We start from the raw sequence: 53,831 nt of genomic DNA on the forward strand, positions 1-53,831 counted from the left end.
CCGTTTGTACTGATGGCAGCGATTTCAGCCGATCCGTTATCTAACAGATTAACCCATACCGGAAATTGAATTCCACCGCGGACAATAGGGATAAGTATTATGCATTCGCGTGGGAATGGTGTGAATGATACTTTAAATACTGAATTTGATGATGCTTGGACTGTCAAATCAGACAACCAGCCTCCGCGTGACTGTAACATATTCGTGTTTTGTTGGGTTATCTGGTCCTGTAGATTCTTCGCCACAGCGGCGGATACCGCCCGCGTGGTATCCGCTGTCGTAGCATTCTGAATCAGATCTGCGAACGAATGGTTTTTCAGATCTGAAAACCATCTTGAAATCTTCCCAAACAATCCAGCCAGCTTTTCGCCAGTCGAGATATTTTCCCGCCTTTCAGCCTGCTGGAATGCAACTGTGGACTCCGATGCATTTCCAGCAGGATCCATTTTCCTGCTCCATTCCTCTTTCTCCTTGTCAGACACAAACCGATGTATAGTATCCTCACTGATGTTCTTCGCATCAGCGCCGATGTCGTACTCATGTACGACACCAGTGTTATCTTTATGCTTGATTTTTTTAGTAATCATAGCACCCCTCCTAAATCAAGAAGCATAACGATCCTGCCGGCGCCTCTGATGGCAACTCAGATGCAAAATATACCTCCGGCTTATTATTCCATTTCTCCTTTTCGGTATCGGATACAAACCGATGTGTAGCATCCTCAGTGATCATAGACGCCGGATGCGATTCTGGGTGCGTATATTCCTTAATATCCGGCTTATTCTTAATATATGCATCGCTTTCCGTGTCACTTTCATTCCAGTCAGCCTGTACGTTCTTCTGCGCATTTGCAGGTGCGTGTGCTGCCTGACTGTGATCGTACGCCATCTTTCCTTTGTCTCCCGGAAATGCTGTAGAAGCTGTCTCACCAAGCGCCAGAGATGCGGAAATTTCTGTGTAGGCACTGCCAGACCAACGATATGTCTTGTTTGTATCTTTTGCGACATAAATTTTTCCAGACTCGCCTGTTTTCGGGAAGCCTGCCTGATTATCAAATTCCAGTACGTCATCAACATACGACGGGAGCTGTGCTGCCGGTACTTTTCCGGTTTCATCCAGACTTGCTACACCGTTTGCAGCACCTTTATCCGTTGTTGGAATAGCGCCGACGTCCGCTGCCGCCAGCGTTACGTCACCAGTCAGCGGCTTGTTATTGATCTTGCGGCTTGTCGGCACCCTTGTCGCCAGCTCTTCCGTGTAGTCTTTCTCATCTGCCCACTCCGCTTCTCCGGGTGCTTTATTTTTTAAAACCTGTCCCGCTGTTCCCCCGGCAGGGATATGCTTATATCCAGGGGCATCAGGGTGCACATACCCCTGCCCTTTACTCAGCTCGTCCCATCCTGTTCCATTATAGACATACAGCGTCTTTGTCTCTTTGACGTATACCTTTAAACCTTCCGTGACGGCGTTAATCCTGACGAGTTCGTCGCGATCCGCAATTGTGTCGACCTGCTCACGAGCATCCAGAAGTGCCGCTGCCTGAAGCTTAAAACCTGACGCTACTGTAATACCTTTCTTATCCGCAAAACTCATATTCATACCTTCCTTTCCTGCTTTGCAAATTAGTAATTAAATGTCATCTTGAATGATGCAACTGTAGACGGATCATTAACGTATGCATAATATACCACGTCACCGACTGTTACCTCTGTTTTTGTAAATGTACCTGTAACATCAAAACTGTTCGCATCCAAAATCTTCGCCAGATTGCCATATGATTTCGGATAAGCGAACAGCATCCTCTGATTATTGCACGTAAACGTGAATGTTTTATTTCCCTTTGCCGTAACAGACTTTGTAGCTGCCTTGATGATCTCCTCAGTAGCCGTAGCTCCGGCTGCGATTGCGCCATAATAGTACGGACTTACATAGGTAAATGTGCCTGTTTTTGCAGTTACCGACTTGTTGTCCGAATCTGTTACCTTAACAGACAACTGCTTATTCGCGGTCACGGTCAGCGGTTCTGCGAGTGTTACAGTATTTGCTCCGCCCTTGATTCCAGATGTCAGACTTCCGATTACTTCGCTGCCGTCCAGTACCTCAATCTTTGTGATTGCTGCGGAACCCATGGTGATATTGACTGTTACGGCAGTTACTTGCTCACTCGTTCCAATCTCGAATGTTCCTCCGTTTTTCGGAACCGCGGAGGCAGTCACAGACGGTGATACATAGGCATGCAGCATCTTGTTGATCATCTCAACCGCCTGCACGCCTGTTTCCGGCGGGACAAAGCCCTTCGGGATGCCACCGACAGCTACAGTGGACGGTGTCTGATTCTTATACAGGATATCGTCAGCATTTGCTTTCTTGGTGATAGCTTCATTCAGTGCGTCAGCTACTTCCTTATGCTCTTCGATGTACTGTGCAATCTCCTGCAGCGTGTCATACGTTTCTGGAGCGGTACCGATCAAGTCTTTGATTTTTTCGTTAACGAAATCGACAATCGTCTTGCTCTCGCCCTCACTGTCGCTCATCAGAACTGCGTCTGCTACAGTCTTCGAAAACCACTTTTCCCATACCGGTGGTTCCCCTGTCTGCGCTGTGTTGCGGTACATAAATGCTCTTTCATTTGCCATTTTCAAATTCCTCCTTAATTTAAATAATTTTTGCAAAAAAAGCAGCATCGGCTGGCTCTTTTTCCGATACTGCTAATTTACCTGATACTATGTTGTCTGTTTGCGCCCAGTTTTCTCCTGATCCAGGCGCTTCTGAAGCGATCATTATGTTTGTATATGATGCTCCTGCAAAATCACCGACAACCTGTTCTTCATCTGTAATAAACAGGACTGTATTTTCCGTAATATCCGTATCTGCACTGCCAAACATTACGCGAGGATTGTCTCGGATATGTGTTTCGAATCGTTCTGCAAGCTTTTTCAGGTCTTCCGCAGATGCGTATGCTCCTGTGTCTGCGCGGATAGTAACATTCTCGCTGTTCGATACAGCCTGAAATGTGTCAAGACCGATTGTCACAGGTGCCGCCCCATCATAAGCAGGCATATAGTCTGCTTTGTCCGGATAAGCAACAGCCAACGAATATAGGATTTCTCCTTCACCCGGATCCGTTGCATATACTCCAATCTCTCTGATGTAATATGCTGATTGCAATCCTTTATTCGAAATGACGGATACAAGCTTGATCGTCTGCGGATCAACGACATCCACAGACGAAAACGGAAATTCCTGCATCTGCTGTTTCAGTGCTGTTGCTCCATCAAGAACTTCATCTTCTGTATATGATCCGGAACCAGATACTATCTTTGAAAACTCAAGCTTAATATTCTGCATTTGGGTTTTTTGAAGCAGTGCCAACCCTTTCTGCGTAATAACAGCTTTTCTAAATTGTGCCATCTTTTTCTCACCCCCTTCACTGTATGATAATCTTCGGATTCATAACATATCCAATTCCGACTCGATTTCTCAGATAATAATAATTCAGTTTTTCACACTGAATATTATATCTTGGTGTGAATCTGTGTGCCATTCCGACATAGTCATCTGCCTGCACAGCATATTTAGAAAGCAGTGAGAAAAATATATGTGCCGGAATTCGGTTGGATAGAATCTGAATCAGTGACGGATAGGAAATACCTGCCTCAGAGTTTGCAAGATTTAGTCTCAATTCGGTTCCATCCCATGCCACATAGCAGTCTGATCCAGTAAATGCTTCCACAATTGCGGCAATGTCTTCAGCGGACAACTTCCCGTATCCCAGCAATGCTGCAGCGATGGCACGTCTTCGTCCGTCAATTGGTAATCCCGTTGCATTCAAATGCAAAATTTGCTCGTACATATACAACGTTTTTTCATCGCAATATTGCACAAACTGATTTTGTACCAAGCGCTCAAGAAAATGTGCCATAAGATCAATTGTCCAGCCAGAAAACTTATATACTGCATCCATCTCTTTAAATTCAGTCCAGTAGGATGGACCGCTGGCTGCAACTTCTTCGTACCCGCTGCGGAGATCGTTATAAAATATATTCATTAACCGTCACCTCCCCAAGAACCGCTACACTGTCTCTCCCTATTTCAACATTACTATTTGACTCGTTGATCAGCAGCCGATCATAATCAACTATTCCATCAATTCCGACCAACTGTGATCCAATCCAGTTATATCGCACGACAAAATCGCTGCTATCTAACGCGTTTTTTCGGAAATATTCAGTAATCAGCTTAACTATTTGCTCTTTAATTTCCTCAATAGTTGCTGATGATGCTTTCTGTATTGACACGGATATGTTTATTATCACAGCAATAGCTGGTACGGCAACAAAGCAGGCACCTATGGAGGCGACTCCTTGCCCCATTCCGTTTCCGCCCGGATCGATGTAGTCCTGAACAGCCTTTACCACGCTTTCCGCTGCTGGTTTCCCGTTCACACCAATCAGTATAGCCTTTACCGTGTTGGGACCGTTCCACAGAGGTATTATTCTGGCACTTCCTACCCCATCTACTTCTTCACACCACGATTTGTATTGATGGATATTTCCATTTTCTGCTGGTCCTGCGATTTTTTCAATCAGACGCTGCCTTGCATCATCGTCAGATTCTTCATTCTGTGCGGGTACAAGGATAGCGCCCAATGTTGCACTCTCCAAACCGTCAACGTCCCATTCTGGTATCACGACAGTTCCTGGTGCCAGTGTATTCAAATCAGTACCTGTTTCCTCAGATACCAAGATCAGTTTCCCCTCATCTGATGTCTGCACTTCAAAATAATATTCTCCTACCGTCATACGATCTCCCACTTCTGGTTGAGTGCCAACAAATTCGACATCATAAGTTGCAGGCGTTGGGACTGGAGGGTTTCTCTGCAATCCTTGTTCTGCCATCTTTTCCGTCAGTACATCTCCGGTGCAGCTGGACAAGCTAATGATGGTCTTAATTTGCCTCATGTCGTCGAAAAACTTTGCTGTACGAATGATATGTCCTGACGATGCATCCATATAGATACTTCCTTCGCGTGTGTCTACCCCAAGCTTTTCTCCCATTTGCTCTGCCTGTTCAAACAGAAACGCTTCATCTATATCTTCCAAATTGAGATCTTCAAAATTCCGAATCAATTTACCACCCCCTCTACCAGCAGCGCTCCATAAACAGTAATCACACTACATGAAATTGATACGCTGTCTCGACCTACCCACTTCCATGATATGTTATCCACATCCAGAATGCGATCATCAATCATCAGTGCATCTTTGATCAATTCTGGAATATCTGATTCCAAAAATTCTTCTGTAAGTTCCGTATCCATAGCACGGTCCATAATCTCAGATCCATAATTATCTGAATAGATTAGGTGTTTAAATCGCTCCGTACTAAGCATTTTCCAAATACTTTGCTTTAGTGCCTCTTCACCATCAACCATTCCAACAATTCGTTTGTGCTCCATGTCCATACCGTATGTCCGGGTAGTACGCTGCTCTGTATCAATACCTTCAATGTCAAATGGTACAGAAATCACACTCGCACCTTCCATATACCATCACATCCTATCCAACAGGTAGAATATTTCACCCTTATTTTTCAAAACCAACAGGTATACATTCTCGCCAACGGTCAGATTTTTTTTTGTAGATGGAATAATAACCGATTCCCCAGCTATCTCCATGTCTGTTTCATTAAGCATCTTCAATCGTAGCGGATACTCTTTTGTCACCTGTGCTGGAACGATCTCCGGTATGTACCGTGAACATAATTCTTGTATCATACCTTTCAAGCTGTTTTTTCTCACTCTTTCACCCCGCCTTATCAATATCTGATGCATAATTCAGTGTCAACTTCATACTGTGCCGCCTTTTCGTCCATGTATGCTTATCTTCATCCACATACATTACACGTTTTTCATTCAAATAGGGGATATTCACATACACACATCCCCCAGCAACAATATCCCAATTTCCTGTACCAATCCACTTCATTGAGCGCTTCACAAGAGCCTTTTCTTCCTTAAACGTATTGATCTGTTGCTTGATATCTGCTGCCGAAGCATCTTCATCCACACTTTCCATTTCTTGAAATCTACCGATTTTTTTTTCTAATATTTTATTGGTATATGATTTCTTGGTTTTTCCTTTAGAAGTAGTCAGCTTAATACGCGTTCTGGAGTCATAAATTGAGCGAGAACGGCTGTAATCTTCGGTATTGGTATTCAGCTCCAACACTGGCAATTCTGCCTGCTCTTTGCGTCGTTTTAAATAAATTTTCCCCATATCGGCATACACATAATAGCGACGTCCCGTCGCCTTATATGTCTTTTCCAAAGCTTCCTGTATCACATCCCAGAAAGTAGTGCGGGTTTCCTTTATTTCCGGAATTACATATTTTGTATCTACTGCAGATCCTAATTTAAGACCTAACTTTTTCAAGCAGTATTTAAAAATGTAAGAAGCTGTCTTTTTCTTGAAAGAGAATGATTCTCTGTTATTCGCCAAATAGATACATTCATCATATGCCTTGATAGTCAATGTTTTTGAGGATCCACTATCGTCCGACATAATCAACCCTCGAAAGCGCTCTTTTCCATCGGCAGAAAACACGCATGTAATCCCGTCACCGCAGTATATCTCTGCCCTGTCATGTTGCTCCGAATCCAGCAATACGACCTGAAGAACTCGTGGTGCAGAGCCCTTTCTTCCAGACAACGAAACCTGCTTTACCAGATCTGAATAATCCTTCCACTGACTATCCCTACCGGCGACAAATTTAATATCAACCATACGCTCTCTCCTCATTTACGGTATCTTAATTACTGTCCCAGGGAAAATCAGCCTTCCATCGCGGCAATTGCTGTATCCCCGCTTCTTTGCAGCCTGATTCAATACCGTCTTGTTCGCTTTCAGAATTTTTGTATACTGTTTTCCTTCCCCATAGTATTTTCTTGCAATATTCCATAGACAATCACCCTTCTTCACAGTGTACTTATCCATTTTAGACTTTGATGATTTCTTTTTCTTTTGGTTTTTTCGGTTGGATCCGGATGATACGCTTGCTTTTTTATGCGGGTTTTTTATTGTGCGAACGGTAACACTTCTGAATTCTTTCAGTTCCAGACTGTATTGAATCGTACCAGGATCACCCCCATCCTCCTTGAACGTATATCCTGTGATTATCGCATAAATATTAACAGGTAACGTAGGCGCAACCAAAACAAAATGGCACGGTTCGTCCATATCAATCCGCTCTAACATAGCCTGATGATATGTTTTAGCCGGCAAAAACTTACTTTCCGGTATCGCACAGTAGCTTCCGTATGATGCGGGAAAAAAGCATGAAAAGGATATTACCATCGCATCCCTTTTCGTCTTATGAATGACCTCGCCAACAGTTTCCAAGGATACCGATACCGGTTTATCCTTTATCGTGACTTTTATATCTTCTGGAAGAACAGGAAATTGAAGTTTCTTCTTGTCATTGTCATAGTTCAACCACATCTGATACCTACCATTCATGCGTTCTATCCCCTTCCCCAACATCTTCATCGTATATGATATCAAGAATAATATCTTCGATATTGTCCATGATATAATTAACGATTTCCGCTTTCGAAGATCCAGCACTGATTTCCCCGCTACCATTGATATCTATAGCAATCCTACGGTTATCATTTCGCACATATTCATTACGCATATCAGCTTCTTCCGGAGGTGAAAATGCAGCGCCTTGTAGCTCGCTGCCTTCGAAATTTCCCAAAACACCCAATCGCTCTCCTGTTTCTTGCCAGATTGCTTTTGCATTATCTGATCCGTCAATCGGAATAAATGCTTCTGGACCTTCCTCAGCAAACACGCCATAGTGCGGTGTATCGAAAATTCCTCCTTCAGCGTGCATTATATAAGAGCTCAACGGTGCATATCCCGTCGCGCCCCCAGATATCCCAATTGTAGCTGTTGGATTTGCGATAGAATAATCAACAGTGATCAACGCTTTGGCTGTAACAGGAAACGATGTGTTGAATGCACTTTGCAATTCGCTTCCCGTCTGATCGTATATCTCAGGGATATTGTCACTTTCTTTTTCCATCAAAACCCCAACCTCTCCATTTGCTTCTAAGGGATCAGAAAAAGCCTGTGTTGATGACTCCTGTGCTTGATTCTTTACGGCAGTTCCTATTTCTGCTGTGTCAACATCCACCATGCTCGCCGGAATATTTATTTTTTGTCCAACATTGATAATATTGGGATTTTCAATCTCCGGATTGATGGCAAGGAGTTCATCAAGGGCAATTCCAACATTCGCAGCAATCTCGCTAAGTGTCTGTCCGGATTCTACTTCATACTCAATTGCAATTGCTCCTCCCTGAAGAGTAATCACATTATCAGTAGCGATTAACCCACTTAGTTCTTTTGCCGCTTCTGATATGTCGAATTCAGACATTTTAACAGTTGGTTCACCTTCAATCTCCATTCCATTCATATACTCTTCAATAGAATAACCGTACTGGCTTAACCATTCTTGAACCTTTGAAGTATCAATTTCACCTTCAGGAGTCACTGCTTCTGATAGACCATCCCAGATTTCGGAATAATCCAGATTTGTAGTTTCAGTGCTGGCACGATCAAGTGCTGTTTGAAATTGCTCTGGAATTATTATGCCAAGTTCCTCAAGGCGTGACATGAATGTATCATATCCCTGCGTATCAACAATCTGTTCTGCCAATTGTGCATAAAGCGAATCAGAGTTTCCTGCGGCAGCACCGATATCCATCATTTCCTCATAAGCATCCATCAGTGTCTGAGGAACGGATTTATTATTTTCTCGATATTCGTCAATAATCTCGCCCATCTCCTCTGCAGTTGGCAGCATTTTTTCAAATCGATCCTTTAACGCCCCCTGTGTGTCAGATGAAAGTCCGCTATCAATTTGCAGCCATGCATTTTCCATCTGATTCAGCACGTTTTCCGGACCAACTATCCCCTGTTCCATATCGGTTATTACACGGTTAATGCTATCCACAGCCTCTGAACTTGTTTGATCGATTTCAGTGTGGGCAGTTCCAAGCTCCTTTCCGTATGCATCGTTCAGGGATTCACTAAGCCAGTTGAATGAATTTGTAAGCCATGTGGCATCCTGATTATCCAGAGCTTGCCCTAATACCCCTTTTATATTCTCAAGCATTGCATAATCAATATGACCGTTCAAATTTGCCAGATTGAAGTATTCAAGAGCATCTGTATAGGTATCTTTACTTTTTTCCGCAGCTTCTACCCGATATTCATCCATATAATTAACGACATCAGCCCATGAATCAGCAGCCAATGCAGCACCGGAGGAAGTAAGCTCAAGCCAGTCAAGCTCGGCCGCTTGCTCTGCTTCTCGCTGTGCACTCACAATACTCATCATCTTCTGTTGTAGTATCGATACTGCTGTCTGCGCGTTTACATCGTATACGCCTTTCTCCAAAGCCTCTTGCATAATCCCTGTAATTGCACCGCTCAGCTGTTCGAGATTGGCTTGATCAGTTTTAAACCATGTCTGCATTTGCGCAACCAGCGGTGCGGCATTTGCTTCTCCAAGAAGAGCTTCTACTGCAAGTTCCGCTGAATATGTCTCTTTTTCAAGGGCATCCGTGACGCTTTTTGTAAACTCATCTTGATTCGATAATAATAACGCTTTCTCGCTGTCACTCAGCTCCGCAACCACATTTGCTTTCCAGTGTAGGTAATCCATGTCAGCAAGCAATGATTCCGCATTATCAATCAAAGACTCGCTTTCATCGAAGCTCACGCCTGCAAGCTGCATATCGGCAATATAATCCACATCTATAATCTGAGATGCTAAATCTTTCGCCTGCGCATCATCTAAAGATATTTCTCCAAAATGTGAATCAAGATTTGATTCCACCTGAAGATCATTGTAATCGTCTATTGCTTTTGCTATTCCGACAACAGATGCGGTTACTATAGCTGCACCGGCCGCCCATGGGCTTCCAAAAACACTCGTGCTCAGCTTTGACAAGGCGCCCGAGAGCCCATTTGTTCCGGATACCATCTTCGCAATATTTCCGGCACTATTTGCAGCTTTCATGGCAATCATTCCTGATGCAATCGAAGTGAGCGCAGTACCAATTGCTTTTGGATTTTCTGCTACAAACTTATATGACGCTCCCAATGCAGAGCCAACAGTTTCGATACCTGTTGCTATCGCATTTAATCCACTTGGAATCATAGGTACGATATCCTCCAATGCGTTACCTGCCATCGAAAAAATACGACTCATCGGCTCCTCAATCTCGTCCATATTTTCAGTCAGTGTTTTTACGACACCAATCGACTGATCCATGATGTTATCTCCGAGATTGGCTTTTGTATCTGTCCATGCTTGTTCAAGATTTCCTGTTTGATTGCTCCATGTGTCTGCTTCACGAGCTGCCTGCCCTAATGCTCCAGACAGCTTATTTGCATCTTCTACCATAGATAACAATGTCCACTGTTTCTGCTCCTCTGTTAAGTCCTTGAATTCTTTACCGTATTGCTCCATTGCTTCAGCGTTACGGGTGAATTCCGTACTTGAAAGTCCGAGCAATGCATCATTCTCATAATTCCCCTTCAGATATGATCGAAGACCTTCTGTCATCTCTTCCATTGACTTATCGTAGAACGCTGCACCGTCGGCCACAGCAACCATAGCCCGATTACTTAACTCCATAGCATCCGCTGTTTCCATACCTGTTGTTTTTGCAAACGCAGCAACGGATGTATAGCTTTCTTTCATTCTGTTTTCAAGAATACCTGTGTCATTTGCAATTTGTCCAAGACTTGCATCTGCACTTTCTTCCAACCCAGCAAAAACCTGTGAAAACTGCGCTTCTCTTGCACTCGCAGTCGCTGATTCTTCAAGAGTATCAAACGAAAAGTCTTTCAGCTTATCAAATGCTATTGCTCCTGCTGCGATGGTGAACAGCCTTTTCAGTGTACTGCCGAGCGTATCAGCATTTCCATTTAAATCACTCAAGGAACGGCTTGCGTCATCTGCATCGTCACCAATCTTCGGAAGATTACTCTCTTCCGGAATAGATTTGTCCAACCCTCTTAAAGCTTGCTCAAGCTTATCGGCAGATTGATCTATAGAACGAACGAAAGTATTCATCGAATTATTTATAGAAGTCCCTATATCATCAAATTCCTCACTGAAGACATCTGAAAAGTCTGCCACTTCATTTGCCTGAAAAGCTTCATCGATAGCCTCTCCTATCGATTTCATTTCTTTCCGTACATTCTTTCCTTCCGAGGTTATCTTTTTAAGTTTTTGGCTTACATCTTCATCGAGTTTCAGCCTCATCGTCAAATCGCTCACAGTATCACCCCCTTGCCGTTTTAATATATACTTTTGCCAACCGATCCATCGCAGAAACCGGCGTCTGCATCTCTAACTGCTCTGACGCTATATACATCATTTTTTCACTGTGGGATTTTTCTACCCATTCTTCAAAAGGCATCCCTTTTCGCTGCCAGAGAATATGTCCCCAGTACCAGTCATAATTTCCGCCGCCGGTTCCGCTCATCAGTTTTTTAAGTCATCAATAACCTTTTCGTCCTTATCTTCTGACATACCGCACGCAATCATTACACACTTATTTGCGTAATCATACTCTGCTCTGTCCGGGAAGAGAATCGCCGGCATATCCATCCGATCAAGTACGCCATAGTATTCCATAAGCTCTTTATCATCCAGTTTCGGCTGCACAAATGACTCAATCATAATATGCGTGCTTACTTTGTCTGCATCATAGTTCACGATTGTTGCCACCTGACCATCGGCTGTGAGCAGGGGGCGTTTTGATCCTGACGATGTGTCATAGAATACATCTTTTGTTCTGTAGAGATTTCTGATCTCCTGTACTCTATTCCTCGAAAGTCTCCGAAGAATAAAAGGAATAGGTTTTCCCTTATCATCTAAGAAGCGATCGATTCCTTTAAATTCAATAGTCCCCCTGTCTTTCAAATCGCTTTTCATGAACGCTTTCATATCCATAGTGTTATCCTCCTGTAATAGAAAAGAGGACCTTTCGGTCCTCTATGAAAAGTTTAGGCAATCAGATTTTTTGCTCCAAAAGTAACAGAGATCTTCGCCACATCTCCGTCGGTGTCCAAATCCATTAACGGAATATCCCCTGTAAGTACACATCCAACTAAAGTAAGCTCGTCCTTCTTTCCAAGCTTATCGTAGAAATCGGAATTCGTGTCATCATTAACAGAGTAGATCGTCATTTCTGGAGTTTTCCCACTCTTGATATACTCGAGTGCCTTTTCCTTATAGAGATTGTTTGTTTTCCATGCGTCGATTGTTCCCGTGATGTCATATCCTATCCAGCGGCGGTTAGTGCCCTGATCGCCAAGCGCTTTTCCCTCCCATACTTTCGGCTTAAGCACTGCATTATATTTGCAGGAGTCAGCTACCAGTACACCATCAATATACACACGGCCGTTCGTGACAGAAAGTGGTCTTTTATTTTCCATTATATTGCCCCCTTATCTGGTTGTTACAGAGAAGTAGAGTTTCTCCGCAGAATCAATAGCTTTGATTGCAACATTAAAATAGGTTGCCTCCCCAACTGATCTGGATCTGTCAACATAGAAATCTTCATCCAAATCTACATCCGTAATAGCTCCATTGGATTCATATGCACTGAGAATAGAGCGTCCAAGACTCTCCATGACCTCCCAGTCATCCGGCACATTCTGGTATCTTCCGGGAACAAATGTCGTTCTCAGCTCATTTGCCAAGCTGTCATACACTCTCAGCACACGGTTTTTTCGATAGTCCTCGGTCTTATCATCAGTGAATGTAGTAAGGCTGTTGATGTCATATTCAATGATGACATTGCCCTCCTCATCAAACGAGAAAAACATTTCTCCTGCATCAATCGACTGCTCTGCCTCCTCATTTTTCTTCCTGCCGATAATGTCTGTCGCATCTGGAAATACAGCATAGGTATTTGATGTTACATAATCCGCAGATGCTGTAATACCTGCAATAAATGCAGTAGCCTCAGCTACATCCAGTTCTATGCCATCGTACACCACGCCATTTACCAGATTGATAATTCCTTCATAATCCGCTGCAAAATTTGGAGCAACAGCCTGACACTTCCTGCCAAGATTTTCACGAATAAATTTGATCTTGGAAAGAAGCGCTGTGTGAAGAGCTCCATCATCTTTCGGGAAGCACATGCAGTCAAATTTCAGATCTTCGCACGCATCCAAAAATTCTGTCCAACCAGTGTTTTCCTCCTCTGCATCCGCACCTTCCGTAAGAGATACTGAGGAAAATTTTCCCAAATTTCCGGTTCCTGAAAACTCTACGAATGAAGATTTTCCAATCAGGTCATCTACCTTTTTCACGTTTTCGAAACATTCCACTTCTTTTGTACCGTTATAGACGCTCACATCAAATCCGCCGACCGGATTTTCCACGGAAACAACCTTAATATTATTTCCCATTGTTCCTTCGTACAGTGCTGTTAATGTGATCTGCACCTCTCCTGCATTAGCTGTACCTGTCGCTTTCTTCCCGCCCGCCGGAATATAAACATGTACGATATCAGATTTCAGCAATGCAAGACGAATCCTGCGCATAAAATTATTATCATCGGCAATGCTGCGGCCAAGTAAGGCATACGCTGCATCAGGTGCAGATGATATGATTTCAATAAATTTCCCCTTCGGTCCCCAGTCATATCCAACAAGTGGCATTGCTACAATCCCGCTCAGTACAGGTGCTGCTCCTGCATTTCGTCCGCTTTTTACATTTACATATGTTCCCGGACGTTTTTTCGGGACGTTCGGGTTAAATGTACCTCCAGCCATCTATTTATCCTCCTTCTTTCGCGGCTTTTTCAGCCATGTGTTGATCTGCTTCTTTGCTTCATCTACCGACATTTCTGAAACGGAACAGCTATGCATTGCTCCATCAAATGTGCTCGTCGTCACTCCGAACAGTTTCACACAGTTCTTCCGCAGTGATTTCATCGGATACTTCACTGACGCTGTCTTTGGTTTCAATGCTTTCTTTGGTTCCGAATTGCTGTTCATTCTCTCGTCCAATCTTACCAACCTCCTTTTTGCTTGCATACTGGTCTATGACATTACGATACGCTTCCATAGCTTCATTAAAGAATCCGGGACCATCAATATGGACGCGGTTTATGTCTGCACCGTTTTCACGATATATGCTCGTATACCTTTCACATGATATTTTGATCTGATACACACCGTAATCAACTCTGATTACCTCAGGCGCTGATACTGGAATAGTTTTTTCCTCCAGTTCGCCAGACTCAGTATACATGGGAAGCTGACAGTTTCGGTAAAGTATCAGGCTCTCCACCGTAGATGCCAGCGTATAAGAACCCATATCATTGCTCGCGAAAAACTTAACATACCATGTCAGTGTAGTACGCATAGTCTGCATACTTACTTTTCTCGCACTCAATTCTGGAACTGGGAAAAATACAGATGGGATCGGAAAATCCTCTGGTATACGCTCAAATATTTTTTCGATCCCTCCTGTGCTTTCTTCAATGAATCTGACGATGCTTGCCAATTCCTGCTCAATAGATATCTTCATCTTCTATTACCTCTAAAATATGCTGCACAGAAGAGCTTCGGCATCTTCTTTAACCATATCCGGAAACAAAAATGTAAATGCGATTTCCGCATGATCAAAGAAATGTGAGCCCTCTACAAAAGAAGCTTTCAGCACCATCCCCGTTTCTGCGCCAGGAGTGTAAATAAAACGATCACCACTCCACACTCCAGGGATAAATCGTCCCGGTTGCTGGCTATGACCGTCATTCACCCATCGTGCATATTGTACCCTTGTCCCAATTTCCAATGTCAGACTACCCTCGTCCAAACGATAAATACCATTACCGCTTCCCTTTGAAAACGACGACAGCAGTGTACGGGTATCCACATTACCTTCAGCTTCTATCTGTTCTTGCACGAGATCAAGAAATTTCTCGCCAGCATGATCCAATATTTTCGCCATCTTGGGCTTAATCTGTGGGACAGCCGCTTCTAATTTCCCTATAAAATTGTCCAGTTCTGAAGTATCAACCATCAAATCGCCCCCTTATGCCCGTCCATGCGGTACAGAATCGCTGTAATATGATGTCCGCGTATCCGGCGCGGAAGCCCTGCACGGTAACATAACCCAGTATCCTCCCAAATCACCTTGTCATTGATCCGAATATCTACGCCATCCGGCAAGGAAAGTTTAACTGTCCCTTCTATTGCTCGGTACGGTTCGCTCTGCACCAGTCTCATATCATCACTTTTGACATGGAAATGACATTTCTGCTGTTCTATGTCGGCACTAACCTTGTAAGCTTTTGTTTCGCCGGAAGTAATACCGTAGCCGATCTCCGTCTTTTCTGTTGTCAGGTGGTAAATTGTACATGTGTGGTCAAAAAAGTCTTCTATGCTCATTTCATGACCTCCTCACAGCTTCCGCATGCGGAACAATACATTTCCCCTCGCTGCTGTACCTACATAGTCATCCAAGAGACTGTTGATACCAAGGGAGTCAACATCAAGCATGCTCGTATCTACTGTATATGAGTAATCATCAAACGTCTCGGACTTCACGCGTACCTGCCGGATTGCCGCATTGTATGCATACATTTCCGCAAGCAGAATCACGGCTGTCTTCACATCTTCCGGTAGCTTTTCTGGTGCTCCCTCTTGATCCACACCGTCAAATTTTCGCTTCGTATAACGAATCACATATGACTCTGCTTTCGTGATATCCGTTTTAAGCTGCACATCAGTACGATCCTTTACCTCTTTGTACCCAGAATAATCTCGTACTTCCTGAGGTATCACCCAAGGTCTTGCGGCCATGGTATCACCCCCTTATACCTCAAGTCTTACAACTTTAGCATAGATATCAGCAGATCCTTCCCCTGTCTCAGCCGTGCTGAGTTTTGCTGTAAGTGCCACATCACCATCTCCAATGCTTGCATATTTTCCGTCCTTCTCAAGAAAATCTACTGCATCCATTTTTGCGGCATCTACATATTTTACCGGTTCTTTCTGGTCGCCGGAAATATCCAGCGTTGTGCCAGATGCAAAGGCTGTTTTGACATCAATAAGGATATCGATCAATCGGAATCCCGCCGGTAACTTTACCTGAAGCTTGGTTCCTTTTGTAGCATCTGTATTTTTGTTGACTGTTCCAACAAAAAATGTCTGACTGATTCCGCAGGCGCCCGCATTATACATTCCTACTTTCATACTGTCCCTCCTCAACTTTCCTGTAAATCAATCATTGTAGGGCTTCCGGTACTGTAATCCCCTTCAGACCATAAGATTGCATCTACATAATCTGCCTTTTTAAATCCCTTTGTTTCGACCACTCCAACATGAGCTGCGATCTCTTTCAGCTGCTCCAATGTCATATTTTCGAGTTCTTCTTTGGTATAGCAGTGATCTTCTGTCCTTTTTGACATGATGTCAACAGCGACAGTCAATACGTCCTCCGCAGGGGAAATCACCCTAAAATAACCGGAAGCCACTGCAACGTCTGCAATGGCTTTCTCATCAACATACACATCCGGTTTGTCTTTTGTCGCAGAAACGATTCCGCTGTACGACAACCCTTTCGTAAGCTTCAAATGAAAACTCATGATTCGCACCTCCTACTTGAGTCCGGTAATGATTGCAGCGGCATCAAGCTCCTCGATGATCGGGTCGTAGTCAAGATGTGCTACATAGAATCGCTTATCCTGCATAATGGCTTCTTTTCCTTCTACAGTCTTACGTACCTTTACGCTATATGTATTGACTACAATAAGATTCTGCGGATCTGTAAGGATAATTTTGTCGTTGCTCAGAGAAGGAACTTCCACTGCCGGAACTGCCGCAGGGTTCTTGTAGATGCTTTCCGGTACACCTCCGCCATGCTCGATGATCTGCTTAAGCAGGTATCTGTCCCATTCCTGTTTCCGGCGCGGCGACATCAGCCAACGAAGCCTGCCATTATTATATTTGTTCGGAATCTGCTGCAAAGCGTCATAGTATACATCAACACTCATTGCTCCGCTGTTTTTACTGGATCGATCCTCTACGTGCGAACCATTTGCAAGCTGCTTGATCCAGCCATCGTTAATTTTCAAGAAATCATAGTCTGGATCGTCGCTGCTCACATCAACATCTCCGTTCAGATACAGATCTTCCATATCAATACCAAGCTGGCGAGTCATGAGGTCTGTAATAGTCTTCTCGAGACTCTGACCTTCGATATTCTCCCGTAACGTTTCCTCAGTGATTTCCCACGGAAGACGTACCGGCGTGGTAGCATACTCGATCTGGCTCGTTTTTACGCCCGCTCTGTAATTATCGTCCGTATTCTCTGTTTTCTTGCGTACGATACGGGACCCAATACCGATCTTGTCAATCTCTCCTGTCTTGGATGTTCTCATTACGTGACGGACAAGTCCGCCAAGGTTCGTTACTTCAAATGTCTGCTGGATGAATTTCCGAGCCTGTTCCGGATTCAACAATCCAGATACAAGTCCGGAAGTAACAATCGCACCAGCCTTGCTTACAATGCGTTCATTTAATCCCATAGTTTCTTTTCTCCTCTCTCTTATAAAATTCCTGTCATATAATGCGGTTCTTCCTTCTGTACAGGATCTCCACCGCCAAGATTGCTCGGAAGCGCCCGTGACTTCATCACATCTTCAAGCTGCTTTGCTACAGGTGCAACAGCGGCTTCAATGCTGCTCTCTACCATTTTCTGGATTGTCTCAGCAGTTACTTCCTCATCTGCTGCCGGCGCAGGTGTTTCGGCACCTTCAAGTGCTTTTGTGATCGGCTCCATAGCTTTCGTTACTGCTTCCTGCACGATCTGTTCTACTTCAGATTTCTTCACTTCTGTTTCCTCCTCTTCTTTTCCTTCCGGATCATCCTCGTCATCGTCGTCAAAACCTTCTTTAAATTTTCCCAAGGCTTCACAGATCCGTCCAAGTTCCTCTTTGTTTTTACGGGACATTTTCTTTCCGGATTTCGCAATAGCCTCTGGAGCTCCACTCATAAGAGCCTTTGCAATGCCATCCGTCTTAAGAAGTTCTGTAATGATCTTGTTGAATTCCTCGAGTGATTCTTTGATTTTTTCCTCATCTGCCTCAAAATCGTCTACATACCGGCCTTTCATATAATCGTAATGCTCTGTATGTAACGTTTCCCGCAGCGCAGCAAATGCCGTCCAGAAGTTGCTTCGCTTTGTTTCAGCAGCATAATAATCTGCTACCGCACCTTTTTTCACAAGGTCATACCCGAGCTTCTTTGCAATCTTCTGAATCAAACTCAGCTTTTCTTCCGGATTTTTTCCTTTTTCTACAGCATCAAGATCTACATCCTCATCACTGTATTTTCCAACGCCGCCCATCGAAAACCCTGTGATCTCTCCTTTTTCGATTTTACTCCAGATGTCTGCGTCCGAAACCTCTACCGTCATAAGCCATGTACCTTTACTGATCTGCTCACCTTCAATCTCCATATCAGATTTTGCTACGAAATTTTCCACAACGCAGGCGCCGTCAAGTGCTTCAAAACTATGCTGAAGATCGACCTTGTCTCCATTTTTTGCGTACCAATAGGCCGCTTTCTGGATCTCATCCGCAGTCATGTAGTTTTCCTGAGAATCTTCCGTCATAGGCTCATAAACGATACCAGTAACATAATGATTATCAGTATCTACCTTGACAATCTTGCCGTATGTGGAAAATGTAGCCTGCCCAGACTCTGCTTTCGTAATCAGGAACTGCTTCTTATTAGCCGCCTTATCCACCAATGACACAAATGATATCTTTGCATCTGAAATTTCTTTGGCTTTTAAAATATCTCCCATCCTCATCTCACCTCCTTCCCCGTATTCTTGCAAAAGAAAAAGCGCCGGAAACGGCGCTCACAATCGTAAAATAATGCCCTGTTCTCACAGGGTGCTTATCATCGTATGAATTTTTCAACATAACCTCTGCCCTCTTCTACAAGATCCTCCACCACCGGATATATGATCTCCAGATCTTTCTCCGGCAAGTTTTCCAGATATTCAACCAACTCTGATTCATCCAACTCAGAAAGGGAAGCTGTCATCTGATCCCATATATCAACGCAACGTGGGTGAATTCCATTCTCACGCGGATCTGAGCTGATAAAATAGTATTCCTTTAACTCCTTAAAAAGTTCTTCCATGCCTATCCCTCCTGATCGAAATACGGATAAACTGTTCCAATATCATCCTTGTTACGTAATACCCTGATCACAACATCGTTATATCGTGCTGTCTGAATATATCCATCGTCTGTCAATGGTGCAGTATTTGCAACGTAAGTTCCTGCTGCCAGAATATCATCCTCCGTCCACTCTTCCGGAAACCAAGTTTGTCCATTCCCGTTCCGTTTCATTTTTGTTTTTGAAGACGGTATGTTTCCCACGCGAACACCATTATCAAGTGTATCTGTGATCTGATACGCAATGCCCCGCCTATCGCATTCTTCAAGTGCGGCCTGACTATGTCCTCCTGCTGCAAGACGCCCTGATGGCCACTGCTTTGACGCAGGCTTATAATCGCCAAGCGCAGAATGCTTTAATGCTGACTTAGGTACTGTAATTATACCATCATCAACCAGTTCATTCAACGGTTTCCGCGATCTGATTCCTTTTGCGTTTGTCTTGTACAGCATCTGGAACTTTTCATCGGTATCAATAACGCCTGATTCTATCAGTGCCCAGCGCTGTTTTCCGGCGTATCCACCGCCAAAATAGTCCTGCTGTTCTTCTTTGCTGAGTCCCTTAACCCACTCCAGCATTCCATCCGTATCAACCTCCGGAGGATTTTTACGTTCTTCTTCCCAGCGTTCGTTATCTGCTGCAATCGCTTCCCGTTGTCGCTGCTTTTTTTCCTCTGTATCCAATGTTATATCTGGTGCAGATTTTTTAGATCGGATAAGGCATTTGCAGTTCACTGACTCCGACGCTGGCAGACATGTGTCGCGCGGAAACATTGGATGATAAATACAGCCATCAGCTCCATGGAGATCAAACCTTTCCATTTTCGGTATGGTTGTACCGCTCATTCTTACATGATTTGGACGAGGCTTGTTCTTGTGCGCTCCTGTATGATGCCATTCTTTCTGTTCTACCTCATAATCTTGTACCATCGTTTCAAAAGCGGCATAGGAATGTATGCGTAGCACCTCTGTCTGAGCAATCGTTCGAGCCTGTTTGTAAGTGTTCCTGATTCCTTCCTGGGTAATTTCTCTTGCAATGGTATCTATGCTTTTTCCAGCCTCTATACCGTCATCCAGAATCTTGCGCAGTTGATCAAATGTACTATCAGAAAAATACTGTGCCGTATCATTTGCCCACTGCTGCACGGAATCGAGTGTCCGGTTGGTATATTCTTCGAGGCGCTCCAAACCTGCATCTTGCAGATAAGCATCAGTAAAGGTCCGAAGCATATCATCGGAATATTCAGTCAGTACATCGAGGATCTCCTCTCGGATTGGATCAGACTGCACGAATTCCGGAAATGCCCCTTTGATATACTCGTCCAAGCTCTCATAATTGGCGATATCGTCACAGAATCGAACAGATTGATTATCTATTAACTCCGCGATTCTCTCCTCTAAACTGGATATAAGCGTTACTGTGGCGGCCGCCTCTGGATACCCGTTTTCTTCCAGTTCCTCGGCCTCGTTATTCTCTGCTTTCTGGATATATTTGTTGATCGCAGCCAAAATAACATTTACCTGAGACTTTTTGATCCTCTTCACTCAATCACTCCTCTCGATAAGAAAGAAGCGCCTTTCGGATATCTTTCATCACTGCTACAATGTCATCTTGCTTGCTGCTCGCAGCCTTCTCTATTTTCCCCTCCAGTTGCGTCATTACATCATCACTGATTGAAACATGTGATATTGATCTTTCCATCTGTTTTCCTTGAAGTTCAAGATATTTAATCGGATACTGCCCGAACTCTTCCGGATAATCTTCTGCATTCTTTCCAAGAGTCTGACATGCATAATCATGAGCGTCATTCATCGTTAAGCCACCGGCATTATTCATAATCGACAGAACTTTCGCAATGTCATCTGGATTTGTGATGTCAGGAGACTGAAATTCTACTTCACAGTATTTGAATCCATAACCGTTAAGCAGCTTATGGTTGATAATCCACGCCAAGCTTTTACGCTCTGGTTGGAACACCTGCTTTTCCGTGACTTCCATCGCGGTTTGTGCCGTGGACCTGTTGAAATCAGTGGTGTATCCTGTGTATAAGTCTGGCAAAAGGAACGCTGACTGTGTTTTTTTGCGCCCATTATCCATATATTCCTGGAACAACTCATCTTTTTGCAGAATCGATGCTAAATCCTTAATTTCAATTTTAGGTTTTTGATCATCATTCAGATTTGGGGTGATTTCAACATTTTCAGACTCCAGAAGAAGGAAAGCGTGATGTCCGTTTTCTCCTTCAATGTCATTCATATACATTTGCAGCTTATTATAGCTCTCATCACTCAACGTTCCTCCGTTGATCAGTATTGCCATTGGCGTATGACGTCCCTTTCTGAAATAACTGTTATTCAGTTTCTCAGCGGACCGACATCCATCAACAGTAAGAATTTGACCTTCCCAACGAACAGATCCATAGTGTTCAGAACCAATCTTTATTTCAAGAATTTCATTTGCTTGGTATCCAAGTTCTAAGGTCTTCCCGTCACTTACATATTCACCGCTTCTCTTGTCCATGATTCGCGGATCTCCGAATTCCCGAAAATATACTGTTTTTCCTCCGACTTGCTGCTTATAGCGACGAAAGCGCTTCTTTCTGAGGATCTGTTCTCCTTTGTAAAAATATGGCACATCCACATATTCATCCTGCGGTTGCGTCATCATAATAGAAGGTGTATCTGCAATGTATTCTATCTGTACCACATTCCCAGAAATATCGCGGATCACTTCTGCATATCCAATACCGTACGTTTCCCGCGATTCAATCATATTTTCAAATACTTCCTTGGCAGCCGTATCAAAGTTGAGCAATTGCAGGATTCGCTCGAGATTTTCAAATTCTGTCCTCATCTCAGCGGTTTCCTCGTCATAGTCCTCTATGTACTTAACACGCAGACCAAACCCTGCTATGTTGTTTTTATATGCGCGAATGCACTGCGGAAGAATTGTGGACTCTTTCACAAGCTCCCTTAACCCATATAGATTCATTGGAGGACTCAGCCACTCAGAAGAGTTGTACCCTTCTTCTTTAGACATATGTTCCTGTTTATCCGATTTCATTATAGCGGATGAACCGGACGGCGATATAATCCGAACATTTACCTGACGACCTGCTTTTTTCTCCATTTCCATCACCTTCTTTCATTTCTCGTCTTTACTGGAAGGCACACAAGCAGCATACAGTCAGCCTCATCCGGCGACGGCAACCCACGTTCCTTCATCTCTTTTTTTGACTCTACCTTTTGCCGACCGCCGGTGACAAAAGAATACTTTCTGCATGACAGCTGCGCGATCAGATCTACATCATCCGGCAATATCAGCTCTGGAAGTCTTGGATTTCCAGCTTCATCGAAAGGTTGTATCATATCCCGTAGCACTCCCATCATATACGTGGTCGTGTCGTAGTAATATAGATGGCGCCTGATCGGCACACCGAAATGAACCGGTACAATGTCCATGGTTGCATATATGTCCGGCTGCGCCCGTTTCATGGCACGCAGTTGATCTACCGTGCCGCCGCCAACACCGCCGTCGTCTACCTTTACCGGAATTCGACCTTTCCACTGAAACTTCTTTTTCAACATCAGATACAGCGCAGATATATGTCCGGCCGTCGCCGTAGTATCCTGTCCATGATATTTTTTATAATATCGCGCTACCTCATTGACTCTATATCCGATACAGGTCTTATCATCTCCGAATCTCGCCACGTCACACCCAATCTCAATCCGCTGCACGCTGGATACATCATGTACCTGCTGACCAGAATCATTTTGATAGCATCCAAACGCCTTCGCTGTCTGATCTGTCATTTCAGTTTGTATCGATCCCATGATCCAATCAAGCTGAAGAAATACATCATCCTCCTGCATAGGAAATTCGCCATCAACTCGAACTCGGACAACATTGCTCTTTTCTCCGTATTTTCGGATCAACGACTGTATATTGTCTTTATTCGTCCTTTTGCTGTCACGGGACGATACCGTCCGGAATGCATAGAGGTTTGCGTCTGCATGGAAAGCATCGTAAAATGCTCCGCTTGTCCTTGTCGGGTTACCGCACATCAGGAGCTTATTGTTTGCACCGGATAATGTTCCGAGGATCGCCTCCATGATCGAATCCGCAACACCGGATGCTTCATCCACAATAAAAAGCATATTATCTTCGTGGAATCCCTGCATGTTCTCTGGCTTTGTTGCAGTCCTTGCTACTGCGAACCATCGCTTCTCGTATCCTCTGACATAGACATATGTCTTCGTCCATTTCAAGAGAATATCAAGCAATGGGGATGCTGACATCCATTTGGCTACTTCCGACCAGAGCACATCATTGAGTTGCTGCTTAGTAGGTGCCGTGCATACAATTCTGGCGTTATAGAAACATATCAAAAACCACAAGAAAGTGGCTGCTTCAAATGCTGTCTTGCCAACGCCCTGTCCTGATTTAATTGCGATCTTACTTCTTACAGTTAGATCCATGCTTGCCTCTTCCTGCCATGTGTCCGGTTCAAAATTGAGCACTTCCCGGAAGAACGTTGGCGGACTTACACGCCATATCGGAATAGATTCATCGAGAAAATCCGATAACCAATCCAAATCATTCATCACATTTCATCCTCATTTTCTTCACCTTTTCGGCCCACACCTGAACCAATTCATTGCCCTTGCTTTCGCCGTCGATCTTTTGCTTCTCAAGTCTCAATCGGGCAAGTGTTTCAATTGCTTTTGTTTTCTTGGACTGGACTGTTGAAAGCTCTTTTTCCAGCCGTGCGATCATATTGTCTTTGTTTTCCATATTTGTTACAAGACTGTACGAGTCACCGGGAAGTCGTTCTTCAGCAGATATCTTTTTTTCTATCCGCTCTTCATAGAGTTGCTTGTCCTCATCTGTTTTGAAAGTTCTTTTCGTTTCACTGCGATCAAAACCATACAGTGATACATCACCTTTCATGTTTCTATACTTGTTAATTGCCAACATAATTCGCCTCTCCCTGACGGCAAAAAGCTGAATTTGTTCAATTAGAAGTAACTCTTCATCCATCTGGATCTCCTCGATCATTTCCTTTTCAGACTCATCGAGAACGTCCCAATATACAGATGAATAAGCTCCATGCTTCTCTGCAATCCGATCTCCGGGCTTCAGCGGTCCGCCCTTGTTCCCAACAGCATTCTTATTGCCAGGCTGTCCCCCTTTATGCCGAGCGTTCGTTTTTTTCTTTTGCGAGCGTTCGCTTTTCTTTCCTTCTGTTTTTCCATCCCATTCCTGAGTAGATTTCCAACGCCGAACTGTGCTGGCTGGGACGTTTAACCTTTTGGCAATCTCAACAAGTTTCATCCCGCTCTTATACATTTCCTCAGCTTCAATGCTGTTGGGACTTCTTGCCCTTGCCAATTGACCTCCCTCCCCTCCATCATCTTATTTCGGCATACACAAAAGAGAGGGGTAAAAGTCCCCTCTCTGCGCACTATTCCATATATAACCATTATATCTTCGTGATGAACTCCGCCTTTGAGTATCCAGTCACCCCTTTTGTCATCATCTTTAAAAAATCTTCTTTTGAAAAATCAGACAATCTGAATATCTCTTCCGGTCTCATTCCGAGCTGCTTTCCGATTTCTTCAATTGTTTTTCCTTCCCCCATAAGTTCTTTTACAATCTTTTTCATAGGTTCGAGTAAATGTGTACCTCTCGCCCTATTGTGGGTTACGGTACCATAGATGTCTTCGGAATGCTCTTTGTGATCCACGACTACTACAGGAACCTTTCCATCCAACTTAGAATGCAGCGGCTCCATTCCTGCCACCGTCCATCTGTGGAATCCATCAATAATCGTCATATCCGGTCGAACAACAATCGGAAGTGTCCATCCGTTCGTGAGAATTGATTGAATGAGTAATTTCAGGTTCTCTTTTGATACCTTGTTCGGGTTATAGTCGTTTGGCTTTAATGAATCCCTATCTACCCACTTCAGGGTAGATAATGGTGCTGACAATTTATTATCCATGTTGTTCTCCTTTCTTCGCCGCATTGATGTATCGTCCGTATATACGTTGATATAATGCCCGAAACGCCCTCATTTTAGGATCGCCGGAGATCAGTCCTTCGTATATGTGTTTATAATCTGTAGGCGTAGCAATTGCCGATACTGACATAAAAAAATTGCGATATCTTTCCGCTACTTGCCTTTTATGCGGAGTATCAAAGAAAACTTCCATGTGATTAAATAAATAGATCAGCTCCTGCTGATAGTCTTTCTGTTCTTGCCCCTCTTCAGCCTCTTTCCGCTTTCTGGAGCTTCGTCCGAACATCTCACTATCCCAGTATAGGGATGCAAGATATGCATTCGGTTCTCGCTGAATGATCCGCTCCATGAGATCAGGATAATATTCATTCATCTTAACAAGGCTTCTGGCCGTATCAACAGAAAAGAACTGAGATACCCTCATCTGTCTCTTGCTTGATCCAGACTGCCAGAGGAACAGGTATATTTCCGGGATATCAACATGATTTCTCAGAAGGAAAAGCCAGACATCATTGTCCGTCCAGTCATAGATAGGAAATACCTGCTTCTTTGCAGTCATTTTGTTTCCTGCTTTTGTCATGGACGCGATATTTTGAAGCCGCTGTACCGATTCAGCTGTGCGGATTCCCACCATTGTAATCCCTGATACGGTTATCCTTGGTAGAAAATCCTGATAAGCATCAATCCTTGGCCGTAGCAACCTGTGATTCCTTATTGCAAAAGAAGGCGGCTGACGTACCCATACATCCTGCTTTGTGGAATCCCAACAAATAAAGGTTTCATCGTTTGACAATTCATTGAAGCAGTTGAAATGTTTTACTTCTACGCAATACCATTCAAACTTTGCCCCCATCATCATAAAGATTCGGCGCCATTTCTTTGTCATCTCTTCCATGCATGGAAATATCGCCTCTTCATCTATGAACTGTACAGTAAGCTGCTTCATATTGATTTCTCCGCGGTTAGCCAGGTTTACCATAAGCTGTGCCACACACAGACTGTCCTTTCCGCCACTGAAAGAAAAGAACACTGGCAAACCGTTTCCGAATACGTTTTTTATCCGGATCTCCGCAGCCTTCACAACATCAATGCTGGATTCACATCGTTTCACAGCCATATTTGCTCACCACATTTTGGACAGATAACAAATTTTCTGGATTCTGTTTCAGTGGCGTTTTGCTTCTCTGCCGATTGCTCCACTAAACTGCTCGGTTTTTCCGAGTCTTCTGTTGTATTTTCATCCGATGTTTCCTCTGATGCAGCTTTCTGCTCCCTCTTTTCATTTGCTTCCCTTATCTTCTGAATTTCTGATTCGTCCAATGTTCCATATTCTGAAAGCTTTTCAGTCACTTCATCAGCATCAGCTACCATCTGTTGCAAGATTTCCTCATCATATCCCGGTATATCTAAGTCTCCCTGCAGTTCCTCAAGGAATTCATTCAAGGTTTCCAAATTATCAATCCCAAGGGCGTAGGTCTTATTATCTGCTATCATAAGCTTTTTCTTATCATTCTCTGAAAGCCCTGTCTTTACATATACGGTCGCTTCCTGATATCCAAGACTCACCATAGCTTCGTATAAGCCGTTACCGACCAAAATTGTATCGTCTTCATCCACAACAATCGCTCTGGTCTGTCCGAACTTTTCAAGTGAGCGTTTCAGCTCTCTGATTTGCTGTTCGGAATGTATTCTAACGTTTTTCTTGGGATGTTTAAGGGCATCCAGCCTTTTTGTAGTAACGTTCATTTTGTCCTCCATTTCTGAAGGGCAATGGCTGCCGGCTGCAACCGGCTATTTGATTGCTTCTAAAAATTTTCTGGCCCCATCGAAATGCTGTGCTGCATTTTCAACTATGGTCTTATCAATATCATAAACTTCTTTCCATCCCTGTTGCTCTGTCTCCATATACTGTCTGGCCGGCCAAGGATGTGTGCCACACAAATATCCTTTCTCCCACTCATAGATCGGGGGCAATTCAACATCGAAATAATGGATATATCCAAGTATTTCCTCATGCTTCCAATCAGCCAGCGGGCTATATCTAGTCACGCCTTTTCCATCTGTATAAATATCAGAACGTTTCCCACAGTAGTTTCCGTCAGCCCTTCTGCGCCCCAGGATAATCATGTCAAGATTATGTTCCCTGTAGTATTTCGCCTGCGCCTTATGCTGCACAATCTGAAACCATCTCGAAGCTGTTTTGCTGTCCTTTGGAAAGAGCATCTCTGGATGTTTTGCAAGCCAATCCAAGTCCTGTCCAGTATTGATTATCTGCAGATACTCAGGCCGGTTATAATCAATCCATTCCATAAACTGCGGATATTCCAGATTGCATATGCCCATCATGCAGTCTGGGATTCCTGCTGCTTCACATATCCTTCCAAGAACCAAGCTATCTTTTCCCCCGCTCCATGCATAAGCAGCTGTCTTTCCTGCTGTGATTTCTCTGATCTTTGCAATCGTCGAAACTGTTTTTCTTTCAACCTCTTCACTGCTTATTAAAGATTCAATGTCTCTCATGGCGCAGATCCAATCTTCATGCTTTGATGATTGCTTTCTACCCAATACGCTTCGCATGTACCGCCTCCCGTCTTGCCAATATCAAAGCCACAATTCCGCTTAAGAGAACTGTCAAGAGGCTTCCCAGTGTTTTACATAGTCCACTATTTAAAACACTGCCATAGGCGAATACAGGAAGCCCTACAGCCAATGACGTAATCACGCCTGCAATGATTCCCTTAGAATTCAGCCCTATCCCCTTCAGTGTCAGCACGGTCGGCAGTAATGTAGATGCACGTAATGTTCCATAGAACAGGAACAGATGCGTTACTGTGATTCCCGGTATATTGGCGATCAATATTCCTGCCATCAGAAGAGCTCCCATCGCCGCCCTGATTTTTCTGATATCTTTCCCTCCTGCAATATCAGTCGTAAGGGAAGACACTGCACAAAGGTTGCTGTCTACCGTGGACAATAGACCGGAAATAATCATGAAAAGAAATGGAAGTACCGCCCATGATGGAAAAAAATGCCGAATCAACTCAAAGTTGATGATTCCAAGATTCTGCGCCTGATACTCTACTCCAGCTCCCATGAATCCAATGATCCCCATGGATAATGGAACTACTGCAAACAGCATTGCTCCCAAAAGGAATGCTCTTCCCAGCTTCTCCTTCTTTACTGCGAACGCCCTCTGCCAGAAGCTCTGATCCCCGAACGGTCCGGATAAAAGTCCGATCGTAGTCGGAAGCCCAAAAGACAGGAATATTTCAATCCCGCTTCCAGAGAATAGCGTAGTACAGTCCCCTGATATGCCGCTCAGTCCCTGTAAAATGCCCTGTGTGCCGGTATTTTTTACTCCAGATATTTACAAATAGGCTACATGCAATAAGCATGAATATCATCTGAATAGCGTCTGTAAGCATGGACGCTTTGATTCCAGAAAACAGGGAATAGGAAATTGCTATGCATGCAAGCAAAACTGTCATCGTTTTAAATGAAATACCCGTTACTACACTGAGTATCTGGCTTCCTGCAAGAAGCTGGACTCCCGTTGACAATACAGACAGTCCGATCAGCTGAAAAAGATACACTCTTTTCACCCCGTCAGACTTGTATTTTTCTTTCATGTAGCCGGCCAGCGTCATTCCTTCTGGCATTTCATTTCGAATGCTCTTTGCAAAAGGAATGAAAATCACAAGGCAAAGAGCATTCGGGATCAGAAACCAAAACAGTCCAATCCATCCGGTAGAATATGCTTTTTCTGTTGATACAAATAATGCCGGAGCCCAGATCCACGTTGCCGCAATACTGAGAGCCGACATTAACCAGTTTTCTGAACGATTTCCAACACAGAAACGTTCCACATTCTTTTCCTTTTTTGTTAAAATCACTGTTGCCAAGATCATAATGATCGCATATAAAAATAGTATAGTTACTCCATTCATTTACAATCTCCTTTAAAAAATTTAAAGGAGCATTTCATCCTGATCGCCCTTTCCTCCCTTCCGGAACGGTATTAAAAAGCCACCGATTTTACACCGATGGCTCATGGCTTATGAATAAAATTTTACTCACCTATCATACACCATTTTCGTTATTAAGTCAATGTTAAGTTAACGGATATAGATATTATATATTATTTAAAATAATTTCATCCCGTCGATTCCGAAAAACAGCGAAGATAGGCGCTCTTTCGCGATTTTGATATCTTCGTATACCGTTACTTTGCTTATCGAAAATTTTTTAGAAATTTCTGCAATTGTCATAGGTGTCTTTGCTATGTATAAGGCTTTTATTATCTTGTATCTCCTCTTATCTCTTTCAGATATCTTACTACAATATACCCGATACACTTCAAACATCTTATCAATGTGCTGCACCATTAGAGCTGTTCTTTTTGCGGATGTACGAATAGATTCCACTATGACCTTATCATTTTTCATACTCATAATATCTTCCAGAACTTCCGAAACTTCTCCTTCATTTGATTCGTAAACAGCATTTTCACAGCTCGCCTTCAATGTCCTGTAGTTTCTCAGAAGCAGATCGGTGTTATGAAGGCGCCGGTCTATCCGTTCCTTTTCCTTCTTTCTTTGCCCGACCAACATTGCATCAGATGCAACTTGTGCTCCGACCAGTGCCGCATCCCGAATCATTGCTGCTATTTCCTCCTTAGTCAATGCAATAAATTGTACTTTTTCATCCATACCGCACCTCACAAATACTTTTTTCCTGTTTCCGAATCCTCAAACCGAATCCGATCATAAAGCTTGAACCTAAATCCTTTTGCAAGACGCTTAACCATCTTCACGAACATATCCGCATCCGCATCTCTGCCTGTCCAGTCAGCTCTTGATACCTGTGTCTTCTTGTTATCCGCAGCGCAAATAGCATCATGCGCAGTTTTGTCCATACATCCACTTGCATTGTATAAGCTTTTATCCATTTTTCTTATCCTCCTGTATAATATTTTCATAGTCAAATAGAGATATCTGTCCAGGAACTTCATAATCATCTGGAAGATTAGAGCATGAATTTCTCTCTTTACCTATAATTGTCTCCCAACATTCTGGTCCATACCCTCTCTTAATACTATCTAAATCTGTAAGTTTTCTTCCGCATTTCTGACATCTACTGTACATTGATCCCCACACTCCTATGATACGCTTATCCTTCCGTCGGGCGATATGGTTCTGGAAGAGGTTTCCATGCAACAACTTCATAGTCTATGCTATTCACAACACCTGCCAATAGCCACATACTCGACGTCTTTATTGCTTCGTACACGAAATATTCGGTATCATTTTTCATTTTTGCAGAGACTAAAACTGTTTCATACGGTTCCGGCAGCCGCTCACTGACCGGAATCCAATTAGAATCCTTAATACACTTTACCGTCTGTTCCTGATCTTCTTTGCTTGTGCAATGAATGACAACGTCGTATGTGTCGTCATATTCTGACAATACGCCATCCTCGCCGACTGTGCAGAGAATAGATTTTTCCTCTGCGTCAACATTTGGCAAGTGTTCTATGTGGGAACGGATAATTTTACTGCATTCTTTATATGCGCCAATAAATGCTTCTGCTGTATCATTTGTAATTTTATCCAACTTATTACATGGTTTTTCCACCATCATACTCTCTGCAAATTTAATCTCTTCTTCTATCTCTTCCAAAATCCTCTCTATTACGTTCACAATCTCACCTCCAATCAAAATGAATATGCTACCCAAAAATATTGCGTACTTCCTTCAATCGGATAGTAATATGTTCCATCGCCGGAACCTTCCCAACGCATGCTTTGGTCGCAATATTCTCCGTCCAGTTGTTCTTCACCTTCAGGTTCTTGAGATACGCCAAAACCTTCTATCCAAAAATCCTCAAACCCATGTTCGTTTGCAAATTCTTCCAGCTCTTCATAGAGTTTATCCGTTTCTTTTTTTAATTCCTCATATCTTTCTGCTTTGCTTGCTATTTCTTTAGGTACCTTCATTCGTCACACCTCTTTGCAATCGTCAAATTCCGGATCCGTATCCGGTAAAACACATCTGTCGGCACTGCTATTGCATACTCCCAGCATGTGTGCAGTACCACCCATACCAACGTAATTTGTTAAAGAGCCAAATTCCTCATTGGCTTTTTCTATTGCTTCTTTTTCACTGTTTGCATATACTGTCATGCTGCATATCACATTTGCGTGACCATAAACTTCGTATTTCTTCATCACTCCACCCTCTTAAATCTCTGCATCATGTTCTGCTTCCAGTCCTTCCCGACAGACTTCTTCACTCCGGCAGACATCAAATCCTCAAGAAATATTGCCCACTTTTCCAGTTGCTCTTTCTTCCATCCGAGGATCGCCTGATCGAGCGCCGTGTCCTCCGTAATCAGCATGTGCCTGATATTCACAATATCCGCACGCACCTCTTCAAGCTTCTGCGCGATCGCAATCTTCATCTCGCCTGCTCCCATAGCCTGTGCTTCCTGCTCTGAGTTATTTACTTCTGTCTCCTGCAATAAATCAAACAGCGAAATCATATCGCACATACGGCACTGTTCTATTAAGTCATCTCCTTTTAATTCTCTTGGAAACCTGCAATATTCATCGCAAATCTTCTCCTCCAAACCTGCGCACTCCTCGAACCTTGCCAGACGTTCCATTACTTCTTTGTGATTTGTTTTGTCTTTGATCACGGCGATACCGCCGTGACGTTCTGTATATCTCATCTTTATTCCTCCAATAACTCTGAATTATCAAAAATGTTTCCGGTTACTTCATACTCACTTCGGTTGATGTAGGAATCCGTCAATGGCATCGGAAGGCAAAATGGTTCGCATTTGCTCAACGCATCTGTTTCAATCACTTCTGTGTGCCATCCGATAACTCTATCAACAACTTTTAATGTCTCGGCATCGATTACATTAAATTCTCCAAATACAACTCTGACCAAATCATCTTCGTTTCCACGGCCTATCAAAATATCATTCTCCCAAATCTTCTTTTTGTTTTTGTCGGTAAGTCTGGTGTACTTGCAGAGGGTGTCGGGATCGATTTCATAGGCTCTCATATTAAAATCTACAACGCTTTCTTCTGTGTAATAGGTCGTCATAAAAGTTTGTGTCATTTCTGTAATGTAAATTTTTCGATTAAACCCAAATACAAAACCTTCCACCCATTCGCCATTGTCTTTTCTCTTCGCTTTAAAAAGGTTTTCTCTCATATCACTCACTCCAATCTAATTTTTGACCACAATCTTGACAGTAATTATGCTTCTGTCTTAGACTGCGTATAGTTGTGCAATCTGGACATCCGTAGTAGGCTTTGCTTGTTCGTGGCTTCTTTGGCAGCTGCTTCTCCAATGCTTCGATTATGGTATCTACCAAACCTTCCATCATTTGAGGATTCATCCACCGATCATCTCTATTCCATTCCGGAAAGCATTTCACTGCTTCTATCGCCTCTCTAACTTTCTTTTCGTCCATCGTTCCTCATCCTTCTGATCTGCCGATCTACCTTGTACTCTATCTCCTGACGCACCTTGTCCGTCTTTCCATGTTGCATTGCTATCTGTGCGCACATGATGATCACATCTGCGACCTCAGACCATGTGTTATCAGGAAGGACAATGCTATCATTGATCTTCATACCTGCGGAAATTTCTGTAAATAGTTCACACAGTTCTTCCTGTGTTTTCTTGATTTGGCACACTTTGCTGTAGTGTTCTGATATCGCAGTAATTTTTTCTTTTAATGTTTTTTCTTCACTCATCATCATTCTTCCTTTCCATCCAGTACAGCCATGCGATCAACGCGGTCGGCGCTATCGCGCATATCCCAAGCATAGCTACTATGCCAATCGCTATATTTATGATTACGTCAACCATTAAGCATCTCCTCTCTGCACTTATAAAACTTACACTGCTCTTTCTGACAATACAGTTCTTTCAGAGCTACGCAGGTGCTCTGTATCTTTCCTGCGTAGTCCTTTTCCTTGTATGCAAAGCAGTCCTTTTTCACACCGATTTCTTTTTGACTACTCACTTTCATTCCCCTCTTTTTCACCAAACATACCTAACTTCACACCAAGTTCCACGCATCCAAAAACAATGTGTTCCAGCTCTCTTCCTGATACGTGTGACATTATAAAACTCAGAACACAGGCGCCCTCTTCCTCTTTCATCTCACAAAAGAATCCTTTATCAATGACTCTTTGCTCGCCATTATCATAGTAAACAACGAACTTCTCTACATCAGGCTCTCTGTTACCAAAATCCATATTCTTATTACATTCTTCCATAACACCATTTCCTCCTTGCTTCCACTCTTTCCATCCGACGCACTTTATTCTCCAAAGTATTCATCTGTTTCTGAATCTCATCAACATCGACCAACAGATAAAATTCCGGCTGCACCAGTCTTGTCGGTCCTGCTTTCATGTTCATTTCTTTATGCAGCCCCTTGCATTTATTTTCCCTCTCATGCACTGCTTTATATAATTTCAATTTTCCCCCTCCTTTCAGTTATGCGTAGCAATAAAATTTTCCATCGCCCATTTGTTCCCCGTAGCGATCACTTGCGCTCTGGTCCTTTCGTATGGACTGAGAGATCTTTCAGATGATCTTTTTGATTCTGCTTTCAGAAGAAAACCCTTCCGCTGAAGATCAGCAAGTTCCTCCTGTGTTGCATCTTCAATATTTTTTACCGCTACAATCTCAATCATGTTTTTCCTCCCTTATTACTACCGGAAGCACCATAGCTTTCATGTCGCTATCCTCTGCCTCCACTATCATCGGTGTTCTTGGACTGGTAAATCCAAGTGTTATGTTGTCGCAGGTAAAAGCCTTTAATGTTTCCAGAACCAGTTTAGAATCAAATCCTAACCGTATGGATTTGTATACGGTTTCCTGAAGCGGTACCTGTTCCTGATAATCTGCCAGTTTATCCCGAATGCTAATGCTTAGGACATCGCCTTCAATTTGAAATACTGCCGGCTGTTTTTCCTCCGTACACATCTTCGCTCTGGTCATTGCTCCAATCAGAGCAGTGCGTGATGCACATGTATTGATTTCTCCAACAGTAAACATCTTCTGGTACTGAAAATATTTTCCCTCAATCAGTCTGGTATAAATGGAATATTCATCAGATTCAAAAACTACACTGTTTTTGGTATATGTAAGTGTCACGTCATCAATTACACCCATAGAAATCAGTTTCTTTGCGGTTGTTTTCGGAACAATCAGCTTCATATCAGCCATTCCCTCTCCCGGAACAGAATCCACCGCGACTACATGTCCGTCTAGTGCTACAAGTGAGACTCCACTGCTTGTTCCTTCAAAGTAGATTCCTGTCATCTGCGTATTTGAACCACCATCGGCCGCAGCATAAATAACATGCCTAATAGCCTCCATGATCTTTTTACCATTCAGCTTCACCCCTTCTGCTTCCGGATCCTCTGTAATATCAAAAATAAATTCTTCCGGAGGATAGCTTTGGTACTTATTTTTAATGCCTCTTGTCTTGATCTGGATTACATTATGGTCTATTTCACTGATATCTACCTCTCCGTCCGGAAGGTTCTTAATCAGGTCAAAGGCTTTCATTGGTATAATAAAATAATTGCCTTCAGAGGCCTCTAATTTGACCTTCATTGTGATGTCTGCGTTGGATGCGATTAAATACCCGTCCTTCACAAGAACACCGCCCAGAGCCGGACACTGATCATTCTTCTGAACAATACTTTTCAGCTTGTCAATAACTCTTGCAATCTCATATTTCTGTACTTTCATCTTCATTCCTTTCCCAGAGTACGGTAACAACTCTGTTTGAATATTTGATTTTATAAGTATCCATTTTCCTCTGCTACTTTTACGAGCTTATTGATCGTTACCGCTCCAATTCCAGGGATTTTAGACATCTGGAGATAGGCTATAAATTCTTTTGCGCCTTTTCCGTTCTGAGCAAAAGCTCTCGCTTTTCCTTTATTCACACCTTCGCTATGCGCTTTCGCAACACGATTCTCAACATAATCCACAAGCTGTTGATCTGTCATCTTTCTCATTTTGACCGCTTTATCATGAATTCTGTTTTCATCAACAGATCTTCTACAACTTCTCTTTGCCACTCTATTCATCTCCTTTGCTATTTTCTTCATACAGCCCTTCCAGAGCCGGAACAGGTATGTTGTGATCATTCAGCCACTGTTTGAAACAAGAATGGCACATGTGCCCAAAAGCTATCGTTTTCCCTCTTCGGATAGTTTTTCCGCTCAAAGTAACCATCTGGTTTTTATCTTCCTTAATCCCACACAACATGCAATTGCCCTGTAATCTTGCATTCACTTTTTCGCTTCGCTTGTGTATCTGTAGCTGTACTGGCAATTCTCTCCGCATATTTTCTTCTCCAACAATTCCAATGAGACTGTCTTGCATAAATATCGGTATTCCTTTACGATCTGCCTCATCTACAATTTTTCGGATCCAGTCAAACTCTGGAATTATCCTTCCTGCTCTATACCCCGTTTCAGCGCCGACAATAATCCATTTCACATCTGCCAGGGCTATATTTATATTCTCAAGTATTGGTTCGACAGTAACGAAGGTGTTCTGTCTGCTGGGAAGCTGATGAATACGTTTCACATCTTCATCGTTCGTTATCGTTGTCCCATACCACATATTTTCCTTGTCTGGAACACCGTATTTTGTATACCTTTCTGGATTTTTAGTAAGAAACATGTAGTTGTGCTGCGATTTCTTTTCACAAATTTCAAAAATGTCTTTAATCCAGTAATCTGATACCCATTCTCCGAACAAATCTGCCATTGCTCCGACCAATATGTTTTGCCCTTGCTTCAGCTTGTCCAATATGTCATATCTGTATCTATGAAGAGTAGGCTTAAATCCAAATGGATATATAATCTGATATCCATCTTCGCTCAAAAATGGTTTATCCAGAATGAATAAATCTCCATCCATTCGATACTTGTGTTTCTGAGCCAAATTCTGTTTGACATTTCCGCAAAATCTGAGAGCCATCTGCGCTGCATAACAATATGAACAGCCATACTGACAACCTGTTATGATATTAAATGTGTGATCACACCACCTTATCTTTGATCGATTCATGCTCTGTTCCCTCCACGTATCCTAATGCCTTTTCTTCTCCCCATATCATTTTTGAAAAGTTAATCTTCTGTCCACACTCACTGCAATACTTTGGCTGATAATTTGGTCCGGCATTTAATATGTTCCCACATTTTGGACAATAACACGCTTTCTCCTCAGTACGAACAAAACCATATTTCAAATATATTTGCGATTTGACAATCGGCTTCCGTTTTATAAATCTCATCCTTCCACCTTCTCTCCATATTCGATTACATACTCGTACTGAGGGGATTTTCGATTCTCTCCAGACGAAATTTCTTTTCTGACAATCTGCACTGCGTATCCTGCCTTTGCCAGCATAGAGACCATCTGCAAACGATCTTCCTCATTCCACTGAACACTTCCTTTACGGATACTCTTGATAGTCTGCTTCGCCATTATCCACACTTCCTTTCTATTTTTGCTGCCTGATCTTTCATCTTCTGTTCAAAAGCATTCACAAATGCTTTTACGGCCGGAGGCATACCGCAGTTGTGGCTTCCCCTGCACTGGATCACACGTCCATGGTTGTATTCCATTGTGAAATACGGAGTATCTGGTTCCTTCTCTTTGCGAATAAAAAATATATGTGTTAGTCCTTTTGCCACTCGATCAACATATGTTCCAACACAATGGTGCAGGGCAGCTCCTTCATTCTTAATTTCCTGCGCATCTCTTGGGACTCTCAGGATGAGACCTTTCCCCTTTATTTGGAATGCGTTTTCTATTCCTGTATTCTCTTTGAGCATTTCCGCCAGAAGCTTTTTCATAACCTCTGATTCACGCTTTATTCTTTGCTCTTCCCTACGTTTCGCCTCCGCAGCTTTTTTGTCTTGTAATGCCTGATACTCAGCCGCTGTCCGATCATGTACTTTCTTGAAATTTTTAGGAAAATAGAAGAACATATTGTTGAGATCATATTTCAGTGCTTTACACCATCCAAGATAATCTAGCCAGTCCCTTGCACAATTCTGAAGTCTTTCTTCTCGGATATCAGGTCTTTCTCTATGCTGCATATAGGAATAACGCCAACAATGGCTATTCTCTCCAACACGGTACTCTGCCCCTTCACGTTCAATGTATCTGCATATTTTGTGAATGGTTGACCTTCTGTTCTCCTTCCGGATCAGCGTTGTATTGCATCCAAAAATCTTATAAAACCGCTTCAAATCATCCGCTTTCAGGTTATATCCGGAGCCTTGCGCCTCCTGCAACAATCTCAATTCATCTATATTCCCATCAAGGCTTTGCATTATTCTGGTGTTCTCTTTTGTGAGTCCAAGGATGTCAAATACATTTTTTCCATTCTTGCGTAATCCCCTGACACCAATCCGTCTGTTTTCAAATGCTCCGTCTCCATGCTCATTTAACACGTATGCCGCAAGATTGTATAATCCCATTTTTATAAGCCACTCCAACTGCGGAAAATCCTTGTATCTACGAATTGCTTTTGCGTAATGTATCTGTTCGGTCGGTTTATTCGCTGATAAAATCTCCAGCGCCGAATATTTCATAGGTGTATCCTTCCATGCTTCCGGCAGATTTTCAGGATACAAGGTGCAATACGAACTTGATCTGAATCCTTCATCCGTACACCACCGTACAATTCCAGTCTGCTTATATTCTCGGTACTCGTAGCTACTGGTGCAAGGCGTTCCATTCGGAGCAAATTTGTAGAATGTTCGTACAATCTCATAAAGCCTGTCTTCCGTCTTTCCATCTTGTTTTACTTCACGGCTTGCATCGAAATATCTCCACAAAAATCCTTCGTCCCTCGGCTCAATAAAGGAAACCACTCTTTTATCCCACATATGAACCGGCATACGTCCGTGTGCTTTAATCGTTACTGGGCTTCCACACAGCGGACATGTCCCCTTTTCATTATTTCTCAGACGTACTTTATTTCTGTCTATCAGTGTGATTCCGTTGCAGTGAGTGCAGCGTGCCAGAGCCTCTTTTTTCGATCTTGGCGAGTAAATCAGATATCGGCTGAATGACATCGCCTTTTCAAATACCCATTTTTTAAATCCATCCGGGATTTCTTTGACCGTTTCCATAACTGCATCAATAGGGTTGGTTTCTTTTGCATGTCTTGCATCCAGTCTCCTCTTTCTGACCATATCCTGAAAGCGTTCAACTGCCGTCCAATCCCTTACCTCCTTCTCTGTGCTCCATTCCTTGAAAAAGTTCCGCATACAATCAATATCTGCATCTGTCCAGAAGAACATATTTGGTATCCATGATCCTGTATGCTTGCTGTAATCCCAGTGGTGCTCATAGAGACTGATGCAATCCATTCTGTCATAAGCAGCTGTCAGCCATTTTATCTTTTCAGTAGTCAAATCTTGGGTTATGTAATCATTCTTTGAGAAGAACGTCCGAAGCTGTGCTCCCCTCTCTCCTTTTTTTAAATCCTTGATCGCATAGAACGTCAGCATCAAGAGATCTTTTTCTATCTCTCTTGAAGTAACAATGTGAGTGCCTGCAGCTCTCTCCGAAAATCTGACCATTTCGTCGGTGGCTTCCTCTCTTGGAATCTGCGATAATTTTCTCTTCTCCATGCTGCCACCTCCTACAGAAAATCAAATAATGACATCTGGCCAGATATTTCACTGCTTTTGGTATTTGTTTTTTCCTTTTTCTGCTGCTTATTGGCAACATCTTTTTTGGATGTCTGAAATTTTTCAATTGTTGTATCATCTTTTTTTGTTGTTGAATTGACTTTTCCAATTGTTTCTTTAATTGTTGGAACGCCTTTTTCAGTTGACGGAACAGCCTTTTTAGCTGTTGCCTGTTTTTTATCACTGGTTTTCTTGCCTCCTGCATTCTTTGCCGGAGCCGGTTTTTCCTCTTTTTTGTGGTAGTAGTCCTCCGCCCATTCATAGATCACATGATCCTCAAAAGCCAAGCTTACGTGGCCTCTTTTTGCAACTTTGTTTTTATCCATCCATTCAAAAATCTTAGAAGTAATGTACTTATAGCATTTAGCCCACGTCTTGCATTCTTGTAAAACATCTTCTGCCATGCTGATATCTTCTTCGCATCGTTTAATCAAATACGGAATAATTGAGTTGACATGGTTCTTTTCTTCCGGGCTATTTGCTTTCTCCATTTCAGCTTCCAGTTTTTCTCTTGCTCTCTGCTTTACATTTGATTCATTGCCTTTCTGGGCTTCTATTTTGCCCTCTACTGCCTCTTTTTTCCGTTCCCCTATGTTTTTACTGTCAATGGCTGTTTCAGCTTCTAAACGGTCATTTTCAGCAACACCCAATTCCTGTTTTAACTGTTCTGACATTTGTATTCCCCTTTCTCAAAATCAAAATAAAAAGTAATTTTCCCAATCCTTGCTTCATCCCTCGGCGTGAACACTCCTCCGAACTGGTTCTGGAAGATCTGGAGCTGCCGTCTCATGCTCCACTCTTCCCTGAAGTAAAATGGGGTGTACCAGAATTCCTGCCCAGGCCTTTCATCCGGCATCAATGGATTGCCGCAAACCGGATTTGAAATGGTGTTCGCAACAGCTACCCAACCCGCACACCCAAGAAGCGAAAGCTGTATGTAACACATCTGAGCAACCACCCGATCTATGTCGTTCGCCGTAAACAGTACCCGTGTCTGGTAGTTAATCTTTTTTCTGCGGAATATGTTCGCTACTGCAACAAGCGTCGCTCCTGCTCCGCAGGCAGGATCATTGACCGATATCCATTCTCTGTTTTCCAGTGTCTGCAAATTGTCATTGATCGTGAGGCCTGCCATGCATTCGCATACGTTGTATGGCGTAAAAAATTGTCCCTTCCAGTGATTTCCCAATTCGAGGCTCATATATAGCTTTCCAAGAAAGTCCTGTTCCGGATTCTGGTCAAGTGCTTCGACAATTATTGCGAAACACTGTGATGGCTTTTCCACTCCGCCAAGACGCTCTATGCACTCTGCGTATTCTTTTTCCCTTGCAGTCCACACCTTTTCTCTTTTGTCCACCGCATTTGCAAGACTACATGCTATTGCAGACATAAGGTCCGCCCATACCTGCCACACCGATCGGCTATAACACATTTCCTGAAATACTTTCAGAAAACTTTTCTGTATTTCTTCGTTTGCCATCAATAATCCTTTCTTTCCTGAGCCTGAATCAATTGCTGTTCGAGTTGACTATAATCATACTTGCGCTGCTCGAAGTTATTGAACTGATTCTTTTTCTTCACAGACCGTCCTCCTGCTGCATGCTTCCTGATCGGATAAAAGCTCGTCCAGTTACCTGATGCTGCTTTCTTTGCTATCTCAATACGCTCTGGATCATTATCAGCAATATTCCAAAGCTCTTCTCTTAAAAGAGTTATCTGCTTCGGAAGCAAATCTGCACCGTTATGTTTTCTGACTAAAAGGAAAAACTGAAACTCCTTCTCAAGCTCAGGATTATCAAACGGTTTGTCCGGCGCAGCCGTACATATATATTCTTTATTTTCTTTTTCTTTCAGTGTACTTATTTCCGAAGAGTGTGGATTTTCTTCGGAAGAAATTCGTTTTTCTTCCGAAGAAAGTCTATTTATGGGTGCATTTAATAAAGGCTCCTCGTTTTCCTCGTTTCTGAGGAGCCAATACTTTTCATCATAGAGCTGTCTTTTCATCAGCTTCACCGCTATCTTGTGAAAGCGTTTTTGAATTCCAACAGAGGTGATGATGTTTTTCGTCATGAGGTCATCGTCAATGAGACCTATCTCAGAGCAAAAGTGCACCACTTGCTCGACAGCCTTTTTATTCTTCACCCACTTGTTCCCGATCATTTTTACGATCATGCGCGATAGCTTATCCAAGGGGATCTCTGCGTAGTATCCGTGTTTGTATACGATACAGAGTATACAGTCATACACGGTCACACCCAGTGGACCATACCGGTCCAGTAAATCGAAGATCCTATCATCTTCGTAAAAATCCACCATTTTCGGAAAGAAGACCAGTCCTTTTTTGTTCGGGGCTCCACGTCCCACGACGACCACCTGCTTTCCTCACAACCATTTTGCCGATGTTGGCAAAATGGTCTATCATCTTTCATTGTCATCAAGGAGTTGAAGAACAAAATCAAACGCCTCAACGATATCAGTAACAGATTCTCCTTTCCTTATTTTTTCAGTCAAAAAATCATACATCTGACCTTTGATTGAAGACACGTTTACTATTACATCAAAACCATATTCCATCGTATACCTCCTACATAAACGGAAGATCCTCATCCAGATTGTCTGGGATATTCACAAACCCATCTCCAGACACTTGCGGATACGGACAAGGCTGTTCATTGTTCTGACTACTTTCCTGCTGATTATGGGACTTACTTTCTGCAAATTCCTGCTCATCAATCACGACATCTGTTGTATAGATTTTTCGTCCCTCTCTGTTTGTGTAGCTGCCAGTCTGAATACGTCCAACTATCACAATTTTCGTTCCTTGCCGTAAATATTTCTCAGCAAACTCTGCTTTCTGCCTGAAGGCTATGCAGTTTATAAAATCTGCACTTTGATTCTCAGAGTCTCTGTTACGGCGATCGACCGCAAGCGTATATCTTGCAATTGCCATAGAATCTGGACCTGCAGAATATCTTACCTCCGGATCACGAGTCAGCCGTCCCAACAAAATTACTTTATTCATATCCATTCCTTTCTGCTCAAAGATAATTTTTACCTATGAGCTTTATAAATTCCTCTCTACTGTGTGTCTGCTCATATACGTGCTGTCCCAAACGCTTAATCTCAAGATCAAGTTCACGATCAAAATGAACTCCAGAATTACTCATGTTATGATGCCGTGCACAAAGCCATACCGTAAAACCTTCTTTCTCGGATATTCGCCGCAGCGGACCATAGAACACATGATGCTTATGAAGTCCTCTGGTACAGTGGCAGACTAAACACTGTTTTTCCTGTTGTATTATACTTTCCATCTATTGATCATCCTCGCAAGCTCGTCCGGTGGCAGAGTCTCTATTCCGAAGTCTTTACATTCGGATACAGTACCATCGATCAAAATGCTCATTTCCTTTGTGTCGTATGTACTGCTCCCACGGAAGACCTTATAAAAAACAAGTTCTTTTCCGTCTTCAACTTTCTGACCGCATGGCATACAGTGAACGCTTTCATTTTCAAGCATTTTTGCGACAGGGATATTCGTCTTGATTACAGCCTCTGCTGTCTCACTATCATCTATGTAAAAGGGCTGGCCGTATCTGCCAATCATGATATTCTTACACCGTGGTTTTGAGATTCTGAGCTTATCGGCAAGCTTATCTACAAGAACATGAAAGTATGCGTTTGCATCTAAGCTCCTGCGCGCCCGATATTTTTTAATTCTGATATCAAGCAGTTCTTCATTTTTCAATTCCTCATATCTGGCCGTAAGGTTATCTTCCTCATTTACCGCTACAGTCAGTTCAAATTTCTTTGTAAGAAAATTGATTGACATCCCAACGATCTTCCCTGTCAGATTCATTACCGTCTTCCTTCCTTATCTGGATATCGTTCAAGCAACTGCATGGCATTTGTCCAGTGTGCCATCGTCATACTCTCAAAAGCATTTAATTTGTAATGCCCGAGAATGGATGATTCGGACAGCCCCTTTTTCCGGATCGTCTCTTTAATAACATTTATTTTCATACTATCGATCAATGCTTTATTCACCTGCTCCATCATTTCAGCATTTGCCTGCTCGTCGTATATGCCCTGAGGCTGTGTATTGCCCTCTGAGCGGTTTTCCGGTCTCGGATCATTATTTCCCTTGCCCTCATTATTTTGACCGCCAGAGCTGTTATTATGGGCTTTATTAGATACCGAAAATTTATATACCATCCGATTCAGTCGGCTATTCCAGATTTCAAGCTCCGATATTCTACCGCTTGTGACTTTCATTTTTTTTACGATAAATTTATCGTAGCAGACCTTTTTTCCGTTTTTTTCTGATATTTCACAGTCTCCGGAGTTTATCCATATGAACGGCGCTGTATATAGTTCCCTACCAATCCCGATATTAAAACAAGCCCGCTTAAAACTATCCGAAGCCTGTCCTTTCTCCTTTTCTGTGTATGATTCAGTTCCGACATCCTGTTTTGAGATCCACTGATTTTTCTGAGGATCCCACACTGAAACGGTACAATAGAGACGATCACCGATCATCTGATGCTCGCGTTTCCAATTCAACACACCGACGGTTTCATCAAGAACGTTCTGATCGACTCTCGCATCCTTATAAAGCAGCAGTGCCAACCCCTTATTACTGATTGTTGATATTCTGCATTCCACCTCATCCGGCTCTAATGCCCTGAATTTTAGCGATTTATCCGCACTACTCATTCCATCACCTCATATTCCAGATTTGCCATGTCCAAAAACTCTCTCAACATACCTATATCATTCTCACCTATCTTCACCATTACGGTCAGGATCTTCTCTGGAGCAAACGGTTCCAGTGGTTCATGTATTTCCTCTGTGATATCAAATGCTAATACTTCTGATTTTTCATTAGTTTCTGGCCCCACCGTTTTTTCTTCTGCATTCTGCAATGCCGCTGTCTTTTCTTCCTGTTCTTTCTCCGCCCGTTCCTTTTCCAGACGCTCACGCTCCGCTTCCTGCCTTGCTCGTTCCATGAAGCGCTCTTTCTGTTTCTGCAGCTCGTTGATTTCCGCAATAGCATTCTGCAGACTGCCTGTTTCTTTCAATACACGAAGAGCATCTGCCTCAAACTCTGATTTCATCGACTTTATCGTTGAAATAGATACCTTCATCTGATCAAAAATCAGCTCCATCTCCTCACGCACTTTTTTCGAGGAATAAGTGGCGTTTTCCCACTTTGGATTGTAGATTCTATCCAATGGAAGCCAGTCTGCGAGATTACCTTTCACAAAATCATAAGCGGCTTCTATCTCCTGACGTTTCATTTCCCTGCGCTGCTTCTCAAATTCATTGAGCTGATCATTGATGATTTTTACTGGTTCATCATAAAGTGCAATGATCTGATTCGCCCTTTTCTCAAACTCTTCGTACGGAGCCATCCACTGTCTTTTGATAGATTTCCGTTCGTCATCAAGCGCTTTCTTTTCTTTCCGGATATCCGCCAGAAATCTTTTTCCGTCTTTTACACCGTCCTCCGTCACTACTACTGCGCTATACTCAGCTACTTTCTCACGGATCGAGATCTCTACAAGATCCAGATTATCATCGATCGTTCCTACATTTCCTTTCACCTGTACAGGTACTAAATCTGACACGCTCATTCCTCCTCTATCATTTCCATGCTTTCTTCAAACAGCTCAAGCCATTCATCTGCGCACATATCGTCAAGGCACTCCTTACAGATACCGTCATAATGTTTATCGCCGACGCACATTCCTTTTCTGCACTTCCGACAATACAGTACCGGTTTAGGCTCTGATGTATTCGGGCATCTCGGATGGCAGGGGCTCTGCAAACATAAACTGCACATTTTCTATCATCCTTCCAAAATTTTTTTCAGTTTCGGATACAGCCGATTGAACTGGTCATCTGACATACCGCAAAAATCTATTCCGTCTCCAGTATAAACTTCACCGATAATCAAAATATTTCCGACAATCGGGCATCCATGAATATCTGTCATATATAAGTAGGATCCCGTAGGATTTACCGGCAACTTATGAAGCAATCCTTCTTCATCGATCAGCATACTGACACACTCTCCCGGAGCAGATGTTACCCGATTTGAAGCACCTAGAACCCCATACAGCCGTCTCGCCATCACGTGCTCAAGATATTCGCATTCCGGTCCGATATGATTGCGCAAAATCTTGTTCTGCTCGCTTCGGTTACCCTCTGGAAAATCCAGAACAAAAATTTCATTCTGAGTTGTAATTTTTATCATTTTCATATTTGCATTCCTCGCTTTCTTGTGTTAGAATGACGGTGACTTTAAAAAACCAAGGGCTTCAAACCTGTTTTTTTAAGTTCTGACATTGGTCTTGGACAGGAATGCAAGTGCCGTCTACACTCTGCTTTCCATTTGATATCCAAGACCTTTTTAATTTTCATCACCTCCTATAAGCCAATCCAGAAATAAATAAGTTCCAATTCCGACGATTCCTGTAAATAGGAACTCTGATCCGATAGCATAGCTTCCTCTTTTCAGATACAGTCTCTGCGAGATCGTAAGATAGAGAATAATTGTTACAAGAACTGGAAGAGTGTACTTCGCAATTCTTGCAATCATAAGAATCCTTTTTCTCATCTTTTCTCTTTTTTTACGGAGATAGTATTTCTCATACTCCGCTTCATTGAATTCACGCACGAGAGACAGATACACCTTTGTCTTTGAGTCCTCTGCAATAAACTTATAGTCCATGTTTCTCCTCTCTTTCCATCAGAATCAGCTCTTTTGCGATTACACTCTGCAATGCCATTCTGTCCATCTCATGCCAGCTTATTGGAAGTGGACTGTTATCCAAAGCATTAAGAATCCGTTCACCGGCTCGGTGATATTTTTCTAAATCTTTTGCCGTAAGCATTTTTACCTCCTACACCGCCAACCGAAGCTGACCGTTCCTTTCTTCTTTTATCATTTTCATGATGCGCTGCTCCGCTTTCTCTTTTTCCTGCCGCCGGATCACATCTTCATCATGGCAGGTACACTGTTCTCCCGGATCAAGATGTGCGCCGCAGTCCGGACAGGTTCTGTAAAAAGCCAAATCACTTCATCTCCTTTCAGTCAATCATGTACATCTGGTTAAATACTTTCTTTGGGATTTTCCCAGTTGGATACCCTTTTGCAAGCTTTCCATCTGCTATCAGATCTGATCTCAGAGAACGGATCATTCGATATGCCGTATCTCTTGATACACCCATGAGTACCCTTACCTCTGCTGCGGTATAATAAGAACGTTCCGCCGCTGTAAGCTTTTTAATAATTCCTTCTGCCATAACCAGCACCTCATTCCAAATTTCTTGCAATCCAGTTTTTCAGGTTCTGAGTGAGTTCGTTCACCTCATCTAAAGTCTTGATTATCTTTTCAAGATCGGGCTTTTCCTCGTCACTGATGATGCCGTCAGTCGTAATATCCAAAAGTGTCTCTTTCGCTTCATTGATTTTTCTGAGTGACGATACCATTCTCAAACTGATGCGATCCAGCCCCTCGTTCTCAATCTTCGGCATATTCTTTCCAAGCGGACACATCTCCCGGCAATAGTTGCCTTTTAGCTCCGGAGCCTTGTAACAATCTGCCATCAGAAGCACCTCTTCCTGATATGGTATTGTGCTTCCCAACTCAATTCTCGCGAGCCTTGTACGGTCTACTCCGAGCTCCTCTGCGGCGCCTTCTCTACTGCTGAGCCGTTCGTTGAACTTTGCAGCAGCATAGCGTGCCTGACAGAACATATTGTCAGCTGCTTTCGTAGCAATTTTCGACATTTTTCTCTCCTTCTATTAACGGTATAATTGATTCATGCACAAGTATATGGAACTGTAATGTGCAAGTATTTGCTGATGGCTTCGGCGACATCCGGATGGTTTATTCTTCCGTTAACTACACCGGATACATAGGCCCGACTGTAACCGACCTCAGATACAAGATCGTTCATCGTCATATCCTGATCGATCATTGCTTTTTTGGTTTCTCTGCACCATTCGCTGAGTAAGCGTTTCACAAGACCACTCCTCTCTATAATTTGTGTTTACATTTGTTGAAAAATCTTTTAAAATATAGATACCGCTCCACTTTTAGGAGCCTATATGATGAGCGATACAAAATTTGACGAAATTCTGTCAATCAGTAGCTTCCGCCTTTTATAGATTGACTCATTTTCGTTTTTCATGTGCTCTCCTTTCTGTGGCGTAATCAGCGGTTGCCGCCGCTGTATAACTTGTTGTATCTACACTTGTATAATAATACCGCAAACGCTGAATGTCAATATATTTTTTCAGCATTTGCATGATTTTTGGTGGACGTTATGAATGAATTCGTTAATAATGTAACAGATTTATTAAAATCAAAAAAAATAAGTAAAAATAAGCTTTTAACAGATTTACATTTAAGTAAGAACTCTTTTGTTGACTGGAATAAGAGAGGTACTATTCCTAGCGCTTCTGTCGTTTCAGCAATCGCTGAATATCTAGGAACTACAGTTTCTACACTACTTGGAACTCCTGAAGACGAAGATGTGCTGACAACATTTTCGGAAAAATTTGCGTATCAGCTGACTGTCAACAATACTTCTATCTCTGATCTTGCACAATTTCTTGGGGTAGAAGACAATACTATAGCTGGTTGGATGTCCGGTTTGGATTCCACTTATGTAAACTACTACGAGCAGTTATCAGATTATTTTAATATTCTTCCTGAATATTGGGTTATACCAGGTGCCATTTCTCCAGGTCTTAGATTGAATATTGAAGAATACCTACTAGTATTACTGTATCGCGACTATAGAGATCAAAATGTATTGCAGGAGGATTTATATGGATCTTTATCACATTTTTTTCCCGGTATCGTATGTGGTTTTGAAACAATAGATAGGAAAGCAGACTCTGAATGGTTATCATTGATCCACAAACTTCCGCGAGATGCACAGATAGAGTTTCGCGGTGAAATAAAAGGATACTTAAAACGCTATGAGCAGGAATCCGTTGCAGCAGAACGGCTCAAGCAGGCAAAATAATAGGCTTCGAGTGGTACCGAAGCCGGAAAGGGAAATGAGTTATGAAAAAGAATTTTGCACTTTTACCTCTATGTTTTGCTTTTTCACTTCCTTTCAATGTACTGGCAAGCAATGCGAATAGTGAACTTTCTTATGTTGACGAGCAATCATTAACTATTTCTTTTGATTATGGGAATCGTACAGGCGTTTATTCAGGCGGATTAAAAAACGGTGTCCCAGATGGCATCGGTATGTTCACAACTTCTAATGATGATGGACAAAACTGGAAATATATCGGTGAATGGGAAGATGGACACTTTAATGGTATCGGAACTACTATATTCGATATAGGACAAGTATCTGTAGCTACATATGTGAATGACTATATGAATGGAAAAGGTTTAATGGTGCAATCAGATTCAACCACATATACTGGAGAGTTTAAGAATGGACTACGAGACGGCATCGGAACTCTATACTGGGCAAATGGAATAAAATATGAAGGAACATTTGCTGATAATTATATCAATGGAACCGGAACGATATACTATCTGGCATCCGGAGCATATATCGAAGGAACATTTACTGAAAATATAGAAACTGGATTTGTTGACGGAAGTGGTACATATTTTTTCGGTAATGAATCTTCCCCATGCACGATTACAAATGGCGAATTACAGGTAGACGATTTTGCACAAGACGGTAGTGCTATTACTTCGAATAATACTCTTGATAAAACAGAAATTTCTGCATCTGAAAATTTATCTATCGAAGCTTATGATGTGAATCAATTTCCACCAAACACTCACATAAAAGAAATCTTTGATATATTCGGAGAGCCAACATATACTCAAGAATCATCACTCTTTAATACTTATGAATTTGAACCTGAAGAAAATATGATTCCTTGTTATGGACTAAATAATTTATTATTTACTTTCTATACTAATACAGACGGATATATTGAAAGTTATTCACTATGCGGAAGGTGTGAATTAGATTTAAGCACTGGAATATACAACAATATTATAGAAGACTTATCTTCAAAATACGGTGATGGACATCCGATAAAAACAACTTTTGGAATGCCTAAAACAGAATGGGATACTCCTACTGCTGCTTATGAAAAAATATCTCTAATGAAAGATTCTTATAAATATACTAGTATCTCTATTTCTTTTTACAACGAGTAATAACAGAGTAGATAGGAAATTATAAAAATACAGATTAGAATTTCCTGATTTTGTAGAAAGAGGCTTGATTATGACTGTGGGGAAACGCATTAAACTTCTCAGAAATGAGGCAGGTATGCTTCAGTCCGAACTTGGAAAAGCAACTGGGTTTTCTGCCCAGATAATATCGAATATCGAAAGAGGATATACGCAGCCATCAACTGCACTGGTGAACCGCTGTGCTGCATTCTTTGGGGTTCCGGCGGATTACATTCTTGGCAGGACCGCTTCCAGATACTCTGCTACCGATCCGGCTGAGACTTCCGAAGTTCCCACGAAAATCAAATCCCGCATGGCTCAGTTGCAGATGAGCCTTCCTGATCTGATTGGGCGCTCAAACCTTACAGATGAAACTTGCTGTGAAATACTTGCCGGAAAGATCATGCCAGGTATTGATACCGCTGCAAGCCTCTCTAAAGCCCTTGACACCTCTATTGATTACCTTACAGGTAATTCCGAATATAGCTGTGCTATTGCCTCAGAAGACGAGCAGGACATCATCCTGCGCTATCGCCAGCTCTCAAAGAAGGGGAAACGTATCTTCTTGGGAATGATGGAGGAAATGGAAGAAAAAACAGAATAGTATATTTAATCGGGGAACCGTTGGGGTGTTATGTCAGCCGCCGGACGCTATTGCGAAAGGAGGCTGGTGCTGATGGTTACATATAGCGATCTGTTTGCTTTTGTAATTATGCTTTGTGCGGTCATAACTCTTGTTGTTAATATCATGCATAAAAAATAGCGCCCCTGCTCTGCAAAAGTAAGGCGCTATTTTTTGCTTTAACTGATGCCGGCGGTCAGGTGTACGCTGACCAACGGTTCTCTTGTTAAGTATATTATACGAAGGTTTGAAATATTTGTCAAACACAATCTTGAATCATGGAGGTTATGATGCCGGCGTACAAGTATTTTACGAAAGATGGAAAGACAAAGTGGTATGCGAACTTCTATTACGAGGACTGGCTTGGAAATAAGAAACACAAGTGCAAACGCGGATTTTCTACAAAAAAGGATGCGGTAGAGTGGGAACGAGATTTTCTTGCCCAAGGAGCAAAGGATCCTGATATCCTTTTTTCTGCACTGGTAAAAAACTACATGTCAGACTGCAGTTCCCGTCTGAAACTTACTACTCTGGAGAACAAGCAATATCTGATCGATCTGAAATTGATGCCATTTTTTAAGGACATGAAAATCGGAGACATAACGCCGATCGTGATCCACAGATGGCAGGATGCTATGTTAAACTATCGGGATGAAAACGGTAAGCCCTATGCGCAGACTTATCTGAAGACCATAAACAATCAGATGTCTGCTATAATGAATTACGCAGTAAAATACTATAAGCTCCGAAGTAATCCCTGTCATGCGGCCGGCAGCATCGGGAAAAGCAATGCGGATGAAATGAAGATCTGGACAAGAGAGCAATTTGATTATTTCTTGACTTTTGAGAAAAAGAGCGCATACAGAATGGCTTTCAGTCTTATGTTCTATGGCGGTCTTCGATCCGCAGAGGTCCTTGCGTTAACTCCGGAAGATATTTTGCCAGACAGATCTATCTCAATTACTAAAAACTTTGTAGTTGTGAAGCGTGAACAATACTTCCTTACTCCGAAAACAGACAAGAGCAAGCGCATCGTAAACATTCCGCAGTCGCTGTACGATGAGCTGCAAGAATACGTGGCAAGCATGACAATAGCGCAAGATGAACGGATATTCTATTTTCAGAAGTCTGGAATGTGGGCAGAGTTTAAAAGGATAACTGCGAGATCAGGACTGCCGGCAATCAGAGTTCATGATCTGCGCCACTCCCACGCGAGTATGCTCATTGATATGAAATTCTCGATAAAAGAAATCGCAGACCGTCTCGGCCATGAATCTCCAGAAACAACATGGAGGACGTATGCTCACTTATATCCAGATAGAGACCGTAAACTTGCTGACGCTCTCAACGATGTAAGAGCAACAAACAATAATATAGAAGATATATAAATATGAAATGTAGAACAGCATACAGAAACAAAAAATGCAAAAAAATAAGACACTTTCATAACATTAACATCACCGTAGCATCACGGGGTGAAAATAAATCCCGGAAACCCTTATAAATAAAGGGCTTCTGGGATTTTGCATATTATTCGAATTCCACCGTTGCAGGCGGCTTTCCGGTACAGTCATACAGTACCCGATTGACGTTTTTCACCTCATTTACGATCCTGCTCGTGGTCCTTCCAATGATCTCCCACGGAATGTCTGCACTTTCTGCAGTCATGAAGTCTGTCGTTGTCACAGCACGCAGAGCAATTGCATAATCATACGTCCGCTCATCGCCCATAACGCCTACAGAACGCATATTGGTGAGCGCTGCGAAATACTGGTTCACTTTCTGATCCCAGCCGGCTTTTGCGATTTCCTCACGCCAGATGGCGTCTGCATCCTGTACCATTGCCACCTTTTCTGCTGTTACCTCTCCGATAATACGGATTCCCAGTCCTGGTCCCGGGAATGGCTGACGAAATACAAGGTATTCCGGAATGCCCAGCTCCAGACCGGCTTTTCGCACCTCATCTTTAAACAAGTCGCGCAGCGGTTCAATGATCTCTTTAAAATCAACGTACTCCGGCAGACCGCCGACATTGTGATGTGATTTGATCACGGTAGATTCCCCGCCGAGACCACTTTCTACGACATCCGGATATATGGTCCCCTGTACGAGGTAATCCACTGCACCGATCTTCTTTGCTTCTTCTTCAAATACACGGATAAACTCTTCTCCGATGATCTTACGCTTCTGCTCCGGCTCTTCTACTCCTTTTAGTTTCTCATAAAAACGCTCCTGTGCATTGACCCGGATGAAATTCAGATCATATTCACCTTCTGGACCAAATACTGCTTCTACCTCATCGCCTTCATTTTTTCGCAGCAGACCATGATCCACAAATACACAGGTAAGCTGGCTGCCAACTGCCTTTGAGAGCATAACTGCCGCCACCGAAGAGTCCACGCCGCCGGAAAGCGCGCACAACACCTTGCCCTTCCCTACTTTCTCGCGGATCGCCTGAATGGACTGCTCTACAAAGGAATCCATTTTCCAGTCGCCCTTGCATCCACAAATGCCATATACAAAATTAGAGAGCATCTTCTGTCCTTCTTTTGTATGAAGCACTTCCGGATGAAACTGTGTCGCATAAAGCCGCTTTTCTTCACACTCCATAGCCGCGTATGGGCAGTCTGCCGTATGCGCACTGGCCATAAATCCAGGAGCCAGCTGTGAGATATAATCGTTGTGGCTCATCCAGCAGATTGTTTTCTCTGATACACCACCAAAAAGCTTTGATTTCTGATCTACTGTCACCTCTATTTTTCCATACTCACGTACCGGGGCCTTTTCTACCCTGCCGCCGAGAAGATGCATCATCAACTGTGAACCATAGCAGATACCCAGTACCGGAACACCCAGCTCAAAAATTTCTTTTGTATAAGAAGGTGCGCCCGCCTCATAACAGCTGTTGGGACCGCCTGTAAAAATGATTCCCTTAGGCTGCAATGCTTTAATTTTCTCAAATTCTGTTTTATACGAATAGATTTCACAGTACACGTTGCACTCTCTTACCCTGCGTGCGATCAGCTGGTTGTACTGACCTCCGAAGTCCAGTACGATAACTGTTTCTCTTTTCATTTCTCTCCATTCCTTTCGCTGCGCTCAGGTACAGGAATGTAGCGTATCGCTCTGTGATGCTATCTCCCTGTGATTATTTTCCTGAGCTTATTTTTTAGTCCATTTTAGAGCTATATTATAAAATAGCTCGTTTTAATTGGCAATATAAAATTTAACCCTCTTCCAGATCTCCGGCGAATGTTTGTTCATCTCACATGTATTTCTCCAAAACCTTGCATACCACAGTGCTTATATGGTAGAATAAATTTCATAATCATATAGTCTATGCCTGTCAGATTGCCAAGCAAAAATCTCAAAATATCTATCCTTATCCGGAAATAATTGTGCATTTTTATCAGCCTGTTTGCGGCCGTTTTCTGCCCCTGGCTTTTGTCATTTTAGCTTCTGACAGGTTTTGCATTTGCCGGCTTTATCGTCGGCTGACAGGAGTATACCATGAAAAATAAGATATTATATCTGGAATGTCATTCCGGCATCAGTGGAGACATGACCGTAGGCGCCCTGTTGGATCTTGGCGCAGATCGTAAGGTACTGGAACAGGCCTTAAAAAGTCTGCCGCTTGACGGCTATTCGATTGAAATAAAGGATGTTTTCAAATCCGGGATCCGTGCCTGCGATTTCCATGTGAAGCTGGACGCCGCACACGAAAATCATGATCACGATATGGAATATCTGCACAATCACGCTCTGCATGATGCTCAGACACAAATACAGCACACACACGCTCATCAGCAGGAGGCATCTCATGACGCACACGCTCATCAGCATACTACTGCACACGCTCATGAGTATACTATTGCGCAC

The 53,831-nt window shown here is 42.8% G+C and carries 78 protein-coding genes (1 of these 78 running past the window's edge); 5 read left to right on the forward strand and 73 right to left on the reverse strand.

Annotated elements, in window-relative coordinates; genetic code table 11:
• The 72 genes from QOX44_RS08580 to QOX44_RS08935 all read right to left on the reverse strand — a co-directional run.
• Positions 1-587 (reverse strand): hypothetical protein (locus tag QOX44_RS08580; protein ID WP_283682660.1); only part of this gene is annotated, 587 nt, incomplete at its 3' end.
• A gap of 10 nt (positions 588-597) precedes the next feature.
• The gene (locus QOX44_RS08585; protein ID WP_283682661.1) at positions 598-1,599 is read right to left on the reverse strand and encodes a hypothetical protein; all 1,002 of its coding nucleotides are present in this window, start codon (positions 1,597-1,599) and stop codon (positions 598-600) included.
• Between the two features lie 23 nt (positions 1,600-1,622).
• Positions 1,623-2,636: a hypothetical protein gene (locus tag QOX44_RS08590; protein WP_283682662.1), complete on the reverse strand. Its 1,014-nt coding sequence runs from the start codon at positions 2,634-2,636 to the stop codon at positions 1,623-1,625.
• 19 nt (positions 2,637-2,655) lie between these two features.
• Positions 2,656-3,411 (reverse strand): phage tail-collar fiber domain-containing protein, encoded by a 756-nt coding sequence (locus tag QOX44_RS08595; protein ID WP_283682663.1) that lies wholly within the window; start codon positions 3,409-3,411, stop codon positions 2,656-2,658.
• Between the two features lie 16 nt (positions 3,412-3,427).
• The gene (locus QOX44_RS08600) at positions 3,428-4,048 is read right to left on the reverse strand and encodes a hypothetical protein (protein ID WP_283682664.1); all 621 of its coding nucleotides are present in this window, start codon (positions 4,046-4,048) and stop codon (positions 3,428-3,430) included.
• A complete protein-coding gene (locus QOX44_RS08605; RefSeq protein WP_283682666.1) occupies positions 4,032-5,129 on the reverse strand; it encodes a baseplate J/gp47 family protein in 1,098 nt (365 codons plus the stop codon). The genes QOX44_RS08600 and QOX44_RS08605 overlap by 17 nt, the downstream gene beginning before the upstream one ends.
• Positions 5,126-5,545, reverse strand: coding sequence for a DUF2634 domain-containing protein (locus QOX44_RS08610; RefSeq protein ID WP_283682667.1), 420 nt, complete (start codon positions 5,543-5,545; stop codon positions 5,126-5,128). Before QOX44_RS08610 ends, QOX44_RS08605 begins: the two co-directional genes overlap by 4 nt.
• Before the next feature lie 6 nt (positions 5,546-5,551).
• Positions 5,552-5,800, reverse strand: coding sequence for a hypothetical protein (locus QOX44_RS08615; protein WP_283682668.1), 249 nt, complete (start codon positions 5,798-5,800; stop codon positions 5,552-5,554).
• A gap of 4 nt (positions 5,801-5,804) precedes the next feature.
• Positions 5,805-6,785 carry an XkdQ/YqbQ family protein gene (locus tag QOX44_RS08620; RefSeq protein ID WP_283682669.1) on the reverse strand — a complete coding sequence of 327 codons (981 nt, stop codon included), beginning with the start codon at positions 6,783-6,785 and terminating at the stop codon, positions 5,805-5,807.
• A gap of 15 nt (positions 6,786-6,800) precedes the next feature.
• Positions 6,801-7,547, reverse strand: coding sequence for a LysM peptidoglycan-binding domain-containing protein (locus QOX44_RS08625; RefSeq protein WP_283682671.1), 747 nt, complete (start codon positions 7,545-7,547; stop codon positions 6,801-6,803).
• Positions 7,507-11,361: a LysM peptidoglycan-binding domain-containing protein gene (locus QOX44_RS08630; RefSeq protein WP_283682673.1), complete on the reverse strand. Its 3,855-nt coding sequence runs from the start codon at positions 11,359-11,361 to the stop codon at positions 7,507-7,509. The genes QOX44_RS08625 and QOX44_RS08630 overlap by 41 nt, the downstream gene beginning before the upstream one ends.
• Before the next feature lie 4 nt (positions 11,362-11,365).
• Positions 11,366-11,569 (reverse strand): hypothetical protein, encoded by a 204-nt coding sequence (locus QOX44_RS08635; RefSeq protein ID WP_283682675.1) that lies wholly within the window; start codon positions 11,567-11,569, stop codon positions 11,366-11,368.
• Complete coding sequence (locus QOX44_RS08640; protein ID WP_283682676.1) at positions 11,569-12,039, reverse strand: phage tail assembly chaperone; 471 nt, start codon at positions 12,037-12,039, stop codon at positions 11,569-11,571. The genes QOX44_RS08635 and QOX44_RS08640 overlap by 1 nt, the downstream gene beginning before the upstream one ends.
• Positions 12,040-12,092: 53 nt before the next feature.
• Positions 12,093-12,524, reverse strand: a complete 432-nt coding sequence (locus tag QOX44_RS08645; RefSeq protein WP_283682677.1) for a phage tail tube protein — start codon at positions 12,522-12,524, stop codon at positions 12,093-12,095.
• 12 nt (positions 12,525-12,536) lie between these two features.
• The gene (locus QOX44_RS08650) at positions 12,537-13,874 is read right to left on the reverse strand and encodes a phage tail sheath family protein (RefSeq protein ID WP_283682678.1); all 1,338 of its coding nucleotides are present in this window, start codon (positions 13,872-13,874) and stop codon (positions 12,537-12,539) included.
• The gene (locus tag QOX44_RS08655; RefSeq protein WP_283682679.1) at positions 13,875-14,012 is read right to left on the reverse strand and encodes a hypothetical protein; all 138 of its coding nucleotides are present in this window, start codon (positions 14,010-14,012) and stop codon (positions 13,875-13,877) included.
• Complete coding sequence (locus QOX44_RS08660; protein WP_283682680.1) at positions 13,978-14,634, reverse strand: hypothetical protein; 657 nt, start codon at positions 14,632-14,634, stop codon at positions 13,978-13,980. Before QOX44_RS08660 ends, QOX44_RS08655 begins: the two co-directional genes overlap by 35 nt.
• A 12-nt stretch (positions 14,635-14,646) precedes the next feature.
• On the reverse strand, positions 14,647-15,129 hold the full coding sequence (locus QOX44_RS08665) for an HK97 gp10 family phage protein (RefSeq protein ID WP_283682681.1): 483 nt from the start codon (positions 15,127-15,129) through the stop codon (positions 14,647-14,649).
• Positions 15,129-15,497: a DUF3599 family protein gene (locus tag QOX44_RS08670; RefSeq protein WP_283682683.1), complete on the reverse strand. Its 369-nt coding sequence runs from the start codon at positions 15,495-15,497 to the stop codon at positions 15,129-15,131. Before QOX44_RS08670 ends, QOX44_RS08665 begins: the two co-directional genes overlap by 1 nt.
• 12 nt (positions 15,498-15,509) lie before the next feature.
• A complete protein-coding gene (locus tag QOX44_RS08675) occupies positions 15,510-15,911 on the reverse strand; it encodes a DUF3199 family protein (protein ID WP_283682684.1) in 402 nt (133 codons plus the stop codon).
• A gap of 12 nt (positions 15,912-15,923) precedes the next feature.
• Positions 15,924-16,304 carry a hypothetical protein gene (locus QOX44_RS08680; RefSeq protein ID WP_283682685.1) on the reverse strand — a complete coding sequence of 127 codons (381 nt, stop codon included), beginning with the start codon at positions 16,302-16,304 and terminating at the stop codon, positions 15,924-15,926.
• Positions 16,305-16,315: 11 nt separating this feature from the next.
• Complete coding sequence (locus tag QOX44_RS08685) at positions 16,316-16,696, reverse strand: Rho termination factor N-terminal domain-containing protein (protein WP_283682686.1); 381 nt, start codon at positions 16,694-16,696, stop codon at positions 16,316-16,318.
• Positions 16,697-16,708: 12 nt separating this feature from the next.
• Positions 16,709-17,638: a hypothetical protein gene (locus QOX44_RS08690; protein WP_283682687.1), complete on the reverse strand. Its 930-nt coding sequence runs from the start codon at positions 17,636-17,638 to the stop codon at positions 16,709-16,711.
• A 20-nt stretch (positions 17,639-17,658) separates the two neighbouring features.
• A complete protein-coding gene (locus QOX44_RS08695; protein WP_283682688.1) occupies positions 17,659-18,921 on the reverse strand; it encodes an XkdF-like putative serine protease domain-containing protein in 1,263 nt (420 codons plus the stop codon).
• 98 nt (positions 18,922-19,019) lie between these two features.
• Positions 19,020-19,265, reverse strand: coding sequence for a hypothetical protein (locus tag QOX44_RS08700; protein WP_283682690.1), 246 nt, complete (start codon positions 19,263-19,265; stop codon positions 19,020-19,022).
• A gap of 2 nt (positions 19,266-19,267) precedes the next feature.
• Complete coding sequence (locus QOX44_RS08705) at positions 19,268-20,848, reverse strand: phage minor head protein (RefSeq protein WP_283682691.1); 1,581 nt, start codon at positions 20,846-20,848, stop codon at positions 19,268-19,270.
• A gap of 4 nt (positions 20,849-20,852) precedes the next feature.
• Positions 20,853-22,433 carry a phage portal protein gene (locus QOX44_RS08710; protein ID WP_283682692.1) on the reverse strand — a complete coding sequence of 527 codons (1,581 nt, stop codon included), beginning with the start codon at positions 22,431-22,433 and terminating at the stop codon, positions 20,853-20,855.
• 5 nt (positions 22,434-22,438) lie between these two features.
• Positions 22,439-23,911, reverse strand: coding sequence for a terminase B (locus tag QOX44_RS08715; protein WP_283682693.1), 1,473 nt, complete (start codon positions 23,909-23,911; stop codon positions 22,439-22,441).
• Positions 23,904-24,698, reverse strand: coding sequence for a phage terminase small subunit (gene terS / locus QOX44_RS08720; RefSeq protein WP_283682694.1), 795 nt, complete (start codon positions 24,696-24,698; stop codon positions 23,904-23,906). The genes QOX44_RS08715 and terS overlap by 8 nt, the downstream gene beginning before the upstream one ends.
• A gap of 91 nt (positions 24,699-24,789) precedes the next feature.
• Entirely contained in the window at positions 24,790-25,311 is a 522-nt protein-coding gene (locus QOX44_RS08725; RefSeq protein WP_283682696.1) for a ParB N-terminal domain-containing protein, read from the reverse strand.
• Positions 25,304-26,446, reverse strand: a complete 1,143-nt coding sequence (locus QOX44_RS08730; RefSeq protein ID WP_283682697.1) for a phosphoadenosine phosphosulfate reductase domain-containing protein — start codon at positions 26,444-26,446, stop codon at positions 25,304-25,306. The genes QOX44_RS08725 and QOX44_RS08730 overlap by 8 nt, the downstream gene beginning before the upstream one ends.
• Positions 26,437-27,075 (reverse strand): ParB/Srx family N-terminal domain-containing protein, encoded by a 639-nt coding sequence (locus QOX44_RS08735; RefSeq protein ID WP_283682698.1) that lies wholly within the window; start codon positions 27,073-27,075, stop codon positions 26,437-26,439. The genes QOX44_RS08730 and QOX44_RS08735 overlap by 10 nt, the downstream gene beginning before the upstream one ends.
• Positions 27,076-27,120: 45 nt before the next feature.
• A complete protein-coding gene (locus tag QOX44_RS08740) occupies positions 27,121-27,906 on the reverse strand; it encodes a phosphoadenosine phosphosulfate reductase domain-containing protein (RefSeq protein WP_283682699.1) in 786 nt (261 codons plus the stop codon).
• The gene (locus QOX44_RS08745; protein ID WP_283682701.1) at positions 27,887-28,477 is read right to left on the reverse strand and encodes a hypothetical protein; all 591 of its coding nucleotides are present in this window, start codon (positions 28,475-28,477) and stop codon (positions 27,887-27,889) included. The genes QOX44_RS08740 and QOX44_RS08745 overlap by 20 nt, the downstream gene beginning before the upstream one ends.
• Before the next feature lie 121 nt (positions 28,478-28,598).
• Positions 28,599-29,276 carry a sodium:solute symporter family transporter gene (locus QOX44_RS08750; RefSeq protein WP_283682702.1) on the reverse strand — a complete coding sequence of 226 codons (678 nt, stop codon included), beginning with the start codon at positions 29,274-29,276 and terminating at the stop codon, positions 28,599-28,601.
• Between the two features lie 195 nt (positions 29,277-29,471).
• Positions 29,472-30,038: a helix-turn-helix domain-containing protein gene (locus QOX44_RS08755; RefSeq protein WP_283682703.1), complete on the reverse strand. Its 567-nt coding sequence runs from the start codon at positions 30,036-30,038 to the stop codon at positions 29,472-29,474.
• An 8-nt stretch (positions 30,039-30,046) separates the two neighbouring features.
• A complete protein-coding gene (locus tag QOX44_RS08760) occupies positions 30,047-30,277 on the reverse strand; it encodes a hypothetical protein (protein WP_283682704.1) in 231 nt (76 codons plus the stop codon).
• Entirely contained in the window at positions 30,270-30,473 is a 204-nt protein-coding gene (locus QOX44_RS08765; protein ID WP_283682705.1) for a DUF6011 domain-containing protein, read from the reverse strand. Before QOX44_RS08765 ends, QOX44_RS08760 begins: the two co-directional genes overlap by 8 nt.
• A 25-nt stretch (positions 30,474-30,498) precedes the next feature.
• Positions 30,499-31,029, reverse strand: coding sequence for a DUF551 domain-containing protein (locus QOX44_RS08770; protein WP_283682706.1), 531 nt, complete (start codon positions 31,027-31,029; stop codon positions 30,499-30,501).
• A 14-nt stretch (positions 31,030-31,043) separates the two neighbouring features.
• Positions 31,044-31,325, reverse strand: coding sequence for a hypothetical protein (locus tag QOX44_RS08775; protein WP_283682708.1), 282 nt, complete (start codon positions 31,323-31,325; stop codon positions 31,044-31,046).
• Between the two features lie 3 nt (positions 31,326-31,328).
• Positions 31,329-31,556, reverse strand: coding sequence for a hypothetical protein (locus tag QOX44_RS08780; protein WP_283682709.1), 228 nt, complete (start codon positions 31,554-31,556; stop codon positions 31,329-31,331).
• Complete coding sequence (locus tag QOX44_RS08785) at positions 31,556-32,059, reverse strand: hypothetical protein (RefSeq protein ID WP_283682710.1); 504 nt, start codon at positions 32,057-32,059, stop codon at positions 31,556-31,558. Before QOX44_RS08785 ends, QOX44_RS08780 begins: the two co-directional genes overlap by 1 nt.
• Positions 32,060-32,061: 2 nt before the next feature.
• On the reverse strand, positions 32,062-32,553 hold the full coding sequence (locus QOX44_RS08790; RefSeq protein ID WP_283682711.1) for a YopX family protein: 492 nt from the start codon (positions 32,551-32,553) through the stop codon (positions 32,062-32,064).
• Position 32,554: 1 nt separating this feature from the next.
• On the reverse strand, positions 32,555-32,815 hold the full coding sequence (locus QOX44_RS08795) for a hypothetical protein (protein WP_283682712.1): 261 nt from the start codon (positions 32,813-32,815) through the stop codon (positions 32,555-32,557).
• The gene (locus QOX44_RS08800; protein ID WP_283682714.1) at positions 32,796-33,101 is read right to left on the reverse strand and encodes a hypothetical protein; all 306 of its coding nucleotides are present in this window, start codon (positions 33,099-33,101) and stop codon (positions 32,796-32,798) included. Before QOX44_RS08800 ends, QOX44_RS08795 begins: the two co-directional genes overlap by 20 nt.
• On the reverse strand, positions 33,094-33,216 hold the full coding sequence (locus QOX44_RS08805; RefSeq protein WP_283682715.1) for a hypothetical protein: 123 nt from the start codon (positions 33,214-33,216) through the stop codon (positions 33,094-33,096). Before QOX44_RS08805 ends, QOX44_RS08800 begins: the two co-directional genes overlap by 8 nt.
• Positions 33,209-33,373, reverse strand: a complete 165-nt coding sequence (locus QOX44_RS08810; protein WP_283682716.1) for a hypothetical protein — start codon at positions 33,371-33,373, stop codon at positions 33,209-33,211. Before QOX44_RS08810 ends, QOX44_RS08805 begins: the two co-directional genes overlap by 8 nt.
• Complete coding sequence (locus QOX44_RS08815) at positions 33,366-33,629, reverse strand: hypothetical protein (RefSeq protein WP_283682717.1); 264 nt, start codon at positions 33,627-33,629, stop codon at positions 33,366-33,368. Before QOX44_RS08815 ends, QOX44_RS08810 begins: the two co-directional genes overlap by 8 nt.
• Positions 33,616-33,834 (reverse strand): hypothetical protein, encoded by a 219-nt coding sequence (locus QOX44_RS08820; RefSeq protein ID WP_283682718.1) that lies wholly within the window; start codon positions 33,832-33,834, stop codon positions 33,616-33,618. The genes QOX44_RS08815 and QOX44_RS08820 overlap by 14 nt, the downstream gene beginning before the upstream one ends.
• Positions 33,835-33,848: 14 nt before the next feature.
• Complete coding sequence (locus QOX44_RS08825; protein WP_283682719.1) at positions 33,849-34,052, reverse strand: hypothetical protein; 204 nt, start codon at positions 34,050-34,052, stop codon at positions 33,849-33,851.
• Complete coding sequence (locus QOX44_RS08830; RefSeq protein WP_283682720.1) at positions 34,045-35,118, reverse strand: DNA polymerase III subunit beta; 1,074 nt, start codon at positions 35,116-35,118, stop codon at positions 34,045-34,047. The genes QOX44_RS08825 and QOX44_RS08830 overlap by 8 nt, the downstream gene beginning before the upstream one ends.
• A gap of 50 nt (positions 35,119-35,168) precedes the next feature.
• Positions 35,169-35,483 (reverse strand): hypothetical protein, encoded by a 315-nt coding sequence (locus tag QOX44_RS08835; protein WP_283682721.1) that lies wholly within the window; start codon positions 35,481-35,483, stop codon positions 35,169-35,171.
• Positions 35,455-36,453 carry a DUF5131 family protein gene (locus QOX44_RS08840; protein WP_283682723.1) on the reverse strand — a complete coding sequence of 333 codons (999 nt, stop codon included), beginning with the start codon at positions 36,451-36,453 and terminating at the stop codon, positions 35,455-35,457. Before QOX44_RS08840 ends, QOX44_RS08835 begins: the two co-directional genes overlap by 29 nt.
• Positions 36,425-36,679 carry a hypothetical protein gene (locus QOX44_RS08845; protein ID WP_283682724.1) on the reverse strand — a complete coding sequence of 85 codons (255 nt, stop codon included), beginning with the start codon at positions 36,677-36,679 and terminating at the stop codon, positions 36,425-36,427. Before QOX44_RS08845 ends, QOX44_RS08840 begins: the two co-directional genes overlap by 29 nt.
• Entirely contained in the window at positions 36,676-36,873 is a 198-nt protein-coding gene (locus tag QOX44_RS08850; RefSeq protein WP_283682726.1) for a hypothetical protein, read from the reverse strand. The genes QOX44_RS08845 and QOX44_RS08850 overlap by 4 nt, the downstream gene beginning before the upstream one ends.
• On the reverse strand, positions 36,873-39,035 hold the full coding sequence (locus QOX44_RS08855) for a PcfJ domain-containing protein (protein ID WP_283682727.1): 2,163 nt from the start codon (positions 39,033-39,035) through the stop codon (positions 36,873-36,875). Before QOX44_RS08855 ends, QOX44_RS08850 begins: the two co-directional genes overlap by 1 nt.
• 11 nt (positions 39,036-39,046) lie before the next feature.
• On the reverse strand, positions 39,047-39,769 hold the full coding sequence (locus QOX44_RS08860; protein ID WP_283682728.1) for a Cas9 inhibitor AcrIIA9 family protein: 723 nt from the start codon (positions 39,767-39,769) through the stop codon (positions 39,047-39,049).
• On the reverse strand, positions 39,754-40,485 hold the full coding sequence (locus QOX44_RS08865) for an N-6 DNA methylase (RefSeq protein ID WP_283682729.1): 732 nt from the start codon (positions 40,483-40,485) through the stop codon (positions 39,754-39,756). Before QOX44_RS08865 ends, QOX44_RS08860 begins: the two co-directional genes overlap by 16 nt.
• Before the next feature lie 89 nt (positions 40,486-40,574).
• Positions 40,575-41,411, reverse strand: coding sequence for a DUF4373 domain-containing protein (locus QOX44_RS08870; RefSeq protein WP_283682860.1), 837 nt, complete (start codon positions 41,409-41,411; stop codon positions 40,575-40,577).
• Positions 41,412-41,513: 102 nt separating this feature from the next.
• Positions 41,514-41,669: a hypothetical protein gene (locus tag QOX44_RS08875; protein WP_283682730.1), complete on the reverse strand. Its 156-nt coding sequence runs from the start codon at positions 41,667-41,669 to the stop codon at positions 41,514-41,516.
• Positions 41,670-41,679: 10 nt separating this feature from the next.
• On the reverse strand, positions 41,680-42,117 hold the full coding sequence (locus QOX44_RS08880) for a single-stranded DNA-binding protein (RefSeq protein ID WP_283682731.1): 438 nt from the start codon (positions 42,115-42,117) through the stop codon (positions 41,680-41,682).
• A 279-nt stretch (positions 42,118-42,396) separates the two neighbouring features.
• Complete coding sequence (locus QOX44_RS08885; RefSeq protein ID WP_283682733.1) at positions 42,397-42,954, reverse strand: hypothetical protein; 558 nt, start codon at positions 42,952-42,954, stop codon at positions 42,397-42,399.
• Positions 42,954-43,811, reverse strand: a complete 858-nt coding sequence (locus tag QOX44_RS08890; protein WP_283682734.1) for a hypothetical protein — start codon at positions 43,809-43,811, stop codon at positions 42,954-42,956. Before QOX44_RS08890 ends, QOX44_RS08885 begins: the two co-directional genes overlap by 1 nt.
• Positions 43,808-44,725: a DUF1351 domain-containing protein gene (locus QOX44_RS08895; RefSeq protein WP_283682735.1), complete on the reverse strand. Its 918-nt coding sequence runs from the start codon at positions 44,723-44,725 to the stop codon at positions 43,808-43,810. The genes QOX44_RS08890 and QOX44_RS08895 overlap by 4 nt, the downstream gene beginning before the upstream one ends.
• Positions 44,726-44,727: 2 nt before the next feature.
• A complete protein-coding gene (locus tag QOX44_RS08900; protein ID WP_283682736.1) occupies positions 44,728-44,940 on the reverse strand; it encodes a hypothetical protein in 213 nt (70 codons plus the stop codon).
• Between the two features lie 6 nt (positions 44,941-44,946).
• Positions 44,947-45,360 (reverse strand): DUF3846 domain-containing protein, encoded by a 414-nt coding sequence (locus QOX44_RS08905; RefSeq protein ID WP_283682737.1) that lies wholly within the window; start codon positions 45,358-45,360, stop codon positions 44,947-44,949.
• Positions 45,361-45,510: 150 nt separating this feature from the next.
• Positions 45,511-45,831, reverse strand: coding sequence for a hypothetical protein (locus QOX44_RS08910; RefSeq protein WP_283682738.1), 321 nt, complete (start codon positions 45,829-45,831; stop codon positions 45,511-45,513).
• Positions 45,821-45,994: a hypothetical protein gene (locus QOX44_RS08915; protein ID WP_283682739.1), complete on the reverse strand. Its 174-nt coding sequence runs from the start codon at positions 45,992-45,994 to the stop codon at positions 45,821-45,823. The genes QOX44_RS08910 and QOX44_RS08915 overlap by 11 nt, the downstream gene beginning before the upstream one ends.
• A gap of 9 nt (positions 45,995-46,003) precedes the next feature.
• Complete coding sequence (locus QOX44_RS08920; RefSeq protein ID WP_283682741.1) at positions 46,004-46,174, reverse strand: hypothetical protein; 171 nt, start codon at positions 46,172-46,174, stop codon at positions 46,004-46,006.
• A 16-nt stretch (positions 46,175-46,190) separates the two neighbouring features.
• Positions 46,191-46,406, reverse strand: coding sequence for an ICEBs1 excisionase (locus QOX44_RS08925; protein ID WP_283682742.1), 216 nt, complete (start codon positions 46,404-46,406; stop codon positions 46,191-46,193).
• A gap of 10 nt (positions 46,407-46,416) precedes the next feature.
• On the reverse strand, positions 46,417-46,893 hold the full coding sequence (locus tag QOX44_RS08930) for an XRE family transcriptional regulator (RefSeq protein WP_283682743.1): 477 nt from the start codon (positions 46,891-46,893) through the stop codon (positions 46,417-46,419).
• A gap of 32 nt (positions 46,894-46,925) precedes the next feature.
• Positions 46,926-47,129 carry a helix-turn-helix domain-containing protein gene (locus QOX44_RS08935; protein ID WP_283682744.1) on the reverse strand — a complete coding sequence of 68 codons (204 nt, stop codon included), beginning with the start codon at positions 47,127-47,129 and terminating at the stop codon, positions 46,926-46,928.
• Positions 47,130-47,432: 303 nt separating this feature from the next.
• Between QOX44_RS08935 and QOX44_RS08940 the strand changes: the two genes are divergently transcribed.
• From QOX44_RS08940 to QOX44_RS08955, 4 genes are all read left to right on the forward strand, one after another.
• A complete protein-coding gene (locus tag QOX44_RS08940; RefSeq protein WP_283682745.1) occupies positions 47,433-48,140 on the forward strand; it encodes a helix-turn-helix domain-containing protein in 708 nt (235 codons plus the stop codon).
• 41 nt (positions 48,141-48,181) lie between these two features.
• Entirely contained in the window at positions 48,182-49,312 is a 1,131-nt protein-coding gene (locus tag QOX44_RS08945) for an MORN repeat-containing protein (RefSeq protein WP_283682746.1), read from the forward strand.
• 70 nt (positions 49,313-49,382) lie between these two features.
• Positions 49,383-49,934: a helix-turn-helix transcriptional regulator gene (locus tag QOX44_RS08950; protein WP_283682747.1), complete on the forward strand. Its 552-nt coding sequence runs from the start codon at positions 49,383-49,385 to the stop codon at positions 49,932-49,934.
• A 308-nt stretch (positions 49,935-50,242) separates the two neighbouring features.
• Complete coding sequence (locus QOX44_RS08955; RefSeq protein ID WP_283682748.1) at positions 50,243-51,340, forward strand: site-specific integrase; 1,098 nt, start codon at positions 50,243-50,245, stop codon at positions 51,338-51,340.
• Between the two features lie 142 nt (positions 51,341-51,482).
• Here the strand turns inward: QOX44_RS08955 and guaA are convergent, their stop codons facing one another.
• Positions 51,483-53,027, reverse strand: coding sequence for a glutamine-hydrolyzing GMP synthase (guaA, locus tag QOX44_RS08960; RefSeq protein ID WP_283682749.1), 1,545 nt, complete (start codon positions 53,025-53,027; stop codon positions 51,483-51,485).
• Between the two features lie 435 nt (positions 53,028-53,462).
• Between guaA and larC the strand changes: the two genes are divergently transcribed.
• A protein-coding gene (larC, locus tag QOX44_RS08965; RefSeq protein WP_283682750.1) for a nickel pincer cofactor biosynthesis protein LarC crosses the window boundary here: on the forward strand, positions 53,463-53,831 show its start. It continues 1,029 nt past the right edge of the window; 369 of the gene's 1,398 nt are visible here — the first part of the coding sequence; it begins with the start codon at positions 53,463-53,465; its stop codon lies beyond the right edge, outside the window.

The sequence above is a fragment of the Parablautia sp. Marseille-Q6255 genome (genome assembly GCF_951230155.1).
Classification (GTDB): Bacteria; Bacillota; Clostridia; order Lachnospirales; family Lachnospiraceae; genus Choladousia.

Excerpts from the sequence above, each read along its gene's own strand:
- QOX44_RS08585 (WP_283682661.1), bottom strand. The coding sequence starts at position 1,599 with ATGAATATGAGTTTTGCGGATAAGAAAGGTATTACAGTAGCGTCAGGT.
- QOX44_RS08590 (WP_283682662.1), bottom strand. The coding sequence starts at position 2,636 with ATGGCAAATGAAAGAGCATTTATGTACCGCAACACAGCGCAGACAGGG.
- QOX44_RS08595 (WP_283682663.1), bottom strand. The coding sequence starts at position 3,411 with ATGGCACAATTTAGAAAAGCTGTTATTACGCAGAAAGGGTTGGCACTG.
- QOX44_RS08600 (WP_283682664.1), bottom strand. The coding sequence starts at position 4,048 with ATGAATATATTTTATAACGATCTCCGCAGCGGGTACGAAGAAGTTGCA.
- QOX44_RS08610 (WP_283682667.1), bottom strand. The coding sequence starts at position 5,545 with ATGGAAGGTGCGAGTGTGATTTCTGTACCATTTGACATTGAAGGTATT.
- QOX44_RS08620 (WP_283682669.1), bottom strand. The coding sequence starts at position 6,785 with ATGGTTGATATTAAATTTGTCGCCGGTAGGGATAGTCAGTGGAAGGAT.
- QOX44_RS08625 (WP_283682671.1), bottom strand. The coding sequence starts at position 7,547 with ATGAAGATGTTGGGGAAGGGGATAGAACGCATGAATGGTAGGTATCAG.
- QOX44_RS08635 (WP_283682675.1), bottom strand. The coding sequence starts at position 11,569 with ATGAGCGGAACCGGCGGCGGAAATTATGACTGGTACTGGGGACATATT.
- QOX44_RS08640 (WP_283682676.1), bottom strand. The coding sequence starts at position 12,039 with ATGGATATGAAAGCGTTCATGAAAAGCGATTTGAAAGACAGGGGGACT.
- QOX44_RS08645 (WP_283682677.1), bottom strand. The coding sequence starts at position 12,524 with ATGGAAAATAAAAGACCACTTTCTGTCACGAACGGCCGTGTGTATATT.
- QOX44_RS08650 (WP_283682678.1), bottom strand. The coding sequence starts at position 13,874 with ATGGCTGGAGGTACATTTAACCCGAACGTCCCGAAAAAACGTCCGGGA.
- QOX44_RS08660 (WP_283682680.1), bottom strand. The coding sequence starts at position 14,634 with ATGAAGATATCTATTGAGCAGGAATTGGCAAGCATCGTCAGATTCATT.
- QOX44_RS08665 (WP_283682681.1), bottom strand. The coding sequence starts at position 15,129 with ATGGTTGATACTTCAGAACTGGACAATTTTATAGGGAAATTAGAAGCG.
- QOX44_RS08670 (WP_283682683.1), bottom strand. The coding sequence starts at position 15,497 with ATGAGCATAGAAGACTTTTTTGACCACACATGTACAATTTACCACCTG.
- QOX44_RS08675 (WP_283682684.1), bottom strand. The coding sequence starts at position 15,911 with ATGGCCGCAAGACCTTGGGTGATACCTCAGGAAGTACGAGATTATTCT.
- QOX44_RS08680 (WP_283682685.1), bottom strand. The coding sequence starts at position 16,304 with ATGAAAGTAGGAATGTATAATGCGGGCGCCTGCGGAATCAGTCAGACA.
- QOX44_RS08685 (WP_283682686.1), bottom strand. The coding sequence starts at position 16,696 with ATGAGTTTTCATTTGAAGCTTACGAAAGGGTTGTCGTACAGCGGAATC.
- QOX44_RS08690 (WP_283682687.1), bottom strand. The coding sequence starts at position 17,638 with ATGGGATTAAATGAACGCATTGTAAGCAAGGCTGGTGCGATTGTTACT.
- QOX44_RS08695 (WP_283682688.1), bottom strand. The coding sequence starts at position 18,921 with ATGGGAGATATTTTAAAAGCCAAAGAAATTTCAGATGCAAAGATATCA.
- QOX44_RS08700 (WP_283682690.1), bottom strand. The coding sequence starts at position 19,265 with ATGGAAGAACTTTTTAAGGAGTTAAAGGAATACTATTTTATCAGCTCA.
- QOX44_RS08710 (WP_283682692.1), bottom strand. The coding sequence starts at position 22,433 with ATGGAGAAAAAAGCAGGTCGTCAGGTAAATGTTCGGATTATATCGCCG.
- QOX44_RS08715 (WP_283682693.1), bottom strand. The coding sequence starts at position 23,911 with ATGAATGATTTGGATTGGTTATCGGATTTTCTCGATGAATCTATTCCG.
- QOX44_RS08725 (WP_283682696.1), bottom strand. The coding sequence starts at position 25,311 with ATGGATAATAAATTGTCAGCACCATTATCTACCCTGAAGTGGGTAGAT.
- QOX44_RS08730 (WP_283682697.1), bottom strand. The coding sequence starts at position 26,446 with ATGGCTGTGAAACGATGTGAATCCAGCATTGATGTTGTGAAGGCTGCG.
- QOX44_RS08735 (WP_283682698.1), bottom strand. The coding sequence starts at position 27,075 with ATGAACGTTACTACAAAAAGGCTGGATGCCCTTAAACATCCCAAGAAA.
- QOX44_RS08740 (WP_283682699.1), bottom strand. The coding sequence starts at position 27,906 with ATGCGAAGCGTATTGGGTAGAAAGCAATCATCAAAGCATGAAGATTGG.
- QOX44_RS08750 (WP_283682702.1), bottom strand. The coding sequence starts at position 29,276 with ATGAATGGAGTAACTATACTATTTTTATATGCGATCATTATGATCTTG.
- QOX44_RS08755 (WP_283682703.1), bottom strand. The coding sequence starts at position 30,038 with ATGGATGAAAAAGTACAATTTATTGCATTGACTAAGGAGGAAATAGCA.
- QOX44_RS08760 (WP_283682704.1), bottom strand. The coding sequence starts at position 30,277 with ATGGATAAAAGCTTATACAATGCAAGTGGATGTATGGACAAAACTGCG.
- QOX44_RS08765 (WP_283682705.1), bottom strand. The coding sequence starts at position 30,473 with ATGTACAGTAGATGTCAGAAATGCGGAAGAAAACTTACAGATTTAGAT.
- QOX44_RS08775 (WP_283682708.1), bottom strand. The coding sequence starts at position 31,325 with ATGAAGGTACCTAAAGAAATAGCAAGCAAAGCAGAAAGATATGAGGAA.
- QOX44_RS08780 (WP_283682709.1), bottom strand. The coding sequence starts at position 31,556 with ATGAAGAAATACGAAGTTTATGGTCACGCAAATGTGATATGCAGCATG.
- QOX44_RS08785 (WP_283682710.1), bottom strand. The coding sequence starts at position 32,059 with ATGAGATATACAGAACGTCACGGCGGTATCGCCGTGATCAAAGACAAA.
- QOX44_RS08790 (WP_283682711.1), bottom strand. The coding sequence starts at position 32,553 with ATGAGAGAAAACCTTTTTAAAGCGAAGAGAAAAGACAATGGCGAATGG.
- QOX44_RS08795 (WP_283682712.1), bottom strand. The coding sequence starts at position 32,815 with ATGGACGAAAAGAAAGTTAGAGAGGCGATAGAAGCAGTGAAATGCTTT.
- QOX44_RS08800 (WP_283682714.1), bottom strand. The coding sequence starts at position 33,101 with ATGAGTGAAGAAAAAACATTAAAAGAAAAAATTACTGCGATATCAGAA.
- QOX44_RS08805 (WP_283682715.1), bottom strand. The coding sequence starts at position 33,216 with ATGGTTGACGTAATCATAAATATAGCGATTGGCATAGTAGCTATGCTT.
- QOX44_RS08815 (WP_283682717.1), bottom strand. The coding sequence starts at position 33,629 with ATGGAAGAATGTAATAAGAATATGGATTTTGGTAACAGAGAGCCTGAT.
- QOX44_RS08825 (WP_283682719.1), bottom strand. The coding sequence starts at position 34,052 with ATGATTGAGATTGTAGCGGTAAAAAATATTGAAGATGCAACACAGGAG.
- QOX44_RS08830 (WP_283682720.1), bottom strand. The coding sequence starts at position 35,118 with ATGAAAGTACAGAAATATGAGATTGCAAGAGTTATTGACAAGCTGAAA.
- QOX44_RS08835 (WP_283682721.1), bottom strand. The coding sequence starts at position 35,483 with ATGAAGAAAATAGCAAAGGAGATGAATAGAGTGGCAAAGAGAAGTTGT.
- QOX44_RS08840 (WP_283682723.1), bottom strand. The coding sequence starts at position 36,453 with ATGAATCGATCAAAGATAAGGTGGTGTGATCACACATTTAATATCATA.
- QOX44_RS08845 (WP_283682724.1), bottom strand. The coding sequence starts at position 36,679 with ATGAGATTTATAAAACGGAAGCCGATTGTCAAATCGCAAATATATTTG.
- QOX44_RS08850 (WP_283682726.1), bottom strand. The coding sequence starts at position 36,873 with ATGGCGAAGCAGACTATCAAGAGTATCCGTAAAGGAAGTGTTCAGTGG.
- QOX44_RS08855 (WP_283682727.1), bottom strand. The coding sequence starts at position 39,035 with ATGGAGAAGAGAAAATTATCGCAGATTCCAAGAGAGGAAGCCACCGAC.
- QOX44_RS08860 (WP_283682728.1), bottom strand. The coding sequence starts at position 39,769 with ATGTCAGAACAGTTAAAACAGGAATTGGGTGTTGCTGAAAATGACCGT.
- QOX44_RS08865 (WP_283682729.1), bottom strand. The coding sequence starts at position 40,485 with ATGTCTGCAATAGCATGTAGTCTTGCAAATGCGGTGGACAAAAGAGAA.
- QOX44_RS08870 (WP_283682860.1), bottom strand. The coding sequence starts at position 41,411 with ATGGTGGATTTTTACGAAGATGATAGGATCTTCGATTTACTGGACCGG.
- QOX44_RS08875 (WP_283682730.1), bottom strand. The coding sequence starts at position 41,669 with ATGGAATATGGTTTTGATGTAATAGTAAACGTGTCTTCAATCAAAGGT.
- QOX44_RS08880 (WP_283682731.1), bottom strand. The coding sequence starts at position 42,117 with ATGAATAAAGTAATTTTGTTGGGACGGCTGACTCGTGATCCGGAGGTA.
- QOX44_RS08885 (WP_283682733.1), bottom strand. The coding sequence starts at position 42,954 with ATGAATCTGACAGGGAAGATCGTTGGGATGTCAATCAATTTTCTTACA.
- QOX44_RS08890 (WP_283682734.1), bottom strand. The coding sequence starts at position 43,811 with ATGAGTAGTGCGGATAAATCGCTAAAATTCAGGGCATTAGAGCCGGAT.
- QOX44_RS08900 (WP_283682736.1), bottom strand. The coding sequence starts at position 44,940 with ATGTGCAGTTTATGTTTGCAGAGCCCCTGCCATCCGAGATGCCCGAAT.
- QOX44_RS08905 (WP_283682737.1), bottom strand. The coding sequence starts at position 45,360 with ATGAAAATGATAAAAATTACAACTCAGAATGAAATTTTTGTTCTGGAT.
- QOX44_RS08910 (WP_283682738.1), bottom strand. The coding sequence starts at position 45,831 with ATGGACTATAAGTTTATTGCAGAGGACTCAAAGACAAAGGTGTATCTG.
- QOX44_RS08915 (WP_283682739.1), bottom strand. The coding sequence starts at position 45,994 with ATGCTTACGGCAAAAGATTTAGAAAAATATCACCGAGCCGGTGAACGG.
- QOX44_RS08925 (WP_283682742.1), bottom strand. The coding sequence starts at position 46,406 with ATGGCAGAAGGAATTATTAAAAAGCTTACAGCGGCGGAACGTTCTTAT.
- QOX44_RS08930 (WP_283682743.1), bottom strand. The coding sequence starts at position 46,893 with ATGTCGAAAATTGCTACGAAAGCAGCTGACAATATGTTCTGTCAGGCA.
- QOX44_RS08940 (WP_283682745.1), top strand. The coding sequence starts at position 47,433 with ATGAATGAATTCGTTAATAATGTAACAGATTTATTAAAATCAAAAAAA.
- QOX44_RS08945 (WP_283682746.1), top strand. The coding sequence starts at position 48,182 with ATGAAAAAGAATTTTGCACTTTTACCTCTATGTTTTGCTTTTTCACTT.
- QOX44_RS08950 (WP_283682747.1), top strand. The coding sequence starts at position 49,383 with ATGACTGTGGGGAAACGCATTAAACTTCTCAGAAATGAGGCAGGTATG.
- QOX44_RS08955 (WP_283682748.1), top strand. The coding sequence starts at position 50,243 with ATGCCGGCGTACAAGTATTTTACGAAAGATGGAAAGACAAAGTGGTAT.
- guaA (WP_283682749.1), bottom strand. The coding sequence starts at position 53,027 with ATGAAAAGAGAAACAGTTATCGTACTGGACTTCGGAGGTCAGTACAAC.